The 50,137-nt window shown below is 52.7% G+C and carries 47 protein-coding genes, 1 other RNA gene, 2 pseudogenes and 1 other annotated feature; of the genes and pseudogenes, 25 read left to right on the plus strand and 25 right to left on the minus strand.

The genetic code is table 11. From position 1 onward, the window contains the following. Positions 1 to 274: 274 nt before the first annotated feature. The 3 genes from CKK19_RS21845 to CKK19_RS21855 all read right to left on the minus strand — a co-directional run bounded on the left by CKK19_RS21845 (position 275) and on the right by CKK19_RS21855 (position 5,994). Positions 275 to 1,582, minus strand: coding sequence for an McrC family protein (locus CKK19_RS21845; RefSeq protein ID WP_058656517.1), 1,308 nt, complete (start codon positions 1,580 to 1,582; stop codon positions 275 to 277). Beyond that, on the minus strand, positions 1,579 to 3,735 hold the full coding sequence (locus CKK19_RS21850; protein WP_063854167.1) for an AAA family ATPase: 2,157 nt from the start codon (positions 3,733 to 3,735) through the stop codon (positions 1,579 to 1,581). Before CKK19_RS21850 ends, CKK19_RS21845 begins: the two co-directional genes overlap by 4 nt. Before the next feature lie 579 nt (positions 3,736 to 4,314). Continuing rightward, positions 4,315 to 5,994, minus strand: a complete 1,680-nt coding sequence (locus tag CKK19_RS21855) for an SgrR family transcriptional regulator (protein WP_063854168.1) — start codon at positions 5,992 to 5,994, stop codon at positions 4,315 to 4,317. A 222-nt stretch (positions 5,995 to 6,216) separates the two neighbouring features. Between CKK19_RS21855 and ptsG the strand changes: the two genes are divergently transcribed. The 7 genes and pseudogenes from ptsG (at position 6,217) to CKK19_RS21890 (ending at position 11,814) form a co-directional block, all read left to right on the plus strand. Continuing rightward, entirely contained in the window at positions 6,217 to 7,743 is a 1,527-nt protein-coding gene (gene ptsG / locus CKK19_RS21860) for a glucose-specific PTS transporter subunit IIBC (RefSeq protein WP_058656520.1), read from the plus strand. Beyond that, positions 7,740 to 8,582, plus strand: coding sequence for a glucose-6-phosphate isomerase family protein (locus CKK19_RS21865; RefSeq protein ID WP_063854169.1), 843 nt, complete (start codon positions 7,740 to 7,742; stop codon positions 8,580 to 8,582). The genes ptsG and CKK19_RS21865 overlap by 4 nt, the downstream gene beginning before the upstream one ends. Continuing rightward, positions 8,582 to 9,145: a 6-phospho-3-hexuloisomerase gene (hxlB, locus tag CKK19_RS21870; protein ID WP_063854181.1), complete on the plus strand. Its 564-nt coding sequence runs from the start codon at positions 8,582 to 8,584 to the stop codon at positions 9,143 to 9,145. The genes CKK19_RS21865 and hxlB overlap by 1 nt, the downstream gene beginning before the upstream one ends. A gap of 23 nt (positions 9,146 to 9,168) precedes the next feature. Continuing rightward, positions 9,169 to 9,804: a 3-hexulose-6-phosphate synthase gene (hxlA, locus tag CKK19_RS21875; protein WP_063854170.1), complete on the plus strand. Its 636-nt coding sequence runs from the start codon at positions 9,169 to 9,171 to the stop codon at positions 9,802 to 9,804. A gap of 46 nt (positions 9,805 to 9,850) precedes the next feature. After that, positions 9,851 to 10,051 (plus strand): annotated as a pseudogene (locus tag CKK19_RS21880) (nucleotidyltransferase domain-containing protein); the annotation flags it as partial. Positions 10,052 to 10,423: 372 nt separating this feature from the next. After that, a complete protein-coding gene (locus CKK19_RS21885) occupies positions 10,424 to 11,206 on the plus strand; it encodes a DUF6615 family protein (RefSeq protein ID WP_058656523.1) in 783 nt (260 codons plus the stop codon). A 203-nt stretch (positions 11,207 to 11,409) separates the two neighbouring features. Then, positions 11,410 to 11,814 carry a hypothetical protein gene (locus tag CKK19_RS21890; protein WP_045354513.1) on the plus strand — a complete coding sequence of 135 codons (405 nt, stop codon included), beginning with the start codon at positions 11,410 to 11,412 and terminating at the stop codon, positions 11,812 to 11,814. A 315-nt stretch (positions 11,815 to 12,129) separates the two neighbouring features. On the opposite strand, the gene CKK19_RS21895 is transcribed toward CKK19_RS21890, so the two are convergent. The 4 genes from CKK19_RS21895 to CKK19_RS21910 are packed head-to-tail and all read right to left on the minus strand — an operon-like array spanning position 12,130 to position 15,032. Then, positions 12,130 to 13,152, minus strand: coding sequence for a Gfo/Idh/MocA family protein (locus tag CKK19_RS21895; RefSeq protein ID WP_063854172.1), 1,023 nt, complete (start codon positions 13,150 to 13,152; stop codon positions 12,130 to 12,132). Between the two features lie 10 nt (positions 13,153 to 13,162). Continuing rightward, positions 13,163 to 14,143, minus strand: a complete 981-nt coding sequence (locus CKK19_RS21900; RefSeq protein ID WP_063854173.1) for a PTS glucitol/sorbitol transporter subunit IIB — start codon at positions 14,141 to 14,143, stop codon at positions 13,163 to 13,165. Further along, on the minus strand, positions 14,140 to 14,514 hold the full coding sequence (locus tag CKK19_RS21905; protein ID WP_063854174.1) for a PTS glucitol/sorbitol transporter subunit IIA: 375 nt from the start codon (positions 14,512 to 14,514) through the stop codon (positions 14,140 to 14,142). The genes CKK19_RS21900 and CKK19_RS21905 overlap by 4 nt, the downstream gene beginning before the upstream one ends. Further along, positions 14,511 to 15,032: a PTS glucitol/sorbitol transporter subunit IIC gene (locus tag CKK19_RS21910; protein WP_063854175.1), complete on the minus strand. Its 522-nt coding sequence runs from the start codon at positions 15,030 to 15,032 to the stop codon at positions 14,511 to 14,513. Before CKK19_RS21910 ends, CKK19_RS21905 begins: the two co-directional genes overlap by 4 nt. A gap of 371 nt (positions 15,033 to 15,403) precedes the next feature. Between CKK19_RS21910 and CKK19_RS21915 the strand changes: the two genes are divergently transcribed. Beyond that, the gene (locus tag CKK19_RS21915; RefSeq protein WP_045354519.1) at positions 15,404 to 15,820 is read left to right on the plus strand and encodes a helix-turn-helix domain-containing protein; all 417 of its coding nucleotides are present in this window, start codon (positions 15,404 to 15,406) and stop codon (positions 15,818 to 15,820) included. A 366-nt stretch (positions 15,821 to 16,186) separates the two neighbouring features. On the opposite strand, the gene CKK19_RS21920 is transcribed toward CKK19_RS21915, so the two are convergent. Next, complete coding sequence (locus CKK19_RS21920; RefSeq protein WP_225455225.1) at positions 16,187 to 18,256, minus strand: DUF927 domain-containing protein; 2,070 nt, start codon at positions 18,254 to 18,256, stop codon at positions 16,187 to 16,189. 35 nt (positions 18,257 to 18,291) lie between these two features. Further along, positions 18,292 to 18,507, minus strand: coding sequence for an AlpA family transcriptional regulator (locus CKK19_RS21925; protein WP_032453753.1), 216 nt, complete (start codon positions 18,505 to 18,507; stop codon positions 18,292 to 18,294). A gap of 529 nt (positions 18,508 to 19,036) precedes the next feature. Here CKK19_RS21925 and CKK19_RS21930 point away from each other — a divergent pair. After that, on the plus strand, positions 19,037 to 21,013 hold the full coding sequence (locus CKK19_RS21930) for a hypothetical protein (RefSeq protein ID WP_063854177.1): 1,977 nt from the start codon (positions 19,037 to 19,039) through the stop codon (positions 21,011 to 21,013). A gap of 217 nt (positions 21,014 to 21,230) precedes the next feature. Here the strand turns inward: CKK19_RS21930 and CKK19_RS21935 are convergent, their stop codons facing one another. The 4 genes from CKK19_RS21935 to smpB form a co-directional block, all read right to left on the minus strand. Next, a complete protein-coding gene (locus tag CKK19_RS21935) occupies positions 21,231 to 21,875 on the minus strand; it encodes a hypothetical protein (protein ID WP_045354499.1) in 645 nt (214 codons plus the stop codon). A gap of 1 nt (position 21,876) precedes the next feature. After that, positions 21,877 to 23,124, minus strand: a complete 1,248-nt coding sequence (locus tag CKK19_RS21940) for an integrase domain-containing protein (RefSeq protein ID WP_045354496.1) — start codon at positions 23,122 to 23,124, stop codon at positions 21,877 to 21,879. A 165-nt stretch (positions 23,125 to 23,289) separates the two neighbouring features. After that, positions 23,290 to 23,653: a transfer-messenger RNA gene (gene ssrA / locus CKK19_RS21945) on the minus strand. A gap of 89 nt (positions 23,654 to 23,742) precedes the next feature. Further along, a complete protein-coding gene (smpB, locus tag CKK19_RS21950; protein ID WP_003863115.1) occupies positions 23,743 to 24,225 on the minus strand; it encodes an SsrA-binding protein SmpB in 483 nt (160 codons plus the stop codon). A gap of 156 nt (positions 24,226 to 24,381) precedes the next feature. On the opposite strand from smpB, the gene CKK19_RS21955 reads away from it, so the two are divergent. Both CKK19_RS21955 and CKK19_RS21960 read left to right on the plus strand, forming a co-directional pair. Then, on the plus strand, positions 24,382 to 24,819 hold the full coding sequence (locus tag CKK19_RS21955; RefSeq protein WP_202816197.1) for a type II toxin-antitoxin system RatA family toxin: 438 nt from the start codon (positions 24,382 to 24,384) through the stop codon (positions 24,817 to 24,819). Continuing rightward, positions 24,809 to 25,096 carry an RnfH family protein gene (locus CKK19_RS21960; protein WP_003863119.1) on the plus strand — a complete coding sequence of 96 codons (288 nt, stop codon included), beginning with the start codon at positions 24,809 to 24,811 and terminating at the stop codon, positions 25,094 to 25,096. The genes CKK19_RS21955 and CKK19_RS21960 overlap by 11 nt, the downstream gene beginning before the upstream one ends. Before the next feature lie 61 nt (positions 25,097 to 25,157). Here CKK19_RS21960 and bamE read toward each other — a convergent pair whose 3' ends face one another. The 3 genes from bamE to nadK form a co-directional block, all read right to left on the minus strand. Continuing rightward, entirely contained in the window at positions 25,158 to 25,496 is a 339-nt protein-coding gene (gene bamE, locus CKK19_RS21965; RefSeq protein WP_003863121.1) for an outer membrane protein assembly factor BamE, read from the minus strand. A gap of 138 nt (positions 25,497 to 25,634) precedes the next feature. Further along, positions 25,635 to 27,296: a DNA repair protein RecN gene (gene recN, locus CKK19_RS21970; protein ID WP_022649071.1), complete on the minus strand. Its 1,662-nt coding sequence runs from the start codon at positions 27,294 to 27,296 to the stop codon at positions 25,635 to 25,637. An 85-nt stretch (positions 27,297 to 27,381) separates the two neighbouring features. After that, positions 27,382 to 28,260: an NAD(+) kinase gene (gene nadK, locus CKK19_RS21975; RefSeq protein WP_022649070.1), complete on the minus strand. Its 879-nt coding sequence runs from the start codon at positions 28,258 to 28,260 to the stop codon at positions 27,382 to 27,384. A gap of 122 nt (positions 28,261 to 28,382) precedes the next feature. On the opposite strand from nadK, the gene grpE reads away from it, so the two are divergent. Continuing rightward, positions 28,383 to 28,976: a nucleotide exchange factor GrpE gene (gene grpE / locus CKK19_RS21980; protein ID WP_003863126.1), complete on the plus strand. Its 594-nt coding sequence runs from the start codon at positions 28,383 to 28,385 to the stop codon at positions 28,974 to 28,976. Between the two features lie 52 nt (positions 28,977 to 29,028). Here grpE and CKK19_RS21985 read toward each other — a convergent pair whose 3' ends face one another. Both CKK19_RS21985 and CKK19_RS21990 read right to left on the minus strand, forming a co-directional pair. After that, positions 29,029 to 30,315, minus strand: coding sequence for an HlyC/CorC family transporter (locus CKK19_RS21985; protein ID WP_026094274.1), 1,287 nt, complete (start codon positions 30,313 to 30,315; stop codon positions 29,029 to 29,031). Positions 30,316 to 30,334: 19 nt separating this feature from the next. Continuing rightward, entirely contained in the window at positions 30,335 to 31,126 is a 792-nt protein-coding gene (locus CKK19_RS21990) for an inner membrane protein YpjD (RefSeq protein WP_014832951.1), read from the minus strand. Between the two features lie 166 nt (positions 31,127 to 31,292). Here CKK19_RS21990 and ffh point away from each other — a divergent pair, with 166 nt between their 5' ends. The 7 genes and pseudogenes from ffh to CKK19_RS22025 all read left to right on the plus strand — a co-directional run bounded on the left by ffh (position 31,293) and on the right by CKK19_RS22025 (position 36,710). Beyond that, positions 31,293 to 32,654: a signal recognition particle protein gene (gene ffh, locus CKK19_RS21995; RefSeq protein WP_003863132.1), complete on the plus strand. Its 1,362-nt coding sequence runs from the start codon at positions 31,293 to 31,295 to the stop codon at positions 32,652 to 32,654. 116 nt (positions 32,655 to 32,770) lie between these two features. Further along, entirely contained in the window at positions 32,771 to 33,019 is a 249-nt protein-coding gene (rpsP, locus tag CKK19_RS22000; RefSeq protein ID WP_022649067.1) for a 30S ribosomal protein S16, read from the plus strand. Positions 33,020 to 33,034: 15 nt separating this feature from the next. Beyond that, entirely contained in the window at positions 33,035 to 33,574 is a 540-nt protein-coding gene (gene rimM / locus CKK19_RS22005; RefSeq protein ID WP_003863136.1) for a ribosome maturation factor RimM, read from the plus strand. 31 nt (positions 33,575 to 33,605) lie between these two features. Next, a complete protein-coding gene (gene trmD / locus CKK19_RS22010) occupies positions 33,606 to 34,373 on the plus strand; it encodes a tRNA (guanosine(37)-N1)-methyltransferase TrmD (RefSeq protein ID WP_003863138.1) in 768 nt (255 codons plus the stop codon). Positions 34,374 to 34,416: 43 nt separating this feature from the next. After that, positions 34,417 to 34,764, plus strand: coding sequence for a 50S ribosomal protein L19 (rplS, locus tag CKK19_RS22015; protein ID WP_002914145.1), 348 nt, complete (start codon positions 34,417 to 34,419; stop codon positions 34,762 to 34,764). 132 nt (positions 34,765 to 34,896) lie between these two features. Further along, positions 34,897 to 35,301 carry a DUF2946 domain-containing protein gene (locus CKK19_RS22020; protein WP_022649065.1) on the plus strand — a complete coding sequence of 135 codons (405 nt, stop codon included), beginning with the start codon at positions 34,897 to 34,899 and terminating at the stop codon, positions 35,299 to 35,301. Positions 35,302 to 35,339: 38 nt separating this feature from the next. Beyond that, a pseudogene (locus CKK19_RS22025) lies at positions 35,340 to 36,710 on the plus strand (PepSY-associated TM helix domain-containing protein). Positions 36,711 to 36,712: 2 nt separating this feature from the next. Here CKK19_RS22025 and CKK19_RS22030 read toward each other — a convergent pair. The 3 genes from CKK19_RS22030 to CKK19_RS22040 are packed head-to-tail and all read right to left on the minus strand — an operon-like array spanning position 36,713 to position 38,957. Then, positions 36,713 to 37,195 (minus strand): OmpA family protein, encoded by a 483-nt coding sequence (locus CKK19_RS22030; protein ID WP_023298405.1) that lies wholly within the window; start codon positions 37,193 to 37,195, stop codon positions 36,713 to 36,715. A gap of 12 nt (positions 37,196 to 37,207) precedes the next feature. Then, positions 37,208 to 38,428 carry a diguanylate cyclase DgcN gene (dgcN, locus tag CKK19_RS22035; protein WP_063854179.1) on the minus strand — a complete coding sequence of 407 codons (1,221 nt, stop codon included), beginning with the start codon at positions 38,426 to 38,428 and terminating at the stop codon, positions 37,208 to 37,210. After that, positions 38,421 to 38,957 (minus strand): YfiR family protein, encoded by a 537-nt coding sequence (locus CKK19_RS22040; protein ID WP_032677312.1) that lies wholly within the window; start codon positions 38,955 to 38,957, stop codon positions 38,421 to 38,423. The genes dgcN and CKK19_RS22040 overlap by 8 nt, the downstream gene beginning before the upstream one ends. A gap of 478 nt (positions 38,958 to 39,435) precedes the next feature. Between CKK19_RS22040 and aroF the strand changes: the two genes are divergently transcribed. Genes aroF through CKK19_RS22055 form a run of 3 tightly spaced genes read left to right on the plus strand, consistent with a single transcriptional unit; the run spans position 39,436 to position 42,571 of the window. Further along, entirely contained in the window at positions 39,436 to 40,506 is a 1,071-nt protein-coding gene (aroF, locus tag CKK19_RS22045) for a 3-deoxy-7-phosphoheptulonate synthase AroF (RefSeq protein ID WP_006811632.1), read from the plus strand. A gap of 10 nt (positions 40,507 to 40,516) precedes the next feature. Then, positions 40,517 to 41,638, plus strand: coding sequence for a bifunctional chorismate mutase/prephenate dehydrogenase (gene tyrA / locus CKK19_RS22050; RefSeq protein ID WP_022649060.1), 1,122 nt, complete (start codon positions 40,517 to 40,519; stop codon positions 41,636 to 41,638). A 60-nt stretch (positions 41,639 to 41,698) separates the two neighbouring features. Continuing rightward, on the plus strand, positions 41,699 to 42,571 hold the full coding sequence (locus tag CKK19_RS22055) for an SMP-30/gluconolactonase/LRE family protein (RefSeq protein WP_063854180.1): 873 nt from the start codon (positions 41,699 to 41,701) through the stop codon (positions 42,569 to 42,571). Here the strand turns inward: CKK19_RS22055 and pheA are convergent. The 4 genes from pheA to bamD all read right to left on the minus strand — a co-directional run bounded on the left by pheA (position 42,568) and on the right by bamD (position 45,334). Next, entirely contained in the window at positions 42,568 to 43,728 is a 1,161-nt protein-coding gene (gene pheA / locus CKK19_RS22060) for a bifunctional chorismate mutase/prephenate dehydratase (protein ID WP_023306733.1), read from the minus strand. The two genes, CKK19_RS22055 and pheA, sit on opposite strands and share 4 nt — an antisense overlap. A gap of 30 nt (positions 43,729 to 43,758) precedes the next feature. After that, positions 43,759 to 43,884: a sequence feature (Phe leader region), on the minus strand. Next, positions 43,836 to 43,883 (minus strand): pheA operon leader peptide PheL, encoded by a 48-nt coding sequence (pheL, locus tag CKK19_RS22065; RefSeq protein WP_100229775.1) that lies wholly within the window; start codon positions 43,881 to 43,883, stop codon positions 43,836 to 43,838. (Overlaps the previous feature by 48 nt.) A 103-nt stretch (positions 43,885 to 43,987) precedes the next feature. Then, the gene (raiA, locus tag CKK19_RS22070; protein WP_006811628.1) at positions 43,988 to 44,329 is read right to left on the minus strand and encodes a ribosome-associated translation inhibitor RaiA; all 342 of its coding nucleotides are present in this window, start codon (positions 44,327 to 44,329) and stop codon (positions 43,988 to 43,990) included. 267 nt (positions 44,330 to 44,596) lie between these two features. Beyond that, positions 44,597 to 45,334 (minus strand): outer membrane protein assembly factor BamD, encoded by a 738-nt coding sequence (gene bamD / locus CKK19_RS22075; protein ID WP_003863164.1) that lies wholly within the window; start codon positions 45,332 to 45,334, stop codon positions 44,597 to 44,599. Positions 45,335 to 45,465: 131 nt separating this feature from the next. On the opposite strand from bamD, the gene rluD reads away from it, so the two are divergent. From rluD to clpB, 3 genes are all read left to right on the plus strand, one after another. After that, a complete protein-coding gene (gene rluD / locus CKK19_RS22080) occupies positions 45,466 to 46,446 on the plus strand; it encodes a 23S rRNA pseudouridine(1911/1915/1917) synthase RluD (RefSeq protein ID WP_022649057.1) in 981 nt (326 codons plus the stop codon). Next, a complete protein-coding gene (gene yfiH, locus CKK19_RS22085) occupies positions 46,443 to 47,174 on the plus strand; it encodes a purine nucleoside phosphorylase YfiH (protein WP_023298396.1) in 732 nt (243 codons plus the stop codon). Before rluD ends, yfiH begins: the two co-directional genes overlap by 4 nt. A gap of 129 nt (positions 47,175 to 47,303) precedes the next feature. Continuing rightward, positions 47,304 to 49,877 carry an ATP-dependent chaperone ClpB gene (gene clpB, locus CKK19_RS22090; RefSeq protein WP_022649055.1) on the plus strand — a complete coding sequence of 858 codons (2,574 nt, stop codon included), beginning with the start codon at positions 47,304 to 47,306 and terminating at the stop codon, positions 49,875 to 49,877. Positions 49,878 to 50,137: the final 260 nt, after the last annotated feature.

Raw genomic sequence — 50,137 nt, forward strand, 5'->3', positions numbered from 1 at the left:
TAATCGTGGGGGCAGGTCAGTCCGATGTAAAGGGGTAATTGGGGCGTTTTCCTGAATATGTGAACAACTGGGGTAGAAGACGTTGTACAGTGCAAATTGCGAACGTCTGTTTATCGCTCATCGCGGACATGCCTTACCGTCTATTCTCTACGTACCAAGACTATAAGCCCAGTATATTAAATGCATTAAATGATCATGTAGGTTTGAGCCCTAATCGCGGTTGAGGTTATTGAGAGAGCCGAGCCTCAAGGTGCAACGGTCTCGCCTTTTCACCTCACTGCGTGTTGATGCCGAGAAGGTTAATTAACTGCCCGACAATCTTGTCCTCATCGAGAATCAGATCCACACTAGCCACCTGTAATTGTTCCTTGCCTGCTAGAATCCTATAGCCTGCATTCAGAGGTTGCGTTCCCAGACCTGCATGATGTGGATAGAGAAGCAAAACTTGTGGGCAGTGATAAATCCGTGCATAGGCCATCATCTGGTAGACATCAGCCTGCGATATGCCATGCCTGGCATCTTCGGGATGACGCCCAATACGCTTCCATTTAGTGTCTATGATCATAACAATCTGATGGTCCCGCTCGATAAGCATATCCGGTCGGGTCTGGAAGCGTGGTTTGCCTTCTTTTACGTCCTCGATCAGACAGTATAATCTGCCTGCCTGTGCACGAACCGTCCATTCCGTACCGCGTACAGCACGCTTCGCCAGCGCCGCTATATATGCCTCGAACAGGTCGTTCATTGGAAAAAGCAGTGTAATCCCGTTTTGCGCTCGTTTATCGTAGTGTGTAGCTTGCCAGTCGCGTCGCAGGAGAAGACGTGCCAGATTGTAGAGGGCTTCCCAGCGATGATTGGTTCGGTCGATCCGTACCTGTGACCACGGCAGATGACTGAAAGGGACGTCGCTAACACCCGCTAATAGGATGCGCAATTCATTCAGACGACGGAGTGTATCAGCAGCGCGGGCATAATGGTGAAGCAGAACTACACAAGCCTTCATTATTCGAAGCAGGGCGGTATCAGCCGATAGTTCGTCGTAACGACAGGCGAGACGGTCGGGGCGGACGGCAAGCGTAGTGAATTGTCTTTTGATATTGAGCCTTCCGCGCAATGAGGGCAAATCGTCTTCCTGTGCCAAATAGGTGCGCGGTAATCCTCGATGTACTTCAGATAAGAGTCGTTCGGCGAACAAGCGGATGAGTATCTCTAGCAAGCTTTCAGCTTGTCTCGCCATTGTTGCAGCCTGTCCATTGCCGAGTTTAAGGCCGAGGGCGACATCAAGCATACGTATCAGGCGACTGCGTATTGTGGCGTCCGGTTCTATCGTCTCGTCGTCGAATTTGGGCAGGATCTCAAGGCTACATCCCGGAGCGGCAATGACCCCAACCATTTGCCCGGCAATAATTTTGTTATGGCGATCGATTAAGATATTGGTACCGTGCTGATTTGCCAGCGGATGCTCGCGCGCCGCCGTTAGCAGCGCGTTAGCCTGAGGGCGGGTAAAAGCATGAGGAGCGTTTATGCTGCTTTCTGTGTTCACACAAACACCACCCCATTCGCGAACCGTGAGGTGCGTCATTCTTTCGATTCACCAGCCACCTCAAGAGCAGTGACATTTAACGTTCTGGCTTTGCCTATCAGTCGATCAAAGGCGTCATTTCTGAACGGTGCACGTACCGACCAGCTTGATAATGGTTCCCCCTCTATTCCGGGTGGCGGTAAAATCTGCTCTTCCTGCATAAAACCATCGCCCAGCACTGCCGCGATTCGGCTCCAGTCCTCGAAGAAATACTCTTGTAACAGCGGTATGACCTTATTGCGCACTGCATCTTCAACTTGTGCCCTGGATTCACAATTGATAAAGAAGGCGTGTCCAATGCGATATTCCCGGCCTATAAGATATTCAATACGCTGGTTGATGGTGCTAAGAACGGCTTTGAGATCGATCCCCTCTACTTCACTTAGCAGGGTCGCGTCGGGAGCTATTTCCCGGAAGTTGAATCGCCGCCTTAATGCTGTGTCGAGCAATGCGATGGATCGATCGGCGGTATTCATGGTGCCTATGATATGAAGGTTGGCGGGGATGCCAAAATCTTTCTTTTTCGAATAAGGCAGAGTTACGGTGAGTGCATCAGGCATTCCAAGACGTTTATCCGGCTCAATTAACGTAATCAGTTCACCGAACACTTTCGAGATATTTGCCCGGTTGATCTCATCAATAATGAGGACGAATTGTTCTGGTTGTCCTTTAACATCGGAACTATTATCCAGGTTCTCTGTACTTGAGAGCAGTCTGCCTAGCGCCGGGATATTCACACGACTGGTGGCAATGGAATAGAGCGTCCGCATGGTGAAGTTACCATCGATAATTGTATCGAGTGGCAGTGGTTCTTCAAGGGTCAGTAGCCAGCGAACTGGGCGGCGGTGGGCATAGTAACCTTCGGCTTCAGGAACGAAATAGTAATCACCAGTTATTTCAGCGATAGCGCGAAACGCAGTGTTCCCGTAAGGGACAATCACGATATCACCAGGCTTCATTTCGCAACGGAAGGGATAGGTTTGCGTCCAGTTACTAGGCGTCAGATTCCCTGGATTTTGCTTGATCCATTCATCATGGATCGCGTTGAACGATGAGAATCTATCCGCGCTCCAGTCTATGGTCCCACCCCAACCCAGAGCGATATACCCATTGTCGCGGGCATCTTCATACACATCGTCTTCGGTGCCAATTGTCCCTTGCCCCATTTTCCAGAAGCGTTTTTGGGATAGTTGCAGTGCCGAGGCATCTGTCTGTGCACGGGGTTGTGTTCTGGCCTGATCGGCAAGGGCACAAATTTCTCTGAAGAGCCCCGGCGTAGGCATGAGTCTGAATCCAGCAGACGAAGACTCATCTTCACCGATTTCTGGACGAAGGCCCTCAACGAAGGTTTCGTAGTCATAACTCTGGTGGAATGTGACGAAAGAGATTCTCTTTTCTGCCATCAGTTCGTTATAGCGCGCCATCAGGGCCGCACGCCCATCTTTTGAGTTCGGATAGGCATCTTTGCCATCGCAGAGCGCTACGGCTTCCCTCGCCGTGTGATAGGTCTTTCCGGTACCTGGAGGACCGTAAAAAATAAGGTTAGTCGGAGTTGGTTTAGTGTGGGCCACCAGTTCGCTTCCTTCCGTAAGGATGAACGTATATTTCCGGGTTGTGCTCTTTTTAGGCCCTTCCGTCACCGGAGGGGGAACATCCGCTAGTTCCTGAAATTTTTGACCATCAAGAGCCTGACAGATGTTCGGCCATCCCTTGTCGAGACCCATTTCAGTATTCAGAGGACCAACTACCAGGGTGACACTTGTGTCACCTCGCTCTCTGGCTGGGGTGATGTAGTTTTCAAGGACATAATCCCGAATTTCGTCGGCCTGAGAGTCATCACCGCTCAGAAAACGTCCATATTGTCCGAGCCAGCTATTCCAGTTGGACAATCGGTTAAGCGGTTGCTCTGATTCAGGCATTAGTAACCGATAGTCATTGCCGTTGTCTTTGGCATCACGGCGAATCTCTTTGATCCGCTGCCGCAATTGCGCAAATCCATCCGCCTTGTAGGCTGCATCCAGATCTGCATGAGGAGAACCAAGTGCTGCGAGATTTTTTTCTATAGTTTTGACAGCATAAATACGGGAATTGAGGCCTGCTTGCGTTTTGGCGCCTTTGCTCTTCAACCATTCCTGAAATTCAACTTCGAGCATTTCCGATGCCCTCTCATTTTCGTTAACTTACTGATAGCTATCATTGTGGATGATGGAAGGGGCAGTACTGCAACTCTTCGTTACAGATTGCCAATACTATTAATCTTCCGTGCTGATTGTCTCGCTTGCGGGGCGAAGGGTTTGACCAACCTGACATAGCAGACAGGCATCATCCTCGAATGTCATGGTCCCTCAGGAGTGCAGTCCAAGCGCTGTGTCGCTTACCGTAAACATAGCACTATGGATGCCTCGGTCAAGGTATGTTTTTCCATAATTTATTGATAAGAAACAATAATAGTTATTATGTAATGATTTGAACCTTTATGAGCCTTTTAATAAATCGTCATGTCCAAAGCTATGTAGCAGCTGAAGGTACAGGCATTGAGAATGGGCATTTTAGCTTCGTCTACCGGACGTTCTGAATGTAGGTATCGGTAGACCGTAAAGGGTGCTGCGGACGGATTTGATGGAATTGCCAATGCATATGACCAAACGTTCCCCCACTCCAAATCCCGCACTTCTCTCCCTTACCCTTAAAGGCCTTTAAAGGCCCTTTAGCGAGCTTTTGCGGGCGTAGCATTATTCGAGCCAAAGTTGGCTAAAATCCGGCCATCCCAGCGTATTTAAATCCCGCCAGGTAAATGACTTCTCGGTCGCAAATTCCATCCAGTGATGCAGCAAAGGAATGACATATCGCTGGTGGGTCATCTCATGGAAAAAGGCGGCGATGGTGGCGAACGCCTTTTCATCGTCACTGTTCAGAATGGTCGGTAGCAGGGCGTTCAGGTTTCGTCGCTGGGCTTCAGGCAAGCGCGTAAACAGCGCGGTGGACGCCAGCCATTCCAGAAATGCCGGAACCGAAAGGGTATCGAGCATAAAGTTGCTGAGCCAGATATCCGCAGGAGGGCGCGGCTGGCTGTTGAAGTTGTCAAATGCGTCGATTCGTATCTCGGCGCGAATATGCCAGCGTTCAAGCAGGATGCGAATCGCTCCGGCAAGCTCCACCAGTTCCGGCTGCTGAAAGGTGCTGATGATCACCGGCTGACGCAGGTTAAACGGCGCGGTGATCCCGCCGAAATCCACCGGGCGGTGGTTCCACTGCGGCAGCATACCCTGAGCAATCGAGAGGATGCGTGCGTATTCGTCGGGAAGCTGTGTTTGGCTGAGGAGTTCGACAGGCTGCAGCAGGTAATTGATAAACCGCCTTCCGGCCTCATCCGCAAAGGCTCCGTCACCGTCGAACAGCACAAAGCAGCATCCCTGCTCCAGACTACGCTCGTTGAGCGGGCGATCATCCTGCGCCTCCTCACCCCGCAGCAGGGGAATAAAGCTCATGCTGATATGCTCCGGAGCCCAGGTGAAAATGGTGATCTCATCCAGTCCGGGCCGCGCCTGGTGCCAGTGTTGATTGCGCCGCAGGACCATAAAGTTGTCGCTGTGCTCCTGCAGGTGGAAAGCGCCGGTACAGCGGATGTGTCCGTGCTGGTAATCAAACAGCATCGTTGGCTGGGTAGCGAGCAGGCAGTCAAGCCTCTTCACCGGATGATACGTTTCAATCACCAGATGCCAGGGGGCGTCAGCGGTGATGGTCTTGATTGGGCTGAAAAGCGGCGCGAACTGCGGGCTCTGGCTGGCGGCGAGCAGGCAACGCTCAACGGCGCTGGCATTCAGCTCGCTGCCATCCGCAAAGCGTGCGGTAGATTTCAGCCAGAACTCCCAGTGGGTAAAGTCCTCGTTGTGGGTCCAGTAGTGGGCAATATCGGGGACGATCCTGCCCTGAACGGCGTCATAGCGCGTCAGCCCGCTCAGACACTGGCGCAGGAGATGACGTTCGGTTCGTCGCAGGGGAACGAGTGGATTGAGAGGATCCAGATTGCGGTAGTAGGGGATGCGCACCCGCGTTTCGCTGCTTTTATCCTGCACACCGAAGCGCCACAGGCTCAGACGATCCAGCAGATACTTGTCGTTGCCGATAAACCGTAGCACGTTGCCGTAATCCTGTTTCTCCAGCAGCTTATTGACGTTCTGGCTGAACAACTTTTCCGGCGAGGTTAACAGGTGCAGCCGTGAGCGCTTGCCGCGTCCGCGCTGGGGCTGCCAGTCGAGCCATTTTTCCTGATGCATCTTTTTCAGCGCAATACGGCAGTTACGCACCGAACAGCCGAAGATGGCGGCGATCTCCTTCATCTGTAATTCGTGCGTCTGGCCTGCGCCATAGCGGGCGTGCAGCCTGCGAAAATGCGCCTCGAAGATGTTCATGTGATGGCCTCCCGCCGAATGCGATTTCCTCTTTTATCCCTTTCTCACGGTTTTCGGCGTGATTTCCCTCATAAATTTTCCGGTTTTAGGCGAAAACCGGAAATAACTTTCGTCTTTGGTTGCTGTTTTTTTAATCACCTCAGGTTTGGATACTGAAGGTGTTCGGAGCAGAACCTGCTGTTGTGCGAATCCCTGTCATAAAGACGCGCTCAGGAGATCGAGATGAAAAGATTCAACCTTCTGCAAATGTTACAAAGCATCGGGCGATCGTTAATGATCCCCATTGCCATGCTGCCTGCCGCCGGTATTTTGCTGGCCTTCGGCGTCAGCTTTCAGGATCCCAATATTGTCGCCAGCCTGCCGTTTCTCGGCGCTGACTGGCTGGTTCACGTGCTGAAGCTGATGGCGGAAGCGGGGAGTGCGATTTTCGCTAACCTGCCGCTGCTGTTTGCGGTCGGCGTGGCGGTGGGACTTAGTGATGATCAGGGCATTGCCGGGCTGTCGGCGATCGCCGGGTTTCTGATTATGAACGTCACCATCGGCCAGTTTCTGGGGATCACGCCCGAGTCGGTGGCGCAGGTGCGTGACTACACGATGGTGCTGGGCATCCCTTCGCTCCAGACTGGCGTGTTTGGCGGCATCATCATTGGGATTATCGCCGCCTGGCTGTATAAACGCTATTACCGCATCCAGCTTCCTTCGTGGCTGGAGTTCTTTTCCGGCAAGCGTTTTGTGCCGATTATAACCTCCTTCGCCGCGCTGTTCGTCGGGCTGGTGATGGCGGTGGTCTGGCCGCCTGTTCAGCATCTGATTAATGGCCTGTCGAATACCATGATGGTGCAGGGGCCGGGCGTGTCCGCCTTCCTGTTTGGTTTTGTCGAGCGGCTGCTGATCCCGTTTGGTCTTAACCATGTCTGGTGGCCGACCTTCTGGCTGCAGTTTGGCGAGTACGTGAATAAGGCTGGGCAGGTGGTGCATGGCGACCAGCTTATCTTCTTTGCCCAGTTGAAAGACCAGGTGCCGATTACCGCCGGAACCTTTATGGCCGGGCTGACGCCCATCAAAATGTTCTGTATTCCGGCGATTGCGCTGGCGATCTACCGCTGTGCCAGCCCGGAAAACAGAGCGCGGGTGAAGGGCATTATGCTCTCTGGCGCGATCACCTCCATTGTCTGCGGCATCACCGAGCCGATTGAGTTCTCCTTCCTGTTTGTTGCGCCCGTGCTGTATGGCATTCACGCCGTCCTGGCGGGACTGGTGTTCCTGCTGATGGAGTGGTTCAGCGTGCATATCGGGCTCTCTTTCTCTGGCGGGCTTATTGACTATCTGTTCTTTGGCGTCCTGCCGCGCGCGCCTCACTGGTATATGGTGTTCCCGGTCGGGCTGGTGATGGGGGCGCTGTACTACGCCCTATTTACCTTTGCTATTCGTAGCTGGAATTTGCTGACGCCGGGGCGTGAGGTTGAAGAAAACGCGGTGGCGCAGGAAAGCGAACAAAACGACCTGGTGAGCGGCATCATTCTGGCCTATGGCGGGCTGGGGAATATGACCAGCATCGAAGCCTGCATGTCGCGTCTGCGCATTGACGTGACGGATAAGTCGCTGGTGGACAAAGCGCTGCTGAAACAGCTTGGCGCGGCGGGCGTCGTTGAGGTCGGGAACAACATTCAAAGCGTCTTTGGCATGAAATCCGATCGGCTGAAAGAGGCGATCCGCGCAGCTAACGCGTATACACAGGAGGCAAAATGAAACAGCTACACCACAGCGGGCTGCCGCTGTATCTCGATGATGATGGCGTAATGGCGCTGAAACCGCCGCTGAACTATCTCGGCTTTGGCCGCAAAAGCGCCGGGCAGATGGCGGTGGTCTTACCGGAGTTCACCGAGGCGCAGCGGGATGAACCGGCTTACGATGTTTACCGCGGGCTCAGCTTTGCGGAGGATCAGGAGCGGCTCACCGCTGACCAGTACCAGTATGACATCACCATCATCATGCCGGGGACGATTGGCAAGGAGCGCAAGAAAACCAGCGGTCACTATCACGGCTATAACGACACGCGGCGCAACACCCATCCGGAAGTGTACGAAGTGATTAAGGGGACAGCGGCGTATATCCTGCAAAAGTCGCCGGATTTTGCCGTCTCACCAAAAGATCTGCTGGTGGACGATCTTATCGTGGCCGTCGTGAAGGAGGGGCAGAGCATTATCGTGCCGCCGAATTACGGCCATTGCTCCATCAATATCGGCGTCGGGCCGCTGGTGTTCAGCAACCTGGCGTATAAACCCTGTGCGGTTCACTACGACACGGTGCAGTTTTACCACGGTATGGCCTGCTACATCGTGGAAGAGAACGGGCAACTGTGCGTGCGCAAAAATCACTACTATCCGCATATTCCGCACATCAAATTCGCCACCGTCAAAGAGAACCCGCATCTTGGCATTACCTTTGATACGCCGCTTTACCAACGCTACCGCGCCGCGCCGGAACGTTTTCACTTTCTGGGGCATGTCGATAACTATGTCCGGGAAATCATGGGGATGCTCGAGTATCAGGATGATTTATTCCCGCTCTGCCAGGAGGACGCATGATGGAAACGCAATCTGTTGCAGGCGTTGCCTGTAGCGACCTGAATCAGGCGATGTCGCGGATTGATGGTGCTGCGCTGGCGCATCTGGAGCAGGCCATCGCTGACGCGAACGCGATATTTGTTTTTGGCGCAGGGCGTTCGCTGTTGATGCTGAAAGCTTTTGCGATGCGACTGATGCATATCGGCCTGCAGGTGCATGTTGTCGGCGATGTGGTGACGCCTGCGCTGCAAAAAGGCGACCTGCTGCTGCTGGCCAGCGCATCGGGTGAAACGGCTTCGCTGGTGAATGTGGCAGCGAAAGCGAAGAAGCTGGGCGGCACCGTGGCCCTGCTGACCATTTTCCCCGAGTCCACGTTGGGCTGCCTGGCGGAGGTGGTGGTCAGGATCCCGGCCTATACCGACAAACTGCCGGATGGACCCGAGAATGTGAAAGGCATTCTGCCCGGTGGCAGCCTGTTTGAAGAGGCGGTCATGGTGCTGGGCGACGCCATGATTGTGAATCTGGCGCAGTCGACGGGATATCGCTTAACCAAAGGTTTTGCGCTGCACGCCAACCTCGAATAGCCATTCGACACAAGGAAACCAACATGAAATTACAGCTTGCCCTGGACGAGTTAACCCTGCCTGAAGCGCTGGCATTTATTGATAAGGTGGTTGACGACGTTGATATTATTGAAGTGGGCACGCCTTTTCTTATTCGGGAAGGCGTGAAGGCTATTAAAGCCATTAAAGAAAAATATCCACACAAGGAAGTACTGGCGGATGCGAAAATTATGGATGGCGGCCATTTTGAGTCGCAGCTGCTTTTCGACGCCGGGGCAGACTATGTCACGGTATTAGGCGTTACCGACGTGCTGACGATCCAGTCGTGCATCCGTGCGGCGAAAGAGGCCGGAAAGCAGGTGGTGGTGGATATGATCTGCGTCGACGATCTGCCCACGCGGGTTCGTCTGCTGGAAGAGGCGGGGGCGGATATGCTAGCGGTTCACACTGGCACCGATCAGCAGGCGGCAGGGCGCAAGCCGATTGATGATTTGATAACGATGCTTAAGGCGCGCCGGAAAGCCCGTATTGCCGTGGCGGGCGGCATCAGCAGCCAGACGGTGAAGGACTATGCGCTGTTAGGCCCGGATGTGGTGATTGTGGGATCAGCGATCACGCATTCGGCGGATCCGGCGGATGAAGCGAGGAAGATTTCACAGGTGTTGTTGCAGCATCATTGAGGTTAGACGAACAGAACGGCATCTGGCGCGACTGTGTGCAAGATGTCGGAATATTGAATCCCACAGCATTGATCCTGATGTCCTGCTGACTTCCACGCTGGCAACGCACGATCGTGACTCCGGCAGCATTGCCATCAGGATGGCTGTTGACACTTATATCAATCTGCGGGCTGATGCTCTGCCTGAAAATATTGCAGATGATGCGACACGATGGGTGGTCCTTGCCATGCTGAAAAGAGCATTTTGACAGGGGGGAAATCTACACTCCGGTCGTTTACTCGGCCAGAGTGTAGAAGTATCACGGAAAATGCATCCAATAGCCAAATCCTGAGATGAACATCACTCTTTAGTTACTTAAATCCATGCTAAAGCCAGGTCCAGATGCCTAGGACTGGGAAAATTTCAAATGTCGGCTGAGTACGAGAAGTGGACGTAGCAAGCCTCACGTTATGTTAATTTATAAAGTGCATATCAGTCTCACGGCAAATATCTTAGGGCAAACCCCTTTTCCTTCTTTTGTTTTTGACGTATAAATACTATTCTCTTCATTCGAATCATGCTTTCAGCAAAAAACCTTTCAACTTATCTATTTATAAACATAACTAAGAGAATACTACAAATGGATTTAGGTGAAATTGCGATAAAAAATTCTGGCTGGATTTGGAGTACATTAAGAGAGGCAAAAAAACTAAGCTATCAAATTGGAGAGGAGTCAATAACTGACTTTCTTGTGCTTAATATAAAAAAATGGGGCAGGGGAAAAATTATTATTAATACGTTTACCCGCCACAAAGAATCAGTGAATGGCTCCGACTGGGAGTGGTGGTTTACAGGTCGAAGTGGTAAATGGTTAGGCATGCGTATTCAAGCAAAAGTTCTCAACTTAAATTCTGAGAAATATGAACACCTTCATCACACAAATAAAAATGGGCATCAAGTTGATCTTCTCATTGCGGATGCCAAGAAATATGACCTTATTCCCTTGTATTGCATGTATACAAACTGGAAATCGGGGAGTTATAAAGTTAATTGGGAGTGTAAAACCTACAAACGTAGTATCCTTCATTATGGGGCAGCAATTCTTAATCCTCTTAAAGTAAAACATCTCCAGCAAAATAGAGCAAACCATTTAACTGATGTTATTGATGATTTAAGGCCGATGCATTGTTTGTTCTGCTGCAAAGGCTTCTCGCAAGGGGATCTTCCTGAAAGAGCTCTGGAATGGTTAAGTGGCGTTGGTCTCCTAATTGAGCAAGACGCTCCTTCACTTGAATATTTTATAAAGGATGCACCACCATACTATGTCACTCAAATGTTAGAGGGAGGTATACAAGAAGATGTTATCGATTTACATGATGATAGGCTCAAGCGTGTGACAATTTTCAACTTAGTAGGTGAATAAAATGATTGTCACTACTGCCAGGCATTATGAATTCATGCCACAATATCTTGGCTGTGATCGTTCAACAATTGAGAACGAAGCCGCAGTCATACTGGAAGCCAAATAGTATGCGGACGTACATCGTTCAAAATTGGCTAAGAAATACAGCCGGCCTACTGTTAGGGAAGGGCTGCAAGTTAAACTGAGTATCGCAAGGAGGGATAATGAGCACTAATAGCGCCAAAGATAATGTGATAACAACACCTAAAGAGCTGGGTAAAGCTATTAAGGAAGATCGAGATACGATTACAATTGAAGGTAGTTTAGCTAAAACTACGGTGAAAATTCATGCGACAGGAAAAGTTGCATGGGCTATAGCATTTGCAGCCATCGGTATTGCGGTAGTTGCCGCCATGGCAACTTTAGCTACCGGAGGAACCAGTGCTCCAGCTACCGGTACTACTGCTGCATTATCTGCTGGGGGAGCAGCGGCTATCCTCGGCAGTTCGGCAACAAGTGCAGCAATCTATATTGCTATTGCAGCAGGTGGTGTAGGCGCTTTAACGAAGCTTCGTCGTTATAAAGTAGTAGAAAAAAGTGACTCGAGATTAGTCTTAAAAAAAGGTTGATAGATATTAAAAATTTGAGTGTCCGGAGGCTATAAATATTGGTTTCCCTTTGTTTTTCTTATGCACCACTGTCAAATTAGAATATTTCTGCCTTATCAGCGAGCAACTGGTAGTACAAGCTGGTTGCTCAAAAATGTACCATTTTAACTACCGCTACATTGGATTAATTCGCTCTCCTTAGTAGTGAAAACTATTTCCAACTTCTGCTCCTGGCTAAAATCTGACCATATTTTCTAATGATTCCTGCGCTTTATCTGGTTTGCAGGGCTAAGGGCTTTACTAATCTGACATAGCAGAAAGGTACAGCCCTTGAAGTTATGGCATTATCGTGCGTTCAGGTTTCCCGCTTTCCAGACTGCGATGCACTGCTTCGCAAATCCGGCTGACCGCCAGGCCGTCCACTGCGGTGACCGGATACGGTGACCTGTTCCTGACCGCCCCCACAAAATCATTGATGGGGTCGATACCGAAACCGCTGGCAACGCCGTTGCGGTAGTTGATGAAATAGCTGTTGGGCGTGAGCGTCATGGCCGGCGTGGTGATTTCCAGCCCGCGATGCTGTGAAGTGCTGCGGATATACGTTGCCTCGCAGAGAATATCGATACGCCCGTCGTTGTCCTTCGGAAAGCCTTCCGGCAGCACCCACGAGTTTTCCACCATCCACGAACTGCCGTCGGCCATCGTCAGCAGGCTCTGCACGCTGTCAAAAGTATCGAGGCCGCATTCGGTCATCAGCCGTTTCTGCCCGACGGCATACACCGACACCACCTCCTGTCCGGAAAGGTGCCGCACCAGGTCAAAGCAGTGTGAGCCGAGAAACCACACCGGGGAGCTTGCGCCCGCCCAGTCCAGCCACTCCGTCGGCACGCTGATAACGTCATCCATGCTGATATGGCCGCGCAGGATGCGCCCGGCTTCCGGCTTCTCCAGTTCAGCTTTGATGCGCATCACCGCCGGGTCCCAGCGCTTGTGGAAATCGACGCCGACCAGCAGGCCCCGCTGCTGCGCCATCTCCACGATAAGCTCACATTCGCGTACCGAGGTGGCGAGCGGTTTTTCCGCCAGCACATGTTTGCCGTGGCGCAGGGCGGTGAGGATGGATTCGGTGTGGTACGGGTCAGGTGTCGCCACCGAAACCACGTCGATGGCTTCCTCCTGCAGCAGGACATCCAGCCGGGTATAGCCCATCACGCCACAGGCCATGGTAAGGTCGTCACAGCGCTCTGTGTCGGTGTCGCAGATGGCGACCAGCACGGTGTCCGGGTTATGGCGGTACGCATTCATATGGTGTTTGCCGTAGATGCCCGCGCCGACCACGGCGGCTCTGATTTTGTTCATCGTTATGTCCTCAGAATAAACCCAGGGAAAACAGCCAGCCGATGATGACCGCCAGCGGTCCGGTCAGTTGTCTCGACAGCAGAAAGGCAGGGACGCCCTTCGCGATGGTCTCCGGTTTTGCCTCCTGCATGGAAAGGCCTACCGGCACAAAGTCGCAGCCGACCTGCACGTTGATGGCAAACAGGGCGGGCAGGGCGAAGGCCGGAGATATCGCCCCTGCGCCAATCTGTGTGCCTATCATCACGCCAATCACCTGCGAGATGGCCGCGCCCGGCCCGAGCACCGGGGAGAGGAACGGAATGCCACAGATGAGCGACAGCAGCACCAGTCCCCACAGCGAGTTCGCCAGCGGCGTCAGGGCGTGGGCAATCAGGCTGCCGAGCGCGGTTTCCTGCACCAGGGCTATCAGCAGCGAGACAAAAGCCATAAACGGGATAACGTTGCGCAGCGACACGTCCACCGCCTCGCGGCTGGCGGCGAACAGCAGGGCGATAATGTGGCCGACGGCGGTGCCGGTCTGCTCGACCATGCGTACCAGTTTCTCCGCGCCACGCGGAGGTGGCGGTGTGGTGGTAATGACTGGTTCCGGAGCAGGAAGTGGCTCAGGCCCGCAGTCCGGCGCTTCAGCGATATCCACCAGAACCAGCTGCTCCATCGTCACGCCGGAAACGTAGTTATCCTCGTTAATAAAGTGCGCCAGCGGCCCGGCGCGCCAGGTGGGCAGCACGTTGACGGTCGGAATGCCCTTCTGCGGATACAGGCCGCAGCGTAGTGAACCTGCGCAGTTAATCACCACGCACAGGATGTCGTTATCCGGTGGAATATCGGCGAAGCCGTTGACGATTTCCGATTCGGTGAGCGCGCCGATTTCTATCGCCACCGGATGGATTTCGCGCCCGGTCAGCGACAGCACCTTTTTGCCGCTGCCAACAGGCAGCCACAGCCCTTTACCGTAGCCACCGGGACCGGGAGGAATAAGCACCGTGTTCATGGGCGTCCCTCCTCTATCACCAGGTTACCGTGCAGGTCATGGAGTTTCGGCACCGGGCCGGAGAGATGAACCGCGCCGACGTGGCAGGGATTCAGGTCACCATTGAACACCAGCGTCAGGTGGCCGAGTTCAGACAGCGCCTGCTGTGCCCCCTTGCCGACGGCAGTCACCAGATAGTCGTGTCCTGCGAGCATCAGGCGGTCGCCGGGGAGTATCATCAGGCTCTCTTCCCGGAACGATGGCTCCAGAGACAGGGAGTAATCGAGGCAGTCCTTCGGTCCGTTGCTGTCGAAGGTGATGAGCATTTTGTCGGTGAGGCCGTCGGCGACAAACAGCCCGATGGCAGTAATGCGTGCGCAGTAAATCATCATGGCGCATTCCCCCGCCTGCTGAGCCGCAGAAACAGGTATTCGGTGATAATTCCGCGGATTAAACCAATCAGCATGGCAGCGGCGATATAGCGCAGCGCCAGCGAGGTGACGGGCAGGCCGAGCGCCTTTACCCCGGCTGCCACGCCGAGCCAGACGAACAGCTCCGACGGCACCACGTGGGGAAACAGGCTGGTGAGGGGGTGGGCAGTGGTGCCGAGTGCATCTTCATAACCAGGCTTGCTCTTTTCGGGCAGGAGCTTGCCTAAAGTGAGCGCGCCCGGGCTGCTCATAAAGAACCAGCCGAGCACCGGCAGCACGCCGTAGGTGAGGATACGCGAGCGGCCAAGCAGGGCAGCGACCTTCTCCATTCTGACGGTGCCGACCAGTTTCATCAGGAAGTTGATGGCCAGCAGTAGGCAGATAAGCATCGGGATAAGCCCGGTCATCATGTCGAGGAAGATTTTGCCTGCGGTCTGGAATACATGAATAAACGCCTCAGCGAGGCTGACTGTCCACATAAGGAGTCCTCCGGGTAAAAGGCCCGGAGCGCACAGACTTATCGGACAGAAGTTAAGACATGACAGGCGTAAGCGTCTGGGGCTCCGGTAATGGCGATAAACAGCTGTGATTCATACTGCTTTCTTTGTTATCCCCGCTTGTGGCGTGTTTTTATGAACTGAGCGGTTTTCAGGACGAGCGGATGCGTGGCAATTCAGCCCTGAGTATGCGATGCTCAGCAGTTGGGTTTGCAGAGGGTGATAGTCTGCAATTTGTACAGATAAGTTATCACATGATTTTGTGAATTTAAAGATCTGTTTTTCACAATATATTGTGAATTTATTTTTATTGAATTCAACAAAATCAATTGATTACTGATTAGTGGCGTCTAATGTCTAAAAAAGATAATCAATTTTTTGATCAAGATAACAATTTTCAGTTTGGCACTCGCCTTGCCGAAGCGATGTCGTTATCTGAAGACACAGTCAGTTCTCTGGTAGATAAAACCGGTATTCCCAATTCAACCATTCGAAGCTATCTGAAGGGAGAATCCGTTCCCGGAATCATGCAACTTCGGAAGATAGCTGCTGGTATGGGCATCAAAGCGGGATGGTTTTTAGGTGATGATGAAGAGTTTGCCTGTCCAAAGGACGGGATGTCAGAAATTGAAAAGGATCTTGAGCTACTCAATAACCTATTCAAATACATGGCCCCTGTACAGCGAGGGCGGGTACTGAAACGCGTTCTGGCAAGTGTGGCGCGTCAGATCGACCATAATGTTGACGGTGACAATAATACTGAGCAATAGAACTAACGATCACTATCAGTCTGTATCTCTCATGGCTTTTGCCCTTTAAGGGCAGGCCCGTTCCCCTTATTCTCCCTTCCTTTCAGCCTTTGCCGTTTCAGTCCCTTTTCGCCATTTTCAGTTCTTCTGTTTTTGAGGTGGTACAGGTGGGACAAGTGGTACAACCGCGCCAGCCGTGGCTTTGCGCTGTACCACCTGAAAAATGCCAGTCTGAAAAGTGGGACAGAATCAGCACCGGCTGTCCCACCCTGTACCACTTTTTTTAAACTAGATTATCTAAAGTGGGACGCTGTAACCCGCGCCAGCTCTGCGTGTACCACTTGTCCCACCCTGTACCACCTTTTTTTAAAGCACGCGAGACTGTACTCAGACACTGAGGATGCGGGAGGTGAGTCGGTAGACCCTGGCTTTGCCGATCTCCGGCAGGCGAACCTGCGACTGGTATTTCCCGTCACTGCCGGGCAGCAGGCACTCTGCTTCCTGGCATAATCTGGCCGCTCTGGCGGGACTGAATCCCCGGCACATTTCCCGCCAGCCCTCCGGCAGGATGTGAAACAGTGTGTGCTCTTCACCCGTCAGCGGATCTTTATCCACCCGGCGAAAGCCCACCATATTCAGCGGGCGGTCCGGGCCGTCCCACGAGGCAAAACGGCTGTACTGGTGCGCGGTAATGAACCGCTTGATCTGCGCCAGCACACCTTCATCCTCCTGGTTAGCAATATGGCCGCGTTCGTTCAGCCAGGCGTGCAGGCAGATCTGCACCGCCTCATACGCCGTGCCTTCCTGCCAGCCCGTGATGCCCTGCAGCGTCGCTATCTCTCCGGCCACCGCCAGCAGCGCAAAGCGGGCCACGATGCGCTGCACCTGGTTTCCGGCGTTGTCCGGCATCAGGGCGGTCTGGTAGCGGCGAAGTAACTCTCTTGCCAGCGTGGTGCTGGCGTCCAGGTCGTGGGTGAGGAAGGCCAGCCAGGCACGAAAGGCGGTGCCGTGGAAGCGGGCCACCCGGTCGCAGAGAGCATCGGCGAACTGCTGGCCACTGGCAAAGCCGTGTAGCTGCTCAAACGCGCCATGCTGCCCGGTGTTGCTGGGGATTTGTACCATGCGCACGTCCATTCCGGCGTAGAGGCGCTCCCCGGCGCGTTCGGTGTGTTCTGCCAGCGACAGCTCCCCGGTGGAGAACAGCAGCAGCGTCCAGTGCCTGCGATTACGTACCTCGCCGTCGGTGCGGGCGCGCCCCTTGCCCTGGCCGTTCGCCAGCATATAGGCAATCATCCCGGCTTCACGCGGGTCCACTTCGTGTAGTTCATCGAGCGGCAGCAGGGCATCGTTGTGGCGGCTGGCAATTCCCTCCAGCGCATTCCCGGTGGCCCGCCAGGAGTGCCAGTAGTCCGTGCCACCGCAGACGGAGGCGGCCACCTTCATCACCGTGGTCTTGCCATCGGTGGACTCACCGCGCAGGTGAAAACCGCCACCGCCCGTTCCGGTCAGGCGCAGCAACGGGGCGGCCAGCGCACAGCAGACGGCAAAGACCAGCCGTGAATTGCCTGCACAGAGTGCGGCGACCTGCTCCTGCCACTCTGCCAGCGTACCGGCCTGCGCAAAGCCGCCGGTCAGGTAGTGGCTGCCCTGAAGGATGACATTGTCGCCACCGGGACCGATAACCTCATCCGGCAGTACGTAAACGCCGTTGTGCCAGCCGGTTTTCTCCACGCAGGTGACCCGGCGTCCGGGGAGTGACCGTGAGATGTATTCGCACAGCAGGCTGCGCAGGGCGGGGCGGGTGGAGATGTAGGTCAGGCCGTTCTCCAGCAGGATGCGCCGCAGCTCCTCGCCGTTTCCGCTGAGCATTGCCATCGGCATGGCCCAGCGCCGCAACTGCCCGGTGGTCGTGTGCCATTCCAGCAGGCGGCCATAGCTGCCGTCATGGCTGTCGCAGGTGATAGCGGTGACGCGCAGAGGGGAACAGATGCGCTGGGGCTGGACATCGCTTTCACCGTCCCGGCGTTCGGTGAGCTTGTCAAACCACAGTGCCTCTTCATCGAGGCGGAAGTGCTCCGGCAGGATGTCAGAGGGCCTTTCCTGTCGCAGGCGTTCAAGCTGCCCGGTCCAGTTCTCCAGCAACTCACCGTCAGGGCTCATCAGCCGGGCCATCTGTACGTTCGTGTGCGCCAGTTTTACGGCGATTTTCAGCAACTCCTCCTCGCGGATATCGCCTGTGCGAAGTACCCGGACGTAGAGCGCGTCAGGTCTGATTATGGTCAGGTTGTCCAGATCGGCCAGTTCATCCGGGCCGAGTACCACCGGAGGAATATCATCTTCCCGGTCAGGATCTTTTCGCCAGTCGCGTGAGGTCTCCCATGCCAGGCTTCCGGCAAGGATCACCACTTCGAGCGTGCGGTCCGGAGACTGCTTACAGAGAAAAGGGGCGCGTTTCATGATGGGGTATCAGTCGGCTCATCCCTGAGCGTGGATTAACGGATGGCGGTGCGGCGCTGTTGCCACTGGCGGATTTCAGCGGCATCGAAGACCACCAGTCGGGAAGAGAGGTGGACGGGGCGGGGAAAGTCGGTGTCTTTAATCAGGCGGTAAACCGAAGATTCGCTCATCGCCAGAAACTGGACCACCTGCCGCATACGCACGTTACCGCTTTCGGGAAAAGCATCGTTACTGTCAACACGGGTTTTCATGATTGCACCTCACGGGAACAGAGTGTCGGAGCGGTTATAGCGCGGAACGGGAAGGGGAGGTATAGGTCCGGGTGAAAAATCGTAGTCCGGATAGAAAGTAATGAGTCCTGGAAGAACTTATTTACTGGTAAAACTGATGTCTTTTAGTTAATTAATTGAAAGTAAATGATTTTTATCTTCTAATGCTTAATCAAGACCCTACATGATGAGGTTAATGAATGGCAACGGACGACTATAAACACTTCGCATTAGCTATCGCAATCTCACCCTCAGCTATGAGCGAAAAAACCGACATTACCAATCCTTAGGGTCTTTTAAGGCGATGTTTATTAATCAAATGGAAAGGAAATTATGATGATCTTGAAACAATCTTACATACCTGTTTGCTTTTTAGGAACTTCTTGTAATAACGCGGATGCTCCATAATAATTTCTTTGATAATTTATAGTATTGAGGTACCATTTTATTAGGGAATAGCTAATTTCTCTTTTTCGTAATTTATTCTAATGATGAACTCGAATGGATGATTATGCGAAATATAAATTCAATAATGATGAGGCTTGCTAAGAGGGCAGAGAAACTTCAGCCAGACCATCTGATCAGATCCTTTGTTGACGTTGGCCCCACATATACCCTATTGTCCAGTAATGACAATCAGATAATGTTCGGTAGAAGAGGTACGGGGAAAACGCACTTCTTGGCTGTTCTTTCCAACAATATTCAACAAAGTGGGATCATTTGTGTTCCTATAGACATGAGGTTGATAGGATCTACTGGAGGGATTTTTTCTGACCCCAATATTTCATTAAGTGAAAGGGCCACCAGATTACTTTCTGACACGTTATGTAATATACATGAAATAATTCTAGACTATATTTTTGAAAAGGATCTTGAAAATACGACTGAAATAGCGCAATTACTTAATGATTTTATTGATAAGGCAACCTCATTAAATATAGAAGGTACCACGGAGGAGGAAAATTGTTCGGTAAGCCATAATTCTATGAATTCTTCGATAGGTTTAATGGTAACTAATACCAACATATCTGCCAATTTTTCACGCTTAGATAAAATATCATCAGATAATACGGAAAGAAAAAAAGTATCTGGAAAGAAAACATTAAGGATTCACTTCGGAGAAATCACTAAGCTACTCAGCAATATAGTTTCAAAATTACCAAAAAAAGAATTATGGGTACTGATTGATGAATGGTCTGAGGTACCAATGGATCTTCAACCTTATCTTGCAGAACTTCTTCGTAGAATTCTATATCCCATCTCTGGTATTACAGTAAAAATAGCAGCAATAGCCCATCGATGTAATTTTTTACTACATGATCAAGACACTGGTGTTCGTGTAGGAATTGAACTTGGTTCTGACGCCTCTTCCGTTATTAATTTAGATGAGTATATGGTTTTTGATAACGATCGTGATGCTGCTAAGACTTTTTTCAAAAATCTGCTTCATAAACATGCCCAAGCAATAGATAAAAATTCAATATGTGATGTTGAGGCAAACTTGTTTATTAATGATGTGTTTACTCAACCATCAGCGTTCGATGAGTATGTCCGTGCGGTAGAAGGGGTTCCTCGAGATGCTATAAATATCATTTCACTTGCGGCACAGTCAGCACTGGAGAACAAAATATCAATTGTACATGTCCGTAAATCTGCGCAGAAATGGTTTCAGGTAAATAAACATGCGGCCCTAAATAGCAAACCTGAAGCAGTTGTTTTACTTGATAAAATAATAAACGAAGTCATTGGACATAGAAAAACACGTGGTTTTTTAATAAGTAATGAAAACAATAATCCTTTGATTGATTATCTTTATGATATGCGGGTTATTCACGTTTTAAAACAAGGAGTTTCAGCTCGAAACGCTATAGGAAAAAAATATACACTCTATACTCTTGATTATGGTTGTTATGTAGAACTTATGTCCTCAAGTTCTGCTCCATTAGGCTTAATAATCGAATCAGATGAAAATGATGAGTTAAAGTACATTGAGATTCCGAAGTCAGATTATAGATCAGTTAAAAATTCAATTTTAGATTTTGAAAGTTGTCAACAATTAAGATTAAATTTAGTGACATCGACAGAGCATCTGCAACTTCCTATTAATAATGGTAAACATAAACACGTAGAGAAGCCAATTGATAGTAAAATAATAAATTCAATTCCAAAAAATATTGGTTCATTGAAAATAGCAGGAACAATTTATATTCCTATAATTATGGTGGCATTGGCATTAAGAAAAGCAAGAGGTTTTGATAAAAGCCATGCTGTGGAGTTGACGAAAATAATAAATGAGCACATTGTTATTGATGTAAATAGACCAAAAATAGCAACCAACAATATGTCAAGAGAACTTAGAAAGGATAATATATTGGATCTTCCTTGGCTAGAGTTCCATGAAAATGGTAGAAATCCACAATTTTCTTTGCGCTCTAACTGGAAAGATTACTGGTATCAGTATTTTGGGAAAAAAGCTCCAGCATTTTGATAAAAAAGTGGCATTTACAAAATAGCTAATGCCACTCTAATGTTTAATGGGGGAGAAGGTAGCAAATAATCTTTAAAGTATATAAGAATTTTCATGACGTAACAGTCTGCCAAATTTGTTATTTGTTAGACGTGTGTGTTTCCGGCACGATATTGACTATACGTCAAAGGTTTCAGAGCTTAATCGGTTCGCTACACCCGACACTGGGAGCGCCAACCTATGTTCTCTTCTCCCGCCCCATCTTCATCACCTCATAAAACGTCCCCCGTCCAAGCCCATCAGACGGTAATTCCCGCTCCTGCGCCAGCGTCTTCAGCTTACGAAGTATCCGATCCGAAGTCGGTTTATCAGACGTACCATAACGCCCGTCAGTCTCCTCAACCAGAAGCTGAACCAGTAACCAGCAGAGCCTGGCAGTATTCTCCCGAGCCTTGTCGCGTTTATGCATCCCACGCTGGGAAGGTTGTGTGGAAGCAGTGAGATCCGGAAGCGCGTCGTCGCCGAGTGTCTTCAGCCACTTGCGGCCGCGACTGTGACGCGACAGTTTCATCACCGCCTTCAGGCTCCGGGCCTTAATTTCTGGCGGCGTGAGTTCGTCATCAATGAGCCGCCAGGCCAGTGCGAACATTTCATCGGCATAGAACATGCGTTTGTTCGCCGGGGCGCTGACCATGCCCGTTGCTTTGATGGTGCGGCTGATGGCGTCGTGCAGGATACGGTAATTCTCCTGATGTTCTTCCGGCAGGGCGTTTGCAGGTTGGGAAGCATCGAGGCCGAGAAGCAGGAGGGCAAGATGCCGCGCTTCCAGCAGCGGCATATCGCATTCCCGTTCAAACAGACTCTGACGAATGGGACTGGTCACATTATTCTCCTTCCACGATTTGCAGCGGTTCTTCTGCACCGAGCAGCACCTGCCGTCTGGCGGCATCAACGTAGTTTCCCCACCACTGCATCAGCGGTCGCCTTTGTTCCAGATAGTCGCTGCGGTTGTAGGCCGCTTCGATTTCGTCTTCTTTCTGGTGTGCCAGTGCAGATTCCAGTACTTCACGGGGAAAATGACCTGCACCCGCCGTTCTGGCGATGCTGCGCATACCGTGGGCAACCAGCTCACCGCCGAACCCCATACGGATAAGCGCGGCGTTCGCGGTCTGCTGGTGCATGTGCTCCAGTGGTTTGCGGATGCTGGGGAAGACCCACGGGCGATGGCGGCTGATGGGCTCCATGATCTGAAGAACGCGCAGCGCCTGTTTGCTGAGCGGCACCGCGTGCGAACGGTTCATCTTCATAAAGGTGTCGGGGATGCGCCATTCCGCTTTTTTCATATCGATGTCGCACCAGCGGGCGCTGACGGCTTCGCCGGGGCGAACCCAGGTCAGTAGCTCCCATTCGATAAGGCAGCGGGTTTCCTTGCGGATAGAAGCGTTCTGTAAGGCCAGCATCAGCCTGCCCAGTTCACTGGGGTGAAGGGCGGGCATGTTCTGCTTTTTCGGTTTCTTGAAGCGGGCGACCAGGTTGTCTGCTGGGTTAAACTCGATGAGCTCTTCGGAGATGGCGAAGCGGAAGATTTCATTGAGCCGTGAGATAACCCGGCGCAGCGTTTCGAGGATACCCTGTTCTTCCAGCGGTGTGAGGTGCTCCTTGAGCATCTTAGGGCGGATCTCGGTGACGGGCGTACTGCCCAGAGAAGGGAAGACGTGCATCTCCAGCGAACGCCAGACATCTTTGGCGTGATCTTCGCTAAGATCGCTGGTCCGTTTCTTCTCTTTGAGCCACTGTTCCGCAACTTTTTCCAGCGTGCATTCATTCTGGATGCGTTTTTCTTCAGCTATTCCTGCTAAGTGTTGACGGGGATCGATGCCCTGCCAGAGCAGTCGTCTGTATTTCGTGCGAGTTTCGCGGGCCATCGCCAGTGTAACGACCGGGTAAGGGCCAAGGCTGGTTTTGGTGCGCTTTTTGGTGACGGGATGATAATACTCGAAATGCCAAGCCTTCCTCCCTGAAGTCTTAACCAGCAAGTACAGGCCTTCACCGTCCCGTAGCTCATAGTCTGTGCTACGGGGCTTCGCGCCAGCGATCTCCACATTTGTTAAGGGTTTCAGTTGCTTAGGCATGTTTTAGCACCACGCTTTTTTAGCCCCACGATACCGTGGTGCTAAACATGGTGCCAAAAGGTTAAGATTCATACAGAGATCATGACCACACATGCAACAAAAAGCCTGCAACTCGTTGAAGTTACAGGCTTTTTTAAGGTTCATGATGCATCATGAATGAATGTTTGGTGGAGCTGGCGGGAGTTGAACCCGCGTCCGAAATTTCTACATCCTCGGTACTACATGCTTAGTTTGTCTTTACATTCGCACGCCAGCTGCGGACAAACACGCCACTAACGAACTAGCCTGATTAGTTTTAACGCTTCAACCCCAGGCAGGGTTTCCACGCGATCTCTTTTGGGTTTGACCTCTCTTTGATCCCCGTCTTAAGAGCGGAAGCTAGGGAGAGAGGGCTCTTAGCAGGTTATTAAGCTGCTAAAGCGTAGTTTTCGTCGTTTGCGACTATTTTTTTGCGGCTTTTAACGAGGCAAACCGCCCCTCGGCATGCACCTTGGGTTTCGCAAATCCCGTCGAATCCAGAATCAGCCCCAATAGTGTTGAACTCAGTATACCAGATTTCACTTCCTCGATACCAGCCCGAAACGCTAACTTATTGAATAGTACAATAAGCGCGCAGAATCAACGTCCTGCGTTTTTCATGATACGTGCTTTGTCGAGCTGCCACTCGCGTGCTTTCAGGTCAGTACGCTTGTCGTGCTGTTTCTTACCTTTCGCCACGCCGATTTTCACTTTGCACCAGGCGTTTTTCCAGTACAAAGAGAGCGCAACTACGGTGAAGCCTTCGCGGTTGATGCGTCCGTAGAGGGATTCCAGCTCGCGCTTGTTCAGCAGCAGCTTACGGGTGCGGGTAGGATCGCAAACGTAATGTGAAGAGGCGACGGTCAGCGGCGTAAAGTTCGCGCCGAACAGGAAGGCCTCACCGTCTTTCAGGATCACGTAGCTGTCGCCGATATTGGCTTTCCCGGCACGCAGCGATTTTACTTCCCAGCCCTGCAACGCAAGGCCAGCTTCGAATTCTTCTTCGATGAAATACTCGTGGCGAGCACGCTTGTTGAGCGCAATGGTCGCCGAACCAGGTTTATGTGCTTTTTTCTTCGTCATAAGTGTCGTAAAGCCGTCGGTAATCTGATTTTAAAAAGTCACCTCATTGCGTCCTGTGAGGTCTAACGCGCTATCTTAGCACGAGATAAGGCTTAGCGTTTTTTTAACAGGTGATAAATGTTATTATTTGTCTGTTGTGTGACCATGGAAAATGCTATGCCTCAGATTAGCCGTACTGCGCTTGTTCCCTACAGCGCGGAACAAATGTATCAGTTAGTGAACGACGTTCAGTCCTATCCGGAATTTATTCCAGGATGCACCGGTAGTCGGGTGCTGGAATCCGGCCCGACGCAGATGACTGCGGCCGTGGATGTCTCCAAAGCGGGGATCAGCAAAACGTTCATCACGCGCAATATCCTGACGAGCAATCAGAGTATTTTGATGCATCTGGTGGATGGTCCGTTTAAAAAACTGATGGGAGGGTGGAAGTTTACGCCACTGAGCGCTGACGCCTGCCGCATTGAGTTTCATCTGGATTTTGAATTTACCAATAAGCTGATCGAACTGGCGTTTGGCCGAATCTTTAAAGAGCTGGCCTCGAATATGGTTCAGGCGTTCACCACGCGCGCCAAAGAGGTTTACAGTGTCGCATAAGATTGCTGTTGAGGTGGTGTATGCGCTGCCGGAGAAGCAGTATTTGCAGCGCGTGACGCTTGAAGAGGGCGCCACCGTTGAGGCGGCTATCCGGGCCTCCGGCATCCTTGAACTTCGCCGTGATATTGACCTGGCGAAGAATAAAGTCGGCATTTATAGCCGTCCGGTTAAGCTCGGTGATGTGCTGAAAGAGGGCGACAGGGTTGAAATCTATCGTCCGCTGATTGCCGACCCGAAAGAGTTGCGCCGTCAGCGAGCAGAGAAATCCGGTAAGTAGCCAAATAAACATACACAAAAAAGGTGCTCATTGAGCACCTTTTTGCGTTGCTGACGCCTGATTATTTGGTCAGGGCAGGCTTGTTGTCGATGTTGGTCAGCACTCCGGCACTGCTGAAGGTCAGCGTCAGGGTTTGCTGGGTCACATCTTCATGACCAGGCTGCTGGCGGAATACATAGAACCAGGTGTTTGTGCCGAACGGATCGGACATCATCGGGGTTCCCAGGGCATAAGCGACCTGCTGTTGTGTCATACCTACGCGGATTTTGGACACATCGTTAGGAGTAAGGTAGTTCCCCTGGTTGATGTCAGGACGGTAAACCACTTTCTCCAGAGTGGAACAGCCTGCGGTCAACATCAGAAGAACCGCTGCGGCAGCGGTCAGCGTTTTACAGCGCATAGTGATTTGATTCCTTTTCGGGCCCGAGCAGTACGCGGCTCATATGTAATATGCCGATGATAATAGACCTTGCCCCACTTTGAAACTGGTCTGGCGGCGTTTTTGTTGTTCTGTATGACCCTGAGATCCCGAAAAAGTTTATGCCGCCAGCAGTTCTTTCGCATTCGCGAGCGTATTACGGGTGACTTCACTGCCCCCCAGCAGGCGTGCCAGCTCCTGCAAGCGTGAGCGTTTATCCAGCGGCTTCATGTGCGTTTCCGTCATTTCGCCATCGGTTTCCTTGCTAACGATAAAGTGGTGATGACCACAGCCGGCGACCTGCGGCAGGTGAGTCACACACATAACCTGCGTCGATTCACCCAACTGACGCAGCAGTTTGCCGACAACGGCCGCGGTCGGGCCGCTGATACCCACATCCACTTCATCGAAAATCAACGCCGGGGTTTCCATTTTACGGGCGGTAATCACCTGAATGGCCAGGGCGATACGCGACAGTTCACCGCCGGAAGCCACTTTCGAAATCGCCTGTAAAGGCTGGCCCGGGTTGGTGGTGACGCGGAATTCTACGCGGTCTGCGCCTTCCGCCGTCAGGTGATGCTCTTCAAAGCGAACATCAATAGTGAACACCCCATGCGGCATCGCCAGCGTATGCATGCTGTCGGTAATATGCTGGCTAAGCTCCAGAGCATAGTGCTGTCGCACGTCGTGCAGCCGTTTCGCCGTTTCCAGCGCCTGCTGATGATGCAAATTAACCGCCAGAGACAAGGTTTCAAGGGAATCGGCCTGATCGTCCAGCTGCTGCTGTTCCTCCAGCAGAGACTGATAGTAATTCGGCAGCTCTTCCGGGGTAACGTGATGCTTACGCGCCAGTGAAATCTGACGGGAGATGCGTTGCTCAAGCTCGAACAGACGGTTCGGGTCGAGATCCAGACGTTCACAGTAGTGGCGCAGCTCATCCCCGGCTTCTGAAATCTGAATTGCGGCCTCTTCCAGCATTTCCAGTACGCCAGAAAGCTTATTGTCCATGCCGGTCAGTTCGGTCACAAGCTGACGCACGGTATATAGTTGGCTCTGCAAATTCACGTCTTCGCCATCCGCCAGCATGTTCAGGGCATTCTGGCTGATGGAAAGCAGCTGACCGCTGTTGGCCAGACGCTTGTACTCCTCGTCGATTTGCTCAAATTCACCCGCCTGAGGGTTAAATTCGTTCAGCTCTTTCAACTGATATTCCAGCAGCTCGGCGCGCGCGGTACGCTCCTGGCTTTGCTGTTGATGCTGCGCAAGTTCGCGGCAGCTTTGATGCCACTGACGATAGTGCTCCGCCATGAGTTGAGTAAGCGCGTACTCACCCGCGTAGCCATCGAGCAGGGCTTTCTGCTGTTCGGGTTTGATTAGCTGCTGGTGCGCGTGCTGACCATGGATCTGGATGAGCAGCTGGCCCAGCTCGCGAAGCTGGGAAAGGGGAACCGCTGTACCATTGATAAAACCGCGGGAGCGGCCGTCACTGCTGATAACGCGACGAAGTAAACACTCACGACCATCTTCCAGCTGGTTCGCTTCCAGCCAGCGCAGGGCGGCAGGCGTGTCTTTTAACGAGAAGCGGGCGCAGAGATCGGCACGGGCCGCACCTGTGCGCACCATATCACCCTCTGCACGACCCCCGAGGCACAAGCCGAGGGCATCAATGGCAATGGATTTACCTGCACCGGTTTCACCGGTAATCGCCGTCATTCCGCTATGGAAGTCGATCTCAAGCTCACGAACAATGGCAAAGTTGCTGATGGTCAGTTGTGCCAGCATAATTGTTTTCCTGTATGAAAAACCATAACTGTGTTTGTATACAGTATAAACTGGTTTTATATACAGTAAAGCGCTGGATGTAAAATCAGAACAATTTTTTTGACCAGCCGAGTTTTGAGCTTAATGTATTGAAATAACTGTAATCTTTTGGATGGATAAGGTTCAGGTGATAATCGCAGCGGCGAATGAGGACATCTTCTCCTTCCTGAATGGGAAGCGCAATCTGGCTGTCGCAGCTGATCTCCAGGTCGCTGCGGCGATGTGAAAAACGCAGGCGGATGGTGCTGTCGCCGTTTATCACCAGCGGACGCGCCGAGAGCGTATGCGGGAACATCGGCACCAGGGTGATCGCATCCAGCGAGGGCGTCAGGATTGGGCCTCCGGCTGAAAGCGAGTAGGCAGTTGACCCCGTCGGGGTTGAAATAATCAGCCCGTCAGAGCGCTGCGAGAAAGCGAAGATTTCGTCGATATAGACTTCGAACTCGATCATGTGCGCCACTTTACCAGGGTGGAGAACCACCTCGTTAATAGCGGTGCTGATGCGCTTCTGGCAATCCTGCTGGCAGACCTGGGCTTCAAGTAAAAACCGTTTTTCACTGATATAGTGACCTTCCAGCACGTCCGCCAGCTGCTGTTGCGCATTGTCCGGGTCGAGGTCGGTCAGGAAACCAAGATTGCCACGGTTAATACCAATAACCTTAATATCATAGCGAGCCAGCGTTCGCGCCGCGCCCAGCATATTGCCGTCGCCGCCGACCACCACGGCGAGATCCGCCTGCTGGCCAATTTCCGCCAGCGTGCCGGTTCTGACGCTTTTAAGCTGCAACTCCTGGGCGATCTGCTGCTCGACCATCACTTCATAGCCTTTACCACACAGCCAGCGATACAACATTTCATGTGTCGTCAATGCGGTAGGGTGACGCGGATGGCCGACGATCCCAATACACCTGAAATGATTATTCATTTTCTGGAGGTCCTTGTGCCTGATGAATGATGACAATCTGCCTTGTTCCCTTGAATCCAGGAAACTGATCCCCATAATAAGCGAAGTTAGCGAGATGAATGCAGAAAAACGCGGAGAAATTCATGAGTAGTAAAGAACAGAAAACGCCTGAGGGGCAAGCCCCTGAAGAAATTATCACGGAACAGCACGATGAAGTTGAGGCAGTAGAGCCAGACACGTCTGCTGAGCAGGTGGACCCGCGCGATGAAAAAATTGCCAATCTGGAAGCTCAGTTGGTAGAAGCGCAGAATCGCGAACGCGATGGCGTACTGCGTATCAAAGCGGAAATGGAAAACCTGCGCCGTCGTACCGAGCTGGACGTTGAAAAGGCGCACAAATTTGCGCTGGAGAAATTCGTCAACGAACTGCTTCCGGTGATCGACAGCCTGGATCGCGCGCTGGAAGTGGCGGATAAAGCTAATCCGGATAACGCGGCGATGATTGAAGGCATCGAGCTGACGCTGAAATCCATGCTGGATGTGGTGCGTAAGTTCGGTGTTGAAGTGATTGCCGATACGGATGTACCGCTGGATCCAAACGTTCACCAGGCCATTGCGATGGTGGAATCCGAAGACGTTGCCGCGGGTAACGTGCTGGGCGTGATGCAGAAAGGGTATACCCTGAACGGTCGTACTATTCGCGCTGCGATGGTGACCGTGGCGAAAGCGAAAGCGTAATTTGCCGACCCGTAGTGCCGGGTGGCGGCTTCGCCTTACCCGGCCTACAACATTACTCGGCGATACTTTCGCGTAAAGGTTTAACGGGCAGGACCTTCACCTGCTTAATCATGTTGTCCTGAACGTCCAGAATATCAATATCATACTGCTCAATGCGCACGCGCGTGCCTGCCGCCGGGATCTCTTCCAGCGCTTCCAGGATCATTCCGTTCATCGTCCGCGCTTCGTCTTCCGGCAAATGCCAGTTGAACGCTTTATTGATTTCACGAATATTGGCGCTGCCGTCGATAAGCACTGACCCGTCGTTTTGCGGGGTGACTTCTTCCGCAAGGGAAGGCGACATCGACGTGGTAAAGTCCCCGACAATCTCTTCCAGAATATCTTCGACCGTCACCAGCCCCTGTATGTCGCCGTATTCATCCACCACCAGGCCGACTTTCTTCTTGTTTCGCTGGAACTTCACCAGCTGCGTGCTGAGTGGGGTGCCTTCCGGCACGTAGTAAATTTCGTCGGCGGCGCGCAGCATCACCTCTTTGGTGAACTCGTTTTTCTCAGTCATCAGACGATAGGCCTCGCGCACACGCAGCATGCTGATGGCATCGTCGAGAGAATCGCGATAGAGGACGATACGCCCGTGCGGGGAGTGCGTCAGCTGGCGGACAATGGCCTTCCAGTCGTCGTTAATATCAATCCCGACGATTTCATTGCGCGGCACCATAATGTCGTCAACGCTGACCTTTTCCAGATCCAGCACCGACAGGAGCATGTCCTGATTGCGACGGGAGATCTGCGAGCGGGATTCGTTCACGATGGTACGCAGTTCGTCTTTGCTGAGCGCGCTACTGATGGTGACGTCTGCCTTTATACCAACCATGCGCATCAGCACCCGTGTCACCATATTCAGCAGCCAGACCAGCGGCATCATCAGAATAAGCAGCGGTGCTAACAGGAAGCTGCTCGGGTAGGCGACTTTTTCCGGGTAAAGCGCCGCGATGGTTTTGGGCAGCACTTCCGCAAACACCAGCACCACAAACGTGAGCACACCTGTGGCAATCGCCACGCCTGCGTTGCCGTACAGACGCATCCCGACGATGGTGCCCAGTGCAGAGGCGAGAATATTGACCAGGTTGTTACCGATAAGCACCAGGCTAATCAGACGGTCCGGCTTACGCAGAAGCTTTTCGACACGACGCGCGGCACGGTTACCCTGCTTGGCGCGATGACGTAACCGGTAGCGGTTCAGCGTCATCATGCCGGTTTCAGAGCCAGAGAAATAAGCGGAGATGACCACCATGATGACCAGAATGACGATCAGCGTGGTGGTAGAGATGTGTTCCAGGGGGAACTCCTTTTGTTACTTAGCCAGCAAATTGCTGTATGAAGCGGCTACCAAAATAGGCAAGCGTGAGAATGCCCGCACCCGCAACGTTAAACCAGACCACGCGACGACCGCGCCAGCCTTCATGATAATGGCCCCATAACAGGACAATATAGACAAACCACGCGATGATGGAGAGGACCGCTTTATCGATATTCTCCACGCTGAACAGGTTCTTCATATAAAACAAGCCCGTGCACAGCGTCAGCGTCAGCAGAACCACACCGACCTGGGTGATGTGGAACATCTTACGCTCAATCACCATCAGCGGCGGCATTTCATGGTTGAACGCCAGCTTTTTATTTTTCAGCTGGTAGTCAATCCAGGCGAGCTGCATGGCGTAAAGGGCGGCGATGATCAGCGTCGCGTAGGAGAACAGCGACAAGCCGATATGCACCAGCATCCCCGGCGTGGCTTCCAGATGGGTAATAAACTCATTGGGCATGAACGTGGCTAACGCCAGGTTGATCAGCGCAAAGGCGTAGACTATCGGCAGCAGCAGCCAGCCACGATTTTTAGACGCGACAATGGTCATGACCGTACAGATCATCAGGCTGACCAGCGAGCCGACGTTCAGCACGCTTAGATTTTGCACGCTGCCGTCGCCGGGAATGATGCGTGATTCCAGCGCAAACGCATGGCTAATCAGTGCGATCACTGCCGAAAGAATAGCCATGCGCCGCCAGCCGCTGTTTTTTTGCAGCAGGCCAGGAATGATCAGCGCGAGGCTGACAGAGTAGGCAACAAGGGCGATCAGTGCGAAAACAGGCATATAGGCGTCGACAGTTGTCTTAATAAGAAAGAGAAGCAGTATAACGTTACGTGACGCCTGCTCCAACCGTTGCATAACAACAAAGGCGCCTTCATGTTATACTCCGGCAAAATTCTGTGTATGTGTCGCCCAGGCGACCTAACGTTTCTACCCCAGGCGAGAGACAATGTTTGATAATTTAACCGATCGTTTGTCGCGCACGCTGCGCAACATCAGCGGCCGTGGACGCCTCACCGAAGAGAACATCAAGGAAACGCTGCGCGAAGTGCGCATGGCGCTGCTGGAAGCAGACGTTGCGTTGCCGGTCGTGCGTGATTTTATCAACCGCGTGAAAGAGAAAGCGGTTGGTCATGAAGTTAACAAGAGCCTGACTCCGGGTCAGGAGTTCGTCAAAATCGTCCGTAACGAGCTGGTTTCGGCGATGGGCGAAGAGAATCAGGTGCTTAACCTGGCGGCTCAGCCACCGGCCGTCGTGCTGATGGCGGGTCTGCAAGGTGCGGGTAAAACCACCAGCGTCGGTAAGCTGGGGAAATTCCTGCGCGAAAAGCACAAGAAAAAAGTGCTGGTGGTTTCGGCGGACGTGTATCGCCCGGCGGCGATCAAACAGCTGGAAACGCTGGCCGAGCAGGTTGGCGTAGACTTCTTCCCGTCCGACGTGGCGCAGAAGCCTGTTGACATCGTTAATGCGGCGCTGAAAGAGGCGAAGCTGAAATTCTACGACGTGCTGCTGGTGGATACCGCCGGTCGACTGCACGTTGACGAAGCGATGATGGACGAAATCAAGCAGGTTCATGCTTCTATCAATCCGGTAGAGACCCTGTTTGTTGTCGACGCCATGACCGGTCAGGATGCGGCGAACACCGCGAAAGCGTTTAACGAAGCCCTGCCGTTAACCGGCGTGGTGCTGACCAAAGTCGACGGTGACGCTCGCGGCGGTGCGGCGCTGTCTATTCGTCATATTACTGGTAAGCCAATTAAGTTCCTCGGCGTGGGCGAGAAAACCGAAGCGCTGGAGCCGTTCCACCCGGATCGTATTGCCTCCCGTATCCTCGGCATGGGCGACGTGCTGTCGCTGATCGAAGATATCGAAAGCAAGGTTGACCGCGCGCAGGCTGAAAAACTCGCCAGCAAGCTGAAAAAAGGTGACGGTTTCGATCTGACCGACTTCCTTGAGCAACTGCGACAGATGAAAAACATGGGCGGTATGGCAAGCCTGATGGGTAAACTGCCGGGTATGGGGCAGATCCCGGACAACGTCAAATCCCAGATGGATGACAAAGTGCTGGTGCGTATGGAGGCAATCATCAACTCGATGACGCTGAAAGAGCGCGCGAAGCCAGAAATCATCAAAGGTTCCCGCAAGCGCCGTATCGCAGCCGGTTGCGGCATGCAGGTCCAGGACGTTAACCGCCTTCTGAAACAGTTCGACGACATGCAGCGCATGATGAAGAAAATGAAGAAAGGCGGCATGGCGAAGATGATGCGCGGCATGAAAGGCATGATGCCGCCCGGTTTTCCTGGGCGATAATCGCTTTTGAGATTGCTTTTTGCCCGAAAATGAGTAAAATTTTCGGGCTTTTAATATGACACCCGGGCTCCGTTCCTCGATGGGGCCCGGTTGTTTTATTCACACAAGAGGATGTTATGGTAACTATTCGTTTAGCACGTCACGGCGCTAAAAAGCGTCCGTTCTACCAGGTTGTTGTGACTGACAGCCGTAATGCACGCAACGGTCGCTTCATTGAGCGCGTTGGTTTCTTCAACCCACTGGCCTCTGGCGCAGAAGAAGAAACTCGTCTGGATCTGGATCGTATCGCTCACTGGGTTGGCCAGGGCGCTACTGTTTCCGATCGCGTTGCTACGCTGATCAAAGCAGCAAACAAAGCAGCTTAATCTGTCACGGTGGTCATGATGAGCAATAAAGCACCTGTTGAACCGATCGTATTGGGAAAAATGGGTTCTTGCTACGGTATCCGTGGTTGGCTCAGAGTGTTTTCCTCCACTGAAGACGCTGATAGCATTTTTGATTACCAGCCCTGGTTTATCCAGAAAGCCGGTAAGTGGGAAGAGGTCGAGCTGGAAAGCTGGCGTCACCACAATCAGGACATCATCATCAAGCTGAAAGGCATTGACGATCGAGATGCCGCGAATGCGCTGACTAATTGTGAAATTGTCGTGGATTCGTCGCAGTTGCCGCAACTGGAAGAGGGTGACTACTACTGGAAAGACCTTATGGGTTGCCAGGTAGTGACCACTGAAGGCTACAGCCTGGGGAAAGTCATCGACATGATGGAAACCGGGTCAAATGACGTTCTCGTCATTAAGGCAAACCTGAAAGATGCATTTGGCATCAAGGAGCGGTTGGTCCCGTTCCTCGATGGACAGGTTATCAAGAAAGTCGATCTCACTACTCAAACCATTGAAGTAGATTGGGATCCTGGTTTTTAAATTCTCCGGATAAACGGTAAAAGACGGCGCTATGTGGATTGGCATAATTAGCCTGTTTCCTGAAATGTTCCGCGCGATTACCGATTACGGGGTAACTGGCCGGGCAGTAAAGAATGGCCTGCTGAGCATCCAGAGCTGGAGTCCTCGTGACTTCACGCATGACCGGCACCGTACCGTGGACGATCGTCCTTACGGCGGCGGACCGGGGATGTTGATGATGGTGCAACCCTTACGGGACGCCATTCACACAGCAAAAGCCGCGGCAGGTGAAGGCGCGAAGGTGATTTATCTGTCACCTCAGGGACGCAAGCTTGATCAAGCGGGCGTGAGCGAACTGGCGACGAATCAAAAGCTGATTCTGGTCTGTGGTCGCTACGAAGGGATAGATGAGCGCGTAATTCAAACCGAGATTGACGAAGAATGGTCTATCGGCGATTACGTTCTCAGCGGTGGTGAGCTACCAGCAATGACGTTGATTGACTCCGTCGCCCGGTTTATTCCGGGGGTTCTGGGCCATGAAGCTTCGGCAACGGAAGATTCCTTTGCCGATGGATTGCTGGACTGTCCACACTATACTCGTCCTGAAGTGTTAGAAGGGATGGAAGTCCCGGCAGTGTTACTGTCTGGAAACCATGCCGAGATACGTCGCTGGCGTTTGAAGCAGTCGCTGGGCCGGACCTGGCTTAGAAGACCTGAACTTCTGGAAAACCTGGCTCTGACTGAAGAGCAAGCAAAGTTGCTGGCCGAGTTCAAAACCGAACACGCGCACCAGCAGCATGAACATGATGGGAAAGCGTAATACGCTCCCGAATATCAGTTTACCCAGGATAAGAGATTAAATTATGAGCAACATTATTAAGCAACTTGAACAAGAGCAGATGAAGCAGGACGTACCTTCCTTCCGTCCAGGTGACACCGTGGAAGTGAAAGTATGGGTTGTTGAAGGTTCCAAAAAACGTCTGCAGGCATTCGAGGGCGTGGTTATCGCTATTCGTAACCGCGGTCTGCACTCTGCATTCACTGTTCGTAAAATTTCCAACGGCGAAGGCGTTGAGCGTGTCTTCCAGACTCACTCTCCGGTAGTTGACAGCATTGCTGTTAAACGTCGTGGTGCTGTACGTAAAGCTAAACTGTACTACCTGCGTGAGCGTACTGGTAAGTCTGCTCGTATTAAAGAGCGTCTGAACTAAGATTCGCTTAAGCGACATCCTGTCAGAAAGGGCTGGCCGAAAGGCTGGCCCTTTTTTTATCTCATCGCAACTCTCGCGTTAACCCTTCCGTCATAAATCATTTACAATGTTCGCCTCTTGGGTGGAGGGTAAGTGGATAACGTACTGCATCAGCATAGCTGGAAACGCGCAGCGGCATTGACCGCGCTGTTTGCGATCCTGCTGATCGTCGTGGCGCCGCTGATCTCCGTCTCGCTGCAAAAAGATCCCATGAGCGCCATGCCGGGCATGCACCATGACATGAGCATGATGTCGATGGACGAGCATCATGGGGATATGCCGCATTCCATGCCAGTTGACCATGCGGAAGCCTGCGGCTACTGCGTGCTGTTAGCGCATGTGCCGGGCGTGATGCTGGCGCTTATCGTTCTGCTCAGCGTGGTGTTGCAGCGGCTGCGCATGAAGCCGCCTCGTCAGGCGGTCAGCCACTGGCACTTTTTCCCCTGGCTTTACCCCGATACCCGCGCGCCGCCGCGTCGGTCTGCTTTCTCCCTTTAAAACAAAATCACTCACTTTTTGCCTTAAAAAGGAAAAGTATGACTACCTGCACTCCGCGCGCGGCATGGGGAAACCTGCTGCGTCGCCTCCATTTCTATATCGGGCTGTTTGTTGGTCCGTTTATTTTCTTCGCAGCGCTGACCGGTACGCTGTATGTCGCCACGCCGCAGCTTGAAAATGCGCTGTACCATCATGCACTCCACACGGATGCCGTGGGTGAGGCGCAGCCTCTTGCTGCACAAATTGCCGCGGCCGAAAAGGCCGTAGAATCAGACCTGCGTCTGCATGCCGTTCGTCCGGGGCTGGAAGAGGGCGAAACGACCCGCGTGATGTTTGCCGACCCGGCGCTGGGTCCCTCCGAGCATCGGGCTATTTTTATTGATCCCGCCAGCCTTGAGGTTCGAGGGGATATGACCGTCTAAGGCACCAGCGGGATTTTACCGCTGCGTCAGACTATCGATTACCTGCATACCTCGCTGATGCTGGGCAACCTCGGACGCCTCTATAGCGAGTTAGCCGCCTCGTGGATGTGGGTTGCTGCCCTGGGCGGGATCGCGCTGTGGTTCTATACCCGACCGAAGCGCCGTATTAACAATCGTTTCCAGAATCGTCGTCGCCTGCATGTGATCTTAGGCTGGACCTTACTGGCGGGAATGCTGCTGTTCTCAGTCACCGGGTTAACCTGGTCACAATGGGCCGGTGGCAACGTCGATAAGCTGCGTGCAGAGATGAACTGGCTGACGCCGCAGGTAAACACCACCCTTTCCGGTGCGCCGGAAATGATGGATGAACACGCCGAACATCGTGGTCATCACGGCGGAATGTCGATGCCTGAAATGCCTGTTGAACTGTCGCTTTTTGACAGCGTATTGCAGGCCGCCCGCCAGTCAGGAATTGATGCGAACAACGTTGAGATCCGTCCGGCAAGCAGTGTCGACCAGGCCTGGACGGTGACGGAAATCGATCGCCGCTGGCCGACGCAGGTTGATGCCGTTGCCGTGGACCCCCACTCTCTGAAGGTGCTGGACAGGACTCGCTTTGGGGATTTCCCGCTGATGGCTAAACTCACCCGCTGGGGCGTGGATTTCCATATGGGGATCCTGTTTGGTCTGGCAAATCAGCTGCTGCTCATCGCGTTTGGCGTTGCGCTGTGCGTGCTGATTATCTGGGGATACCGGATGTGGTGGATGCGTCGTCCTGCGACGTCAGCCGCGAACCCGGTACAGACGCTCTGTCAAAGCTGGCTGGCATTGCCGCTGTGGGGAAGAGGAGTGACGTTCATGATAAGCCTCCTGCTGGGGCTGGCGTTGCCGGTAATGGGCGTCAGTCTGGCGGTATTTATCGTGATTGACTGGCTGCGCTGGCGAGCGGCTTCAGGCGTGTCGCTCGCCGGCACATCCGCTAAATAGCCTTAAGGCGTGCTGATAACTACCGCAACACGGCGGTTTTCAGCGCGCCCTTGCGCAGTACGGTTGCTGCTGAGAGGGTATTTTTTGCCTAAACCCCGCGTAGTGAGGTTGCTGCGCGGGATGTTCGCGCCCTTCGCCCAGGCATCCGCTACAACATTGGCACGTTTTAACGAAAGCGCTTCGTTGTAGCTCTCTTCGCCATAGTTATCCGTATGGCCGTCCATCCGGGCGTGATTCAGACCGGTTGCCGCCAGACGTGAGGCCATAGTCTGGATCTGCGTTTCACTTTCCGGACGCAGTCTGGCGTCATTTTTATCAAACAGGATCTTATCCGACAGGCCCAGGGACCAGTCGCCATTCAGTTCGTTAAAGCCGTAGGACTTCATGGCCGCGATTTGCTCTGGTGTGAATTTACCCTCCGGCGTCTGGCACCCGGACATAACCAGAGATGCCAGTAACAACGGCGCGAAGTATCGCTTCAACATATCGTCTTCCTTTCAGGGTATTGGTTTCGAACGCTGGTTTTTGACCAGGTACATATTGCGATCGGCTTGCTCAAGCAATGCCTCGACGGAGGCATTTTCCCACGCCAGAGCAAAGCCAATGCTGAGTGACATTGATGCTGTGTGTCCGTTATGCAGATCAAACGGACGGATAAATTGCTGCGACAGCGCAGCGCAAATATATTCGACCTCACGCGCTGTGTGGACGCCATAAAGGATCATGGCAAACTCGTCGCCGCCAAGACGGTAAGACTGATGACGTTTTTCGCCAAATTCGACCATCCTTTTTGCGGCTTCGACCAGTACGCAGTCGCCCGCGGCATGGCCCCAGGTGTCGTTAATAAACTTGAAGTTATCACCGTCCAGGAAGAGCAGGGCAGAATTGGTCTTTGCCGAAGCGTCATTCATTAAGGCCGCAATGTTGTTGCGAAACGCGGCGCGGTTTGCAAGCCCCGTGAGCGGATCGTGCATGGCGGTACGCAACAGTTGAGCGTTTTTCGCCTGTAGCTTGAGCTGCCACTCTTCCATTTCATCCAGCAGGCTGTTGAAGTCTTCACCAAACTGGTGGAACTCTTCAATGCGGCCTTCCGTTACCCGGCGAGAGAAGTTGCGGTTGGTACGGACGTCATGCACAACGTCAGTGATGTTTTGCATTTCAACAACCATGCCATGATGTAGCGAGCGGGTGATGGTCAATGCGACGGCAGAGGCAAAAAGAATGCAGCCGGTGAGGACCGCAAATGAGAGCCAGATAAAGTGGCTAATCAGGCTGTCTCGTGCGGTCAGACGAATTTCGCCAATCACATTACCGTTATGTATGATGGGCTGTGCGACAGGAACAGGGAACAACCACCGGTTGACCAGCGCGCCCAGCGTGTCGGTATTATCCGCCGGGTTCCACGACCACCAGGCAAACCGTTTATGATGTGCATTAAGCACTTCCGCCACGGCAAATTGCCCCTGCTTGCCGAGGGTCGCCAGCGTTTCATTTGCCGCCACGGCATCGTTGAATACCAGAGAGGCCTCAAGGCTGTGGCTCATGGTGGCGCCGGTGAGTTCGAGGTTTTTTTGCGCGTATTGCTTTAATGTCACCACGGAAGCGAAACACAGCAGCAACCATATAAACGTCATCGTTATAATGACGCTTATCATGTTGATTCGCCGCAACGTTCTTTTAAACGTCGGACGCGGTGTTGGTGTGACTTCCTTATTCATGCTTCTTATTCCGTGCGAGCATTAATACATCCGGATTGACTCTTACGCCACTGCGCGTCAGCGCATCCAGATTTACGGAAAACCTGACCTTGTTGTGCTCTATTATCAGACAAAATGCGCTGCCAATAACGCATTCAGGATTTTGCTCTGACATTAATAGCAACGCCTGGCCCTGATATTGATTTATTATTTCCTGTTGTTTTGCCGGTGATTCGCTCCCGAAATAGAGGGCATCGCACCTTGCTGTGAGTGCTTCCCGATCGCTATGCACAATGACAGGACTATAGGGCAACGGGTTATTTACATCTTCACTGCTGAGCGCCTGTCTGTAACGGGAAGAGGCATAAATACAGAGCTTAGGCTGGCCGGAAAGTGCTGGCCATCGGGTGTAGCTTACAATACCAGAAACAATCGAACGTACCGATTTATCCGTTTCCGTGAGCGAGCCTGCCCTTGCAGGGCTCACCAAAATGAACAGCATTAGCGCCAGGGGGAGGTGAAGCAAAGCGATCAAGAATGTATTTCTCATCAGAATCCGCCAAACCGCCCCGGAAATAGATGCCCTTATGAATTTCCGGCAGAATACCATTCTTTCTCAAAGCCGTCATTATGTCAGAAATATCCCTGTCTTGACCTAAGCTAAATCTTACAGAGCACGATATTCAAAGTAATTTAGGCAGGTTCAATTAAGTCTGCTGGAATTCATACTTTTATTCATTTTTTGTTGCCAGGATTTATGTAGCCACGCAACTTTCCCTCAATTCACCCGAGGATAATTAAGCTAACGGCCAGCGCCGGGATAGCGTGCCTGGTGTGAGCGTAGACTGACGTTAAAAGCGTATGTGTAATTTTATGTTTACGATTTTAACCTGTAATTTGGCATTTAAATGGCTTCTGTAAAATAATCTGTACGTATTTTGGATTGAAATCTTTACTTGATGTGTTATCGTTGTGTCACCTCTTCGAGGAAAACCACTATCGCAAACGAGTTTTACAGGATCGCAATCATGCAAAAAGACGCGCTGAACAACGTACATATCACTGACGAACAGGTGTTAATCACCCCGGATCAACTGAAGGCGGAATTCCCGCTGAGCGTCGCGCAGGAAGCTCAGATTGAGCACTCTCGCCAGACCATTTCTGACATTATCGCAGGCCGCGATCCGCGCCTGCTGGTGGTATGTGGTCCTTGCTCCATTCACGATCCTGAAACCGCCATTGAGTACGCTCGTCGATTTAAAGCATTAGCGGAGGAGGTCAGCGATAGCCTCTATCTGGTGATGCGCGTCTATTTTGAAAAGCCACGTACAACGGTTGGCTGGAAAGGGTTGATTAACGATCCGCACATGGATGGCTCGTTTGATGTGGAAGCGGGCCTGAAGATTGCGCGTCGCCTGCTGGTGGAGCTGGTCAGCATGGGGCTGCCGCTGGCAACCGAAGCGCTGGATCCGAACAGCCCGCAGTACCTCGGCGATCTGTTTAGCTGGTCTGCGATTGGGGCGCGCACCACCGAGTCACAAACCCACCGCGAGATGGCGTCTGGCCTGTCTATGCCGGTTGGTTTTAAAAACGGTACCGACGGCAGCCTGGCCACGGCGATTAACGCCATGCGCGCCGCCGCCATGCCCCATCGTTTTGTCGGGATCAACCAGGCGGGCCAGGTATGCCTGCTGCAAACGCAGGGCAATCCGGACGGGCATGTGATCCTGCGCGGTGGTAAAGCGCCAAACTACAGCCCGGCGGATGTCGCGCAGTGTGAAAAAGAGATGGAACAGGCGGGACTGCGTCCGGCGCTGATGGTAGATTGCAGTCATGGTAATTCGAATAAAGATTACCGTCGCCAGCCTGCGGTTGCAGAATCTGTTATTGCTCAGATTAAAGATGGCAACCGTTCCATTATCGGCCTGATGATTGAAAGTAATATTCATGAAGGCAATCAGTCATCGGAACAGCCGCGTAGCGCGATGAAGCCCGGCGTCTCGGTCACCGATGCCTGCATTAGCTGGGAAACCACCGATGCGCTGCTGCGTGAGATCCACAAAGATTTGAACGGCCAGCTGGCGACGCGTCTGGCATAAGAGGATAGTTATGGTTGCTGAATTGACCGCATTACGCGATCAAATTGATGAAGTGGATAAGGCGTTGCTGGACCTGCTGGCGCGCCGCATGGCACTGGTTGCTGAGGTCGGCGAAGTTAAAAGCAAATACGGCCTGCCAATTTACGTTCCGGAGCGTGAGGCCTCTATGCTCGCCTCCCGCCGTAAAGAGGCACAGGCGCTGGGCGTTTCACCGGACTTAATTGAAGATGTCCTGCGTCGTGTGATGCGGGAATCCTATTCCAGCGAAAACGACAAGGGCTTCAAAACTCTCTGTCCGTCGCTGCGTCCGGTGGTGATTGTCGGTGGCGGCGGCCAGATGGGGCGTCTGTTTGAAAAAATGCTGACGCTTTCTGGCTATCAGGTGCGCATCCTGGAAAAAGAGGACTGGCCGCATGCGCCGGAACTCATGAAGGATGCCGGAATGGTTATCGTCAGCGTACCGATTCATGTGACGGAGCAGATTATCGCGAAACTTCCTCCGCTGCCGGAAGATTGCATTCTGGTGGATCTGGCGTCCGTTAAAAATGGCCCTCTACAGGCAATGCTGGCGGCGCACACCGGGCCCGTGCTTGGGTTACACCCGATGTTTGGCCCGGACAGCGGCAGCCTGGCGAAGCAGGTAGTGGTTTACTGCGACGGTCGTCAGCCGGAAGCGTATCAGTGGTTCCTGGAACAGATTCAGGTCTGGGGGGCACGTTTGCACCGTATCAGTGCGGTTGAGCACGATCAGAACATGGCGTTTATTCAGGCGCTGCGCCACTTTGCAACCTTCGCCTATGGTCTGCACCTGGCGGAAGAGAACGTTCAGCTTGAACAATTGCTGGCGCTTTCCTCGCCAATCTATCGTCTGGAGCTGGCGATGGTCGGGCGACTGTTTGCCCAGGATCCACAGCTTTACGCCGACATCATCATGTCGTCTGAAAATAACCTGGCGCTGATCAAGCGCTACTATCAGCGTTTTGGCGAAGCGATCACCTTGCTGGAACACGGCGATAAACAAGCGTTTATCGACAGTTTCCGTAAAGTGGAGCACTGGTTCGGTGATTACGCCACGCGATTCCAGAGTGAAAGCCGCACGCTGTTGCGCCAGGCAAATGACAGTCGCCAGTAATCTGATGATGTATATACTAAAAGCCAGCAATGCTGGCTTTTTTCATTTTGGGGAACTGTCATGGCTGAACCGCAGCTGCTGTTGAACTATACCGGGCATCTGCCCGAATGCCCGACGTGGAGTGCTGAAGAGAAGGCGCTCTACTGGGCGGATATTCTGGAAGGGGAGATTCATCGGTACCATCTGCCCACCGCGGAACACTCGGTGCTCTCATTCCATGAAGAAATTGGGTGTTTTGCCCTGCGTGAACGCGGCGGATTTATCGTCGCGATGCGAAACGCCATCTGGCTGACCGATAAACACGGCCTGCTCCAGCGTAAGGTTTGCGATAACCCGTCCAACCCGCAGCTTGCACGCTTTAACGATGGAGGCACCGACCATCAGGGACGGTTTTATGCGGGCACGTTCTGGGGGCCGGGAGATTATAACGGCGCCATGTTGATGCGTATCGACAACGACCTGACACCGAAAGTGATCCAGTGCGATATTCAGGGGCATAACGGTTTAGCGTTTAGTCCTGACAAACGGTGGATGTTTACTTCTGATACGCCGAACGGTGTGATCTACCGTACGCCGCTTGATAAGCAGGGGGAACCCGGTAAGCGCGAAGAGTTTCGCCGTTTTAGCGAGGGAGACGGTATACCCGACGGAGCGGCAATGGATGAGGAAGGCTGCTACTGGAGCGCACTGTTTGACGGCTGGCGTATCGCACGGTTTTCACCGCAAGGCGAACAGCTGGAAGAATACCGGCTGCCGGTACGCTGCCCGACAATGGTCTGCTTTGGCGGCGACGATATGAAAACGCTGTTTATCACCACCACGCGGGAAAATATGGAGGCGGAGGAGCTGGCGAAATACCCGCTTTCCGGTGCCATCTTCACCCTGCCTGTAAATGTGGCAGGGATGAAGAAAAGCCGCTTTATCGAACATTAAGCCGGATCGACCGGGACCACGTTTTCGCTCGGATAGCAGCCCAGTACCTTCATGGAGCGTGTGATCTCGCCCAGTTCGCGCAGGGCTTTCTGCATGGATGCAGACTCCAGGTTGGCCTGAACGTCGAGATAGAACATCTCTTCCCACGGGTTGCCATGTATTGGGCGGGATTCCAGCTTCGTCATGATCAGGTTGTGATTACGCAGCACCAGCAGCGCTTCAACCAGCGCACCCGCCTGCTGGCCGGTCGCCATCAGCAGGGTGGTTTTCGCCGGGACCTGGTCCGACACGTTGATGGCCTTGCGGGCAAGAACCACGAAACGGGTGATATTTTGCGTCTGGTTGGCCAGATTGCGTTCCAGCACCTGTAAGCCATACAGCGCGCCGCCCGCTTCGCTACCGAGTGCCGCGACGGCAGGAGAGTTTGCCTGCGCCACTTTTTCCATCGCCGCCGAGGTGCTTTCGGTGTACTCAATTTTCCAGTGCGGATAACGGTTCAGGAACTGGCTGCACTGCTGGAACGGCTGCGGGTGGCTGTACACCGTTTCAATCTGACTCAGATCGGTTGAGCCAGAGACCAGCACGCAGTGATCGATAGGAATAGTCAGCTCACCGACCAGCGACAGGCTGGTGTGCTGGAGCAGATCGTAAACATCGTTGATGGCGCCGGAACTGGTGTTCTCAATAGGCACCACGGCGTAATCTGCCTGGCCGGTTTCGACCTGGTTGAAGATGTCTGCAAATTTTGCACAACCGCTCTCAATGAACTCTTCGAAATGACGGGCTGCGTACTGGCGAGCCGCCAGGTGAGAATAAGAACCTTTCGGGCCGAGGAAAGCGATCCGAGCAGAGTGCGGGTTGGTTTTGTTCAGATGCTGCTGGAGCAGGGCCTGTTGCGTCAGAACGGAATCTTCAATGATGAGCTGGAACAGGCGGGTGATGTAGTGGGCATCAAGATGATGCGCTTTGCCGAGCTGTATCAACCGTTCCAGTAAATCACGCTCGCGATCGATATCGCGCACCGGCCGATGAGAATCCAGCTTGGCTTTGCCCACTTCAATGGCGAGCGCGCGGCGTTCTGCCAGCAGGGCCAGTAACTTTTCGTCGAGTGCACTGATTTTTACGCGTAAATCCAGGAGCGGGTTTTCCGGTGTCATAGTGTTGTCTGTCTCATTTTATCGTTATCAATAAAAAAGGCCTCCCGGTGTGGGAGGCCTTGTTGTTCGTCTTCGCATTCTTTATCACACGACGAAACGCCTCCCGGTCAGGGGAAGGTAAAAAAGAATGCGAAGAAAAACGGCGTCTGTTTCATTAGGTCATCCTGAAATTGATAGGGTTAAAGTACCTGTACTGTTTTGATCCTGTCAATAAAAAACGCGCCCGAAGGCGCGTTGTCGGTACACTCAATTTAAAGGATTACTCTTCTTCAACTTCTTCCGCGAAGCTGGCGTCTTTCACCGATGTTGTGGCGCGACGGGCTTCACCTTTGTGTTGCACTTTATTGAGCTGCCGTTCCAGCTTGTTGATCAAATCGTTAATTGCGGTGTACATATCCTCGTGTTTAGCGCTGGCGACCAGATGGCCGTTTGGAGTATTGATAGTTGCATCAGCGACGAAACCCTGCGGCTCCTTGGACAGGATGATATGTGGATTAATCAAATGTGTTTGCCATTTATCCAGTTTGGCGAGACGGTCTGCGACGTGCTGGCGGATTGCCGGAGTAATTTCCATTTGTTTACTGGTAATGTTCATTGTCATAAATTTTACCTCTTGTCTTTCCGTCTTGGTGATTCCAGCATACCCGACCTAATGTCAAAATGTGTGATTTAGATCACGTTATTTTGTCGGTTTTTGTCAGGGAATCTTTTTTGTGAGGCAGGGCAGGAAGAGGTGAGATTTACCTTGTCGAAGCCAGCAATTGCGGTCATAGTTGACTGGATGTGTTGAAGCTAAACCGCTTCAGCGTAAGTCTGAAAGAATAAAAAAACGGCAGCCTGCGGGCTGCCGTTATGCGTTGTAGCGGTATCAGGTATTGCTGCTGTTCGCGGCAATGATTTTCGCCACTTTGTCAGCCTGAGCCGTCATCTGCATCTGGCGATACGCATTCTCCATCAGCTTCAGGCCATCACGCGTGGCCTGCGTATCCGGATAATCACGCAGCATGCCTTCTACACGGTTAACCACGGCAACCCATGCGCCACGGCGAGTGTAGTATTCCGCAACGGAGTACTCGTATTTCGCCAGACGATCTTTCAGGAACACCAGACGCTTAGTGGCATCGGTAATGTACTGGCTGTTCGGGTAGCTACGCACCAGTTTGGAGAAGTCATTGAAAGCATCACGCGCATGTTGCGGGTCACGGTCAGAACGATCCACCCCGAAGAAGCCCTGCAATGCACTGTCATCCAGCGCCATGTTAGTCAGGCCGCGCATGTACATCACGTAATCGATGTTAGGATGGGTAGGGTTCAGACGCATGAAACGATCGATCGTTGCCTGAGCCAGCGGCAGATCGGCATTTTTATAGTAGGCGTAGATCAGATCTAACTGTACCTGCTGTGAATACGGACCAAACGGATAGCGATTATCCAACGCTTCCAGTTGCGTTATCGCCTGTTTCCAGTTACCGTCCTGCAACTTTTGTTGTGCAGTCGCATAGATTTCATTCGGCGGATTGTCAGGGACCTGTTCATTCGAACCGGAGCAGCCCACCAAAGCCAGGCTCAACGTGGCCGCTGCCACCAGATATTTCATGCGCGTCATGACGTTTTGACTTTCCTCAAATGTTTGTCCGGGAGAAACTCAGTTCCTGCTCCCGATTAAGACCAGCTACAATAGCACACTATATTAAACGGCAAAGCCGTAAAACCCAACGTTAAACGAAGAAGCAGTTTATGGCACAACGAGTAGAACTCACCGCAACAGTCTCCGAAAATCAGCTCGGTCAACGCTTAGATCAGGCTTTGGCCGAATTGTTCCCTGATTATTCGCGTTCACGTATAAAAGAATGGATCCTTGACCAGCGCGTGCTGGTAAACGGCAAGATCTGGGACAAACCAAAAGAGAAAGTGTTTGGTGGGGAAGCTGTCGCCATCAATGCTGAAATCGAAGAGGAAGTCCGCTTCGAGCCGCAGGATATCCCGCTGGATATCGTCTACGAAGATGACGATATTCTGGTCATCAACAAACCGCGTGACTTTGTCGTCCATCCGGGCGCGGGTAATCCTGACGGTACGGTACTTAACGCACTCCTTCATTATTACCCGCCGATAGCTGACGTACCGCGTGCCGGTATCGTTCACCGTCTGGATAAAGACACCACGGGTCTGATGGTGGTGGCGAAGACGATCCCCGCCCAGACTCGACTGGTGGAATCTTTGCAGCTGCGCGAAATCACCCGTGAGTATGAAGCGGTGGCGATTGGTCATATGACCTCTGGCGGCACGGTGGAAGAGCCGATTAGTCGTCATCCAACCAAGCGTACGCATATGTCCGTGCACCCGATGGGTAAACCGGCGGTAACCCATTACCGCATCATGGAACATTTCCGTATTCATACGCGCCTGCGTCTGCGTCTGGAAACCGGGCGTACTCACCAGATCCGCGTGCACATGGCGCATATTACCCATCCGCTGGTGGGTGACCCTGTTTACGGCGGTCGTCCGCGTCCACCAAAGGGCGCATCGGATGAATTCATCTCCGTGCTGCGTAAATTCGATCGCCAGGCGCTGCATGCGACGATGCTACGTCTTTACCACCCAATCACCGGAATTCAGATGGAATGGCATGCGCCTATCCCACAGGATATGGTGGAACTTATCGACGCGATGCGCGCAGATTTCGAAGAACATAAGGATCACGTGGACTGGTTATGACCAAACTGATTGTCCCGGAGTGGCCGCTGCCTGAAGGCGTGGCCGCCTGTAGCTCGACCCGTATCGGTGGCGTGAGCCAGGGTGCGTGGGCGTCTTTGAACCTCGGTGCGCACTGTGGCGATAACCTGGAGCACGTCGAAGAGAACCGTAAACGTCTGTTTGCTGCGGGAAACCTTCCTTCAAAACCGGTCTGGCTTGAGCAGGTGCACGGTAAAGCGGTGCTGAAGCTTACGGGTGAGCCCTATGCGTCTAAACGCGCCGATGCTTCGTACAGCAATACGCCGGGAACGGTTTGCGCGGTGATGACCGCTGATTGCCTGCCGGTGTTGTTTTGTAACCGTGCCGGTACGGAGATTGCAGCAGCGCATGCGGGCTGGCGTGGCCTGTGTGAAGGCGTGCTGGAAGAGACCGTTGCCTGCTTCCAGGACGATTCTGCAAATCTCATCGCCTGGCTTGGCCCGGCGATTGGCCCGCAGGCATTTGAAGTGGGGCCTGAGGTTCGGCAAGCTTTTATGGAAAAAGATCCTCAGGCGGTTAATGCGTTTGTGGCATCCGGCGATAAATATCTGGCCGATATTTATCAGCTTGCCCGCCAGCGCCTTAATAATGTCGGCGTGACCCAGATCTTCGGCGGCGATCGCTGTACATTCACCGAAAAGGGTGATTTTTTCTCCTGGCGCCGTGACAAGACGACAGGCCGTATGGCAAGTTTCATTTGGCTGATATAACCTAAAGAATCAAGACGATCCGGTACGCGCCGTTTTCTTTTCACATAATTCAGGTTATTAACCTTGAATAATTGAGGGATGACCTCATTTAATCTCCAGTAGCAAATTTGACCTGTTATGGGAGGAGTTATGCGTCTGGATCGTCTTACTAATAAATTCCAGCTTGCTCTCGCCGATGCCCAGTCCCTCGCACTGGGGCACGACAACCAATTTATCGAACCTCTTCATTTAATGAGCGCCTTGCTGAATCAGGAAGGGGGATCGATACGTCCTTTGTTAACGTCCGCTGGCATTAATGCCGGCCAGTTACGCACCGCCATCGATCAGGCGCTGAGTCGTTTACCGCAGGTAGAAGGTACCGGTGGCGACGTACAGCCGTCACAGGATCTGGTGCGTGTACTGAACCTTTGCGACAAGCTGGCGCAAAAACGTGGGGACAACTTTATTTCGTCAGAGCTGTTTGTTCTGGCGGCGCTTGAATCACGCGGTACCTTAACCGACCTGCTGAAATCCGCCGGTGCAACCACCGCTAATGTGACCCAGGCGATTGAGAAAATGCGCGGAGGTGAAAGCGTGAACGACCAGGGAGCCGAAGACCAACGTCAGGCTTTGAAAAAATTTACGGTCGATCTGACCGAACGTGCCGAGCAGGGCAAACTTGACCCGGTAATCGGTCGCGACGAAGAAATTCGCCGGACTATTCAGGTACTGCAACGCCGTACCAAAAACAACCCGGTGCTGATTGGTGAGCCTGGCGTCGGTAAAACCGCCATCGTTGAAGGGCTGGCGCAGCGTATCGTTAATGGCGAAGTGCCCGAAGGGCTGAAAGGCCGTCGCGTACTGGCGCTGGATATGGGCGCGCTGGTGGCCGGGGCGAAATACCGCGGTGAATTTGAAGAGCGTCTGAAAGGCGTGCTGAACGATCTGGCGAAACAGGAAGGCAACGTCATCCTGTTTATTGACGAACTGCACACTATGGTGGGGGCAGGTAAAGCTGACGGCGCAATGGATGCAGGGAACATGCTGAAACCTGCGCTGGCACGTGGTGAACTTCACTGCGTCGGTGCCACTACGCTGGACGAGTATCGTCAGTACATTGAAAAAGATGCCGCGCTGGAGCGACGCTTCCAGAAGGTGTTTGTCGCAGAACCAAGCGTTGAAGATACCATCGCGATTTTGCGTGGTCTGAAAGAGCGTTATGAGCTGCACCATCATGTGCAGATCACTGACCCGGCCATCGTTGCGGCGGCGACGCTTTCGCATCGTTACATTGCCGACCGGCAGTTGCCGGATAAAGCCATCGACCTTATCGATGAAGCGGCGTCCAGCATCCGTATGCAGATTGACTCGAAACCGGAAGAGCTGGACCGACTCGATCGCCGCATTATTCAGCTCAAGCTGGAACAGCAGGCATTGAACAAAGAGTCTGATGAAGCGAGTAAGAAACGCCTCGATATGCTCAACGAAGAGCTGGATGAGAAAGAGCGTCAGTATTCTGAGCTGGAAGAAGAGTGGAAAGCTGAGAAAGCCTCCCTCTCTGGCACCCAGACAATCAAGGCGGAGCTGGAGCAGGCGAAAATTGCCATTGAGCAGGCGCGTCGCGTAGGGGACCTGGCGCGGATGTCCGAGCTACAGTACGGCAAGATCCCTGAGCTGGAAAAACAGCTTGAGATCGCCACGCAGTCGGAAGGCAAAACCATGCGTCTGTTGCGTAATAAAGTGACGGACGCCGAGATTGCCGAAGTGCTGGCGCGCTGGACGGGGATTCCTGTAGCTCGCATGATGGAAAGTGAACGCGAAAAACTGCTGCGTATGGAGCAGGATCTGCATCAGCGCGTCATTGGCCAGAACGAAGCGGTCGAAGCGGTATCTAACGCCATTCGTCGTAGCCGTGCGGGGCTGTCCGATCCGAATCGTCCCATCGGCTCGTTCCTGTTCCTGGGGCCAACCGGTGTCGGTAAAACCGAGCTGTGTAAAGCGCTGGCTAACTTTATGTTCGACAGCGATGACGCGATGGTGCGTATCGATATGTCCGAGTTTATGGAGAAACACTCTGTCTCGCGTCTGGTCGGTGCGCCTCCGGGATATGTCGGTTATGAAGAGGGCGGTTACCTGACGGAAGCGGTTCGTCGTCGTCCTTATTCCGTCATCCTGCTGGATGAAGTGGAAAAGGCTCATCCTGACGTGTTTAACATTCTGTTGCAGGTGCTGGATGATGGACGCCTGACGGACGGGCAGGGAAGAACGGTCGATTTCCGTAACACGGTGGTGATCATGACCTCGAACCTGGGTTCCGATTTGATTCAGGAACGCTTCGGTGAGCTGGATTACAGCCATATGAAAGATCTGGTGCTGGGTGTGGTCAGCCAAAACTTCCGTCCGGAGTTCATCAACCGTATTGATGAAGTGGTCGTGTTCCATCCGCTGGGTGAGAAACACATTGCGTCGATTGCGCAGATCCAGTTGCAGCGTCTGTACAAGCGTCTGGAAGAGCGTGGGTATGAAATCCACATCTCGGATGATGCGCTGAAACTGCTGAGCGAGAATGGTTACGATCCTGTTTATGGCGCGCGTCCGTTAAAACGTGCAATCCAGCAGCAGATCGAAAACCCGCTGGCGCAGCAAATCCTTTCCGGGGAGCTGGTTCCGGGCAAAGTTATCCGTCTGGAAGCCAACGAAGACCGAATTGTGGCAGTGCAGTAAGTCACAAAACGCAAAAACGGGCCGCTTGCGGCTCGTTTTTGTTTAAAAACCAGGCAAGAATTAAGGTCTGAGATGTGTTTTGCCTGGAAAGTGAGCAGTCAGTAAATAATTTTCACTTTGCACTTGCAGCCTCAGAATAACTCCCTATAATGCGCCTCCACTGACACGGAACAACGGCACGCAAGCCGCCGGGTCAGCAGAGAAAAGCAAAATAAACGCTTGACTCTGAAGCGGGAAAGTGTAATATGCACACCCCGCGC

This window comes from Enterobacter sp. CCUG 70166, from assembly GCF_020224095.1.
In the GTDB taxonomy this organism is placed as follows: domain Bacteria; phylum Pseudomonadota; class Gammaproteobacteria; order Enterobacterales; family Enterobacteriaceae; genus Enterobacter; species Enterobacter intestinihominis.

Bases quoted from the DNA above. Each gene is read 5' to 3' on its own strand.
- CKK19_RS21845 (WP_058656517.1), bottom strand. From the start codon at position 1,582: ATGACGCACCTCACGGTTCGCGAATGGGGTGGTGTTTGTGTGAACACA.
- CKK19_RS21850 (WP_063854167.1), bottom strand. From the start codon at position 3,735: ATGCTCGAAGTTGAATTTCAGGAATGGTTGAAGAGCAAAGGCGCCAAA.
- CKK19_RS21855 (WP_063854168.1), bottom strand. From the start codon at position 5,994: ATGAACATCTTCGAGGCGCATTTTCGCAGGCTGCACGCCCGCTATGGC.
- ptsG (WP_058656520.1), top strand. From the start codon at position 6,217: ATGAAAAGATTCAACCTTCTGCAAATGTTACAAAGCATCGGGCGATCG.
- CKK19_RS21865 (WP_063854169.1), top strand. From the start codon at position 7,740: ATGAAACAGCTACACCACAGCGGGCTGCCGCTGTATCTCGATGATGAT.
- hxlB (WP_063854181.1), top strand. From the start codon at position 8,582: ATGGAAACGCAATCTGTTGCAGGCGTTGCCTGTAGCGACCTGAATCAG.
- hxlA (WP_063854170.1), top strand. From the start codon at position 9,169: ATGAAATTACAGCTTGCCCTGGACGAGTTAACCCTGCCTGAAGCGCTG.
- CKK19_RS21885 (WP_058656523.1), top strand. From the start codon at position 10,424: ATGGATTTAGGTGAAATTGCGATAAAAAATTCTGGCTGGATTTGGAGT.
- CKK19_RS21890 (WP_045354513.1), top strand. From the start codon at position 11,410: ATGAGCACTAATAGCGCCAAAGATAATGTGATAACAACACCTAAAGAG.
- CKK19_RS21895 (WP_063854172.1), bottom strand. From the start codon at position 13,152: ATGAACAAAATCAGAGCCGCCGTGGTCGGCGCGGGCATCTACGGCAAA.
- CKK19_RS21900 (WP_063854173.1), bottom strand. From the start codon at position 14,143: ATGAACACGGTGCTTATTCCTCCCGGTCCCGGTGGCTACGGTAAAGGG.
- CKK19_RS21905 (WP_063854174.1), bottom strand. From the start codon at position 14,514: ATGATGATTTACTGCGCACGCATTACTGCCATCGGGCTGTTTGTCGCC.
- CKK19_RS21910 (WP_063854175.1), bottom strand. From the start codon at position 15,032: ATGTGGACAGTCAGCCTCGCTGAGGCGTTTATTCATGTATTCCAGACC.
- CKK19_RS21915 (WP_045354519.1), top strand. From the start codon at position 15,404: ATGTCTAAAAAAGATAATCAATTTTTTGATCAAGATAACAATTTTCAG.
- CKK19_RS21920 (WP_225455225.1), bottom strand. From the start codon at position 18,256: ATGAAACGCGCCCCTTTTCTCTGTAAGCAGTCTCCGGACCGCACGCTC.
- CKK19_RS21925 (WP_032453753.1), bottom strand. From the start codon at position 18,507: ATGAAAACCCGTGTTGACAGTAACGATGCTTTTCCCGAAAGCGGTAAC.
- CKK19_RS21930 (WP_063854177.1), top strand. From the start codon at position 19,037: ATGCGAAATATAAATTCAATAATGATGAGGCTTGCTAAGAGGGCAGAG.
- CKK19_RS21940 (WP_045354496.1), bottom strand. From the start codon at position 23,124: ATGCCTAAGCAACTGAAACCCTTAACAAATGTGGAGATCGCTGGCGCG.
- smpB (WP_003863115.1), bottom strand. From the start codon at position 24,225: ATGACGAAGAAAAAAGCACATAAACCTGGTTCGGCGACCATTGCGCTC.
- CKK19_RS21955 (WP_202816197.1), top strand. From the start codon at position 24,382: ATGCCTCAGATTAGCCGTACTGCGCTTGTTCCCTACAGCGCGGAACAA.
- bamE (WP_003863121.1), bottom strand. From the start codon at position 25,496: ATGCGCTGTAAAACGCTGACCGCTGCCGCAGCGGTTCTTCTGATGTTG.
- recN (WP_022649071.1), bottom strand. From the start codon at position 27,296: ATGCTGGCACAACTGACCATCAGCAACTTTGCCATTGTTCGTGAGCTT.
- nadK (WP_022649070.1), bottom strand. From the start codon at position 28,260: ATGAATAATCATTTCAGGTGTATTGGGATCGTCGGCCATCCGCGTCAC.
- grpE (WP_003863126.1), top strand. From the start codon at position 28,383: ATGAGTAGTAAAGAACAGAAAACGCCTGAGGGGCAAGCCCCTGAAGAA.
- CKK19_RS21990 (WP_014832951.1), bottom strand. From the start codon at position 31,126: ATGCCTGTTTTCGCACTGATCGCCCTTGTTGCCTACTCTGTCAGCCTC.
- ffh (WP_003863132.1), top strand. From the start codon at position 31,293: ATGTTTGATAATTTAACCGATCGTTTGTCGCGCACGCTGCGCAACATC.
- rpsP (WP_022649067.1), top strand. From the start codon at position 32,771: ATGGTAACTATTCGTTTAGCACGTCACGGCGCTAAAAAGCGTCCGTTC.
- rimM (WP_003863136.1), top strand. From the start codon at position 33,035: ATGATGAGCAATAAAGCACCTGTTGAACCGATCGTATTGGGAAAAATG.
- trmD (WP_003863138.1), top strand. From the start codon at position 33,606: ATGTGGATTGGCATAATTAGCCTGTTTCCTGAAATGTTCCGCGCGATT.
- rplS (WP_002914145.1), top strand. From the start codon at position 34,417: ATGAGCAACATTATTAAGCAACTTGAACAAGAGCAGATGAAGCAGGAC.
- CKK19_RS22030 (WP_023298405.1), bottom strand. From the start codon at position 37,195: ATGTTGAAGCGATACTTCGCGCCGTTGTTACTGGCATCTCTGGTTATG.
- dgcN (WP_063854179.1), bottom strand. From the start codon at position 38,428: ATGAATAAGGAAGTCACACCAACACCGCGTCCGACGTTTAAAAGAACG.
- CKK19_RS22040 (WP_032677312.1), bottom strand. From the start codon at position 38,957: ATGAGAAATACATTCTTGATCGCTTTGCTTCACCTCCCCCTGGCGCTA.
- aroF (WP_006811632.1), top strand. From the start codon at position 39,436: ATGCAAAAAGACGCGCTGAACAACGTACATATCACTGACGAACAGGTG.
- tyrA (WP_022649060.1), top strand. From the start codon at position 40,517: ATGGTTGCTGAATTGACCGCATTACGCGATCAAATTGATGAAGTGGAT.
- CKK19_RS22055 (WP_063854180.1), top strand. From the start codon at position 41,699: ATGGCTGAACCGCAGCTGCTGTTGAACTATACCGGGCATCTGCCCGAA.
- pheA (WP_023306733.1), bottom strand. From the start codon at position 43,728: ATGACACCGGAAAACCCGCTCCTGGATTTACGCGTAAAAATCAGTGCA.
- raiA (WP_006811628.1), bottom strand. From the start codon at position 44,329: ATGACAATGAACATTACCAGTAAACAAATGGAAATTACTCCGGCAATC.
- bamD (WP_003863164.1), bottom strand. From the start codon at position 45,334: ATGACGCGCATGAAATATCTGGTGGCAGCGGCCACGTTGAGCCTGGCT.
- rluD (WP_022649057.1), top strand. From the start codon at position 45,466: ATGGCACAACGAGTAGAACTCACCGCAACAGTCTCCGAAAATCAGCTC.
- yfiH (WP_023298396.1), top strand. From the start codon at position 46,443: ATGACCAAACTGATTGTCCCGGAGTGGCCGCTGCCTGAAGGCGTGGCC.
- clpB (WP_022649055.1), top strand. From the start codon at position 47,304: ATGCGTCTGGATCGTCTTACTAATAAATTCCAGCTTGCTCTCGCCGAT.